Source organism: Blautia sp. CGZ-1-C1, assembly GCF_056504575.1.
Genome location: NZ_JBWLUT010000132.1, coordinates 1 through 57,671, shown reverse-complemented (window position 1 = coordinate 57,671; position 57,671 = coordinate 1). Strand labels below are relative to the sequence as shown.

Here is a 57,671-nt window from a genome sequence, read left to right as displayed (position 1 = left end):
TATATGACAGGTATCCTCCCAATTGCAAAATACTCCAGCGGTTCAGAATTAAATATGTTTGCCGAATATACGATGGCAGGGGAAGAAAGATTTTCTGAATATTTTGGATTTACAGAGCAGGAAGTGGATGAGCTATATGAACGATATCAAGAGAGAAATAAAAATGCTTTGAAGGTGAGTCGTGAGGGATTAAAACTTTGGTATGATGGATATAATACACAGTCTGGCGAAAAACTGTATAATCCGAGATCCGTTGTTATGGCGTTATCTAATAACAATCTGCATTACGTTTTAGCAGATTCTTTCTGGACATTCTGATAGTAGTATGTCATACTTGAATATGCAGATATCAGGTCAAAAAGTCGTTCGTGCTTGCACGATAAGACTTTTGAACTTAGGGTCCGCCAAACATGAGAAAGTAGCGATTTACGCAGTAAATCAGCGGATTTCGAATGTTTGAGAATTAAGAATGAACAGGAGACATCAGCACAATGTTAGATGAAAGGATATATAAGAGTTATATAGGAATCTTGAAAGAAGAAATGGTTCCTGCAATGGGGTGCACAGAACCGATCGCACTGGCATATGGAGCGGCCAGGGCACGAGAAGTTCTGGGAAAAGAACCGGAACATATCACCGCAAAATGCAGTGGAAACATTATAAAAAATGTCCGTTGTGTTATCATTCCAAACTCCGGCGGATTGACTGGAATTGAAGCAGGTGTAGTCCTTGGTGCAGTAGCCGGAGACCCATCCCTGAATATGGAAGTTCTTTCGAAGGTAAATGAATCCGGAAGAAAGAGATGTTGTGAACTTCTGGACAAAAAGATATGCAAAGTAGAACTTCTGGACTCCCCGGTAGTCCTGCACTTTATTATAGAAATGCAGGCTGGATATGACACAGTAAGTCTGGAAATTAAATACGATCATATAAATGTAACCAAAATTGTAAAGAATCAGGAAGTCCTGCTGGATTCAGATCAAAAATCCGGTGAAACTCCAGCTGCAGCAGACAGAACTCTGCTCAATCTGGAAGATATTAAAACATTTGCAGATACTGTAGAACTTGATGATGTCAAAGAAATTATAGAAAATCAGATCCGCAGCAATATGGCAATCGCCCATGAAGGAATGACTGGTAAATACGGTCTTGGAATTGGCCGGATCATCCGTGAAACCTATTCCAATGATATGCTCACAAAAATGCGCAGTCTCACAGCCGCAGCTTCCGAAGCCAGAATGGGCGGATGTGACATGCCGGTAGTCATCAACTCAGGCAGCGGAAACCAGGGAATTGCCTGTTCTGTACCTCTGATCGTGTATGCCAGAGAAATGGAACTTCCGGACTATGTACTGTACCGCGCACTGGTATTTTCTAACCTTCTAACTGTATATCAGAAACAGTATATAGGTAAACTTTCCGCATTTTGCGGTGCAGTATCCGCATCCTGTGCAGCTGGTGCCGGAATTACTTACATGGGCGGTGGAGAACTTTCTGTGATCAAGAAGACCATAGAGAATACGCTTGCCAATATTCCGGGAATCATCTGTGATGGAGCGAAAATATCCTGTGCAGCGAAAATTGCCGCCAGTCTTGATGCTGCATTCCTGGCACATCATCTTGCTATGAACGGTCAGTCCTATGCGCCATACACCGGAATTCTCAAGGAAGAAGCCGGTGAAACCATCAGCTGCGTAGGACAGATCGGCAAAGAAGGAATGAAAGAAACAGATAAAGAAATTTTGCGGATTATGCTGGAAAGCGTTTAATCGTATGAGAAATAGATGAAAACGATGATTGTTGTTGGAACGTTAGCTTTGTTGATATAAGGGATTTTTTTGAGATAGCGTTGCGATAAAAAACAGATGTGCTTAAATGAGAAGAAAACGGAAGAATAGCAGATGAATTTTACAGTTACTGTTCACACGTCACTATCCCGCGAGGTGTTTTGGCATGAAAATGCCAAAATCCCGAGACATACCGCGCGAATTTATGCGAATAGCATAAATTCTGTGCATCGCGAAGCGTGTTACTGAGAACGGAGTGAACAGTAACATTTTACATAATCTTATCAATTATTTTAACTGTATATTATTGACAGTATGTTTTTTACATGTTATGATAAACGCGATTTTGAAAGACGAAGATGCAGAGTAACAGACAGAGTCTTTTCAAAGCAATTGTTTTGGACCACCCGGGAGGGTTAAGGCCATACGGACAGCCGGGTCCACTGCCGATTATGGTAACTTTGGTTACCTTATTGATTGAGTTAGAAGCTCAAATTTTATAAGTAGGTTCCTTTGATAACCGCGATGCGCCGGACGCGCAGACTTGTGAAACGGTCAATAAGAGTAGTAAAAGTATAATTGCTATATAGACTCTGACACGCATGATCCAGAAGTTTTATTTATGATGCTGAAAGAAAGTATTATCTGCTTTTTTATGCTTGTTGATAAAACATATAGATACAGATCAAAACGCAGGTTTGTGGTTAAGTGCCCTTACCTGCGCTTTTTGTTTTGTTCAGTCTGTGGAATTGCTGATTGAGGGTTGAAGCAAAGGAAACTGGAAATGGAGGAATGATGAAAGGAAGTCGTTTTAAATTAAACCAGAATCATGCACCCATACATGAAGCTCTGGAGACTTTCCGACGAATGAGAGTGGTGCCATTTGATGTGCCGGGTCATAAACGCGGAAGAGGTAACCCGGAGCTGACAGAATTTCTGGGACAAAAATGTGTAGGTGTGGATGTCAACAGCATGAAACCACTGGACAATCTCTGTCATCCGGTATCCGTAATACGGGAAGCGGAAGAACTGGCGGCAGATGCTTTTGGTGCAGCACATGCATTTCTGATGGTAGGAGGCACAACAAGCTCCGTTCAGACAATGGTATTGACTGCCTGTAAACGGGGAGATGAGATCATACTTCCCCGTAATGTTCACAGGAGTGTTTTAAATGCCCTTGTTTTATGCGGAGCAATCCCTGTTTATGTAAATCCGGAAGTGGACCAGAGACTTGGAATCTCTCTTGGAATGCGCAGGGAACAGGTTGAGAAGGCCATAAAAGAGCATCCGAAAGCAGTTGCAGTACTGGTCAATAACCCGACATATTATGGAATATGCAGTGATTTACGTGCGATCGTTAAGATGGCACATGATGCTGGAATGCTGTGCCTGGCAGATGAAGCCCATGGAACGCATTTTTATTTTGGAGGGGGTCTTCCGGTTTCTGCTATGGCAGCAGGTGCAGACATGGCATCTGTATCCATGCACAAGAGCGGTGGAAGTCTTACACAGTCAAGTCTTCTCCTCACAGGCCCGGCTGTACACGCAGGATATGTTCGTCAGATCATTAATCTGACACAGACAACATCAGGAAGCTATCTTCTGATGTCCAGCCTTGATATTTCAAGAAGAAATCTTGCACAGAGAGGCCGCCAGATTTTTCATCAGGTAGCAGATATGGCAGAATATGCAAGAGAGGAAATTAATGCCATTGGCGGTTATTATGCATTTGGAAAAGAACTGGTCAATGGAAATTCAGTCTTTGATTTTGACATTACGAAATTAAGTGTACATACACTGGACATCGGACTTGCAGGGATCGAGGTTTATGATATTTTGCGGGATGAATATGATATCCAGATAGAATTCGGTGATATTGGAAACATTCTGGCCTATCTTTCCATTGGTGACCGTGCCCAGGAGGTGGAGCGGCTTGTAAGTGCACTTGCTGAAATCCGCAGACGTTTTCAGACAGATGGCTCCGGGCTGTTGAGTCAGGAATATATTGATCCCCAGGTGGTGACCAGTCCACAGGAAGCTTTTTATGCAGACAAATGCAGCCTGCCTCTCCGGGAGACTGAAGGGAAGGTCTGCAGTGAATTTGTGATGTGTTATCCGCCTGGGATTCCCATTCTTGCACCTGGAGAGAGGATTACAGCAGAAATCCTGGATTATATTGAATATGCCAAAGCAAAGGGATGCAATATGACAGGACCTGAAGATCCAGATATTTTGAGACTGAATGTTCTGGCAGGGAGGTAAAGACAATGGAAATGTGGTTTTCAGAATTTCATACACCGGATGTGAAGCATAGTATCCGGGTAAACCGTCAGCTTTATTCTAAGCAGAGTGATTATCAGAGAATTGATATTTTTGAAACACCTGAATTTGGACGTGTGCTGACTCTGGATGGAAATGTAATGCTGACAGAGAGAGATGAATTTATTTATGATGAGATGATCACCCATGTGCCCATGGCAGTTCACAAAGAAGCAAGGGATATTCTTGTGATCGGTGCAGGAGATGGCGGTGTTGTCCGTGAACTGACCAGATACGACAGAGTCAGACATATTGATCTGGTAGAAATGGATCCTCTGGTTGTGGAAGCCTGTCGTGCATATCTTCCGGAAAATGCATGCAGACTGGATGACAGAAGAGTACATCTTCATTACGAAAATGCGCTGAAATTTATCCGGCGATGTGAGGGAAAATATGACCTTATTATTGTGGATTCTTCTGATCCCTTTGGTCCCTCGGAGGGACTGTTTACCCGTGAATTTTACGGGAACTGTTATAATGCATTAAAAGATGATGGAATTATGGTCAACCAGCAGGGAAGTCCATTCTATACAGAAGATGCACATGCAATGCAGCGTAGTCATAAGAAAATTGCCAGTACATTCCAGATCAGTCGTGTTTATCAGGCTCATATCCCTACATTTGCCGCAGGTTACTGGTTATTTGGATTTGCAAGTAAAAAATATCATCCTGTCGATGATCTGGACCCGGAAGCATGGAATGCATTAAACCTTCGCACACGTTACTATACAACAAGACTCCATAAGGGAGCATTCTATCTTCCTGCATTTCTGGAAGATATGCTGAAGGAAGTGGAGGGATAACTTATGATTCAGTCTAATGTAGAAACCTTTATCGGCTGTGAAAGCAGTTTCGAGGAAGCATCTGTTGTTCTTTATGGTGCTCCTTTTGATTCCACAACAAGCTTTCGTCCAGGTGCCAGGTTTGGCCCGTCTGCCATGCGTCATGAGAGCTTCGGACTGGAAACCTACAGTCCATACCAGGACAGAGATCTTATGGATATCAGAGTATTTGACAGCGGTGATCTGGAGCTTTGTTTCGGAAGCAGTGAAATGGCTCTTTCAGACATTGAAAAGCGGGCAGAGGAAATATTGAAAGCAGAAAAAATCCCGGTGCTTCTGGGAGGGGAACATCTGGTAACATTAGCAGCGGTACGTGCTGTATTTAATAAATATCCGGACCTTCATATTATACATTTTGATGCACATGCAGATTTAAGAGACGATTATCTGGGAGCCAGGCTAAGTCATGCCTGTGTGCTGCGAAGATGCCATGAGCTTCTGGGAGATAACCGTATCCACCAGTTCTGCATCAGAAGTGGGGAGAGAGAAGAATTTCAATTTGCTGCGAAGCATACAGATTTTCATCCCTTTACTTTTGACGGACTGAAAGAGACAGTCAGAGAACTGAAAGAAAAAAAGGTTCCTGTATATTTTACAATTGATCTGGACTGTCTGGATCCGTCAGCATTTCCGGGAACAGGAACTCCGGAAGCAGGAGGTGTGAGCTTCCTGGAACTTCTGGAAGCAATACAAACTGTTTCTCAGACCAAAGTGGTAGGTGCAGATGTGAATGAACTGGCACCTATGCTGGATGTAAGCGGTGTATCCACTGCAACAGCATGTAAGGTACTGCGGGAACTGCTTCTGGCAATTACAAAATAAATCTGAAGGACACAGATAATATAAACACTATAAAAAACTGTTGAAGAAACGGTTATATATAAGGAAAAAGGAGAAAAAGTTATGAGCAGAGTACTTGTGATCGGCTGCGGAGGAGTAGCCAGTGTAGCAATCCAGAAATGTTGTCAGGCAGATGAGGTATTTACAGAATTATGTATTGCAAGCCGTACAAAGGAAAAATGTGATGCGCTTGCAGAAAAATTAAGGGGAAAGACAAAGACAGTTCTTACCACAGCCAAGGTTGATGCGGATGATGTGGATCAGCTGATCGAACTGATTAATGATTATAAGCCGGATCTGGTAATGAACATTGCACTTCCATATCAGGATCTGACGATCATGGATGCATGTCTGGCCTGTGGTGTAAACTATATGGATACCGCAAACTATGAACCGGAAGATACGGATGATCCACAGTGGCGTGCTATTTATGAGAAACGTTGTAAAGAAGAGGGCTTTTCCGCTTACTTTGATTACTCCTGGCAGTGGGCATATCGCAAAAAATTTGAGGATGCAGGTCTTACAGCTTTACTTGGCTGTGGATTTGATCCGGGTGTTACACAGGCATACTGTGCCCATGCATTAAAGCATGAATTTGACCAGATTGATACTATTGATATTCTGGACTGCAATGGCGGAGATCATGGATATGCATTTGCCACAAACTTTAATCCGGAAATCAATCTCCGTGAAGTAAGTGCACCGGGAAGCTACTGGGAAAACGGACACTGGGTGGAAATCCCGCCGATGGCCATTAAGAGAGAATATAAGTTTGACCAGGTGGGAGATAAGGATATGTACCTGCTTCACCATGAGGAAATCGAGTCTCTGGCAAAAACAATCCCAGGTGTAAAAAGGATTCGTTTCTTTATGACTTTTGGACAGAGTTATCTGGATCATATGCGTTGTCTTGAGGATGTGGGAATGCTTTCTACAACACCGATCCAGTATAATGGACAGGAAATTGTTCCGATTCAGTTCCTGAAAGCACTGCTTCCGGATCCTGCAAGTCTTGGACCGCGTACAAAAGGTAAAACAAACATTGGCTGTATTTTTACAGGCGTAAAGGATGGAAAAGAAAAAACATATTATATTTATAATGTATGCGATCATCAGGAATGTTATCATGAGGTTGGAAGTCAGGCAATCAGTTATACAACAGGTGTTCCGGCAATGTGCGGTGCACTTATGATGCTGACCGGAAAATGGATCAGACCAGGTGTGTATACAGTAGAAGAATTTGATCCGGATCCGTTCCTGGAAGCACTTGACCGTTACGGTCTGCCACGCAGCGAAAGCCATGATCCGGAGCTGGTAGATTAATGGAAGAACTGGATAAAAGAGCACCATTTACAGCCACCGGCGGAGTCATTCCGCCGGAATTTAGGAATATAAAAACTCCCTGCTATATCCTGGATGAAAATGCACTTATAAAAAACGCAAAGCTTCTCGGTGAAGTGGCTGAACGAACAGGATGTAGGATGCTTCTGGCGCAGAAAGCGTTCAGTAACTTTGACTGTTATGACTTTTTAGAGCCATATCTTGCAGGTACAGAGGCCAGCGGACTGTTTGAGGCAAGGCTGGGTGCAGAAGAAATGCCTGGAAAGGAAGTCCACGTATTCTGTGCCGGCTATCGGGCAGATGAATTTGAAGAATTGCTTCGTTATGCAGATCACATTGTGTTTAATTCTCCGTCTCAGCTTCTTCGGTTTGGACTGATGGCAAAGGAAGCAGGAAAGAGTGTGGGACTTCGGATCGATCCGGAATGTTCTACCCAGGAAGGTCATGAGATTTATGATCCCTGTGCACCGGGAAGCCGTATGGGTACAACAAGAGCTCAGTGGGATGAAGCAATTGGGAAAAATCCGGAGCTTCTGGATCTGCTGGATGGTCTGCATTTTCATACTCTCTGTGAACAGGATTCTGATGATCTGGTAGATAACACTCGTCTCTGTTAAAGAAGCATTTCGGTGATCTGGCTTCTCAGGTAAAGTGGATCAATTTTGGCGGTGGTCATCATCTTCAAGCAGGGTATGACATTGAACGACTGGAACGATGTATTTCAGATGGCAAAGAATGATTGGGATGTGGAAGTTTATCTGGAACCAGGAGAGGCGTGGGCATTAAATGCAGGTTTTCTCCTGACCAGTGTACTGGATGTTCTGAAAAATGGAGAGACACAGATTGCAATTGTAGATGCCAGTGCAGCCTGTCATATGCCGGACGTACTGGAAATGCCTTATCGACCGCCATTACTTGGTACAGATGAACTGGAAGAAGAGGGGATTACGGTTCGGCTTGGAGGACCAACCTGTCTGTCAGGAGATGTGATCGGAGATTACAAATTCGGGACAGAAATCCCCAATATGGAGAATATTATTATGTTTGGAGATATGGCTATTTATACTACCTGTAAGAATAATACATTTAATGGAATGCCACTGCCGGATATCTGGCTCAGACGTGCTGACAACACTATGTTACAGCTTACGAGAGTTTGGTTACGCAGATTTTAAGGGAAGACTTGGAAGGCACCTTTAAGTTAAGAGTCGATATATAGTCCGGAAGAAGTGATATCCGGGAATTAGTAGAGCAGAAATGTCTGAAGCGATTATTCGTGAAAGGCATTTCTGCTCTGAAGTTTTGTGGTTTTATAACAAAGAAAGTGTCAAAAGCACTAACATTTATTCAGAAATCTGTGATACAATGATAAAGATGAAATACAGTGAAGCAGTATATTGTTTAATAAATAGAGAGATAATATGAAGTATGAAAAAACAGAATACAAATGAAATACAAAATAACCATAGCAATCAGGTGTGTTTTATGAATATCCGCTTGACATACACTCTAAAGGAGAGACTATGAAAATAGAAAAAAGATTATGGATTACTATGTTCGTGTTCGGGCTGTTTGCCATCTGTTTTTCAGGTTGGATTTTCAGCCAGAGTACGACCAGGGAAAAATTGTTCTGGGATAATACAATCCAGTGCGAAACAAAAGAACTGGAAGAAGGAGAAATCAAATCAGAGAATATTGCTCTGCCTGAAGATTTCGATATCCCCAGATCGATTTTATTTAAAACCACCCACACCATTGCAGAAGTTTGGCTGGATGGAGAAAAAATATACGAATACGGAAATGAAGCGGATGTCCCGGGCTTTATTAAGTCACCGGGAAGCTGCTGGCATATTGTGGATATTCCGGGAGACAGTGCAGGTAAAAGCCTGGAGGTCAGAATTATTCCGGTATATGAGGGCTATTATGGAAATAAAGTCAGTCTTGTATACGGAACACGAGGCGATTGTATTCTGAAAATATTAACAGACAGTCTCGGAAATCTGGTAATCAGCTGTGGAATTTTGTTTGCCGCTGTTATCTGCCTGATTCTCTATTGTGGAGCAGCGCAAAGAAAAAGAAGCGACAAGACAGAAGCGAAAATGGAGATTTTTTTAAACCTTGGATTTTTCTCATTGCTGGTCGCAGTATGGACACTGGTACAATGTGGCTTTCTGCAGTTTTTGATCCCGGATGGAAGAACCTTATATTTTGTGGATTATTTTTCACTTTTTCTTTTCCCGGTGCCATTTAATTTCCTGTTATATGATATCTGTAAAAGCAAGTACCATAAAGGAGCATTGATTTTTTCCATTCTTTATCTTGCAAATATGGCAGTCGATGTTTTGCTTCAGTGTACAGGAATTATTGATATGTTCCGGTTACTTTCTGTAACTCATGTTATTATGGTTGCAAATGCGGTTTACACAGTTGTGATCATTCTTTACGAAGCCAGAAAAGCAGGAAACGATGTAGCCCAAAAATTCCAGTATCCTATGTACGTAGCCATGGGATTTGCAATGGCAGAAATGTTTCTTTATTATTTAAGAAGATTTCAACAGACATCCATTTTGCTTTCTACAGGAACCATGCTGTTTATCATTATGCTGATCTGGATCCAGGTTTCTCAATATTACGATCAATATATCCAGAAACAAAAGGTAATCTATCTGCAGAAAATAGCCAATATGGATATGCTCACAGAGGCTATGAACCGAAATGCTTACGAGGATATGGTGAAATATCTGGATGAAGCTGAAATTAAACTGCGCACCACAGGTGTAGTGCTTTTTGATCTGGATAATCTGAAAGTAATCAATGATAATTTTGGACATGAAAAGGGAGACGAGGCACTGAAGCTGTGTTATCAGTGTATCAGTCAGGCATTTCAGAATGTAAAGAACTGTTTTAGAATTGGCGGCGATGAGTTTGCATATGTATATCACAGCGATGAGAAAGATATGATTCCGGAACGGCTGAAGACACTGGAGCTGATTTTGAAGAAAACCGTAGAAACACACAAGCTGGAGTATCCGTTTAGTGTATCAGCAGGATACGCTTATTATCAGCAGGATATAGATTTTGATTTTAAAGATATTGTAAGACGAAGCGATACCATGCTGTACCGTCAGAAGCGCAGGAAGAAGATTGCGGGGTCAACTGATCCGAGTCACTTGCTTTCCCGCATGGAAAAGCATTCCACAGAGGAGATCACAGATGAGGTGATCCTGCAGGAGAAAAAGTATCAGAGTATGTCAGTGGATGAACTTTGCAGCGTGATCGATCTTCTGAGTCCAACTACAGATAGTTACCCGTATGTGATTGATTTCCGGACAGATTTTTATTACATAGCAAACCAGGCTCTTGACCGTTTTTGTATTCCGAAAAATAGTTTTCATAGTGTGATTTCAAACCATAAAGAATTTGTATATGAACCTGATTATGAAAAACTGAAAGAGGAATTTGATAATCTTCTTAAAACAGACCGTTGTATCCATAGTATGGAATATCGATGGCTGGATCTGAAAAAAATGCCGGTCTGGATTCATTGCAAAGGATATCTGGTCCGGGATGATAATACGAAACCTCTTTATATGATCGGTTGTATCAATGAGATTGGAGAAAGACAGAAGGCAGATAATGTAAGCGGGTTATTAGGAGAGACAGGATTGCGGCAGTATATGGATCAACAGGATACTCCTTTGGAAACAGGATATCTGCTTCGTATAGGAATCGATCATTTTAAGGAAATCAATGATAACTTCGGACAGGAGTACGGTGATTTTGTACTTAGAAAAACAGCAGATTGTATTTCCGGCTGCATATCAGAAGCACAGAAAGTGTACAAGCTTGTGGCAGATGAATTTCTGATTCTGGATGTTTTTTCTGACGAGGTGAAGGATGCAGATAAACTTTATGATAAAGTGAGAAATGAAATAGACAGATTCATTGAATCTAATGAGTTTAAGGTCATGTATACGGTTTCAGGAGGAATTGTGCCATTTGCGGCATTAAAGGGGAATCAGTATTCAGAAGCCCTGAAGCTGACAGATTTCGCTTTGAATGAAGCGAAAAAGCTGGGAAGAAACCGTTGCTATATATTTAATGAGGAAACCTACAGAAGATTTCTTAGGAAGAGGGAGATTACTCAGGAACTGAGAGAAGCGGTGAACAATGGCTTCCGAGGCTTTAGGGCTTTTTATCAGCCTGTATTTGCTGAAGATAAAAAGGTGTCTTATGGAGCAGAAGCTTTAATGCGTTTTACTTCTGAAAGATTTGGAATGGTTTCACCGGCAGAGTTTATTCCGATTCTGGAAGAAACAGGACTTATTATTCCTGCTGGCCGATGGATGATGAGGGAGGTTATGGGAAAATGCAGTGAAATCAGGAAAGTAATTCCAGAGTTCAGAGTAAGTATTAATATTTCTCAGGTTCAGGCATCCAAGTCTGATGTGATCTAGGATATCAGTGGGGAAATGAAAAGAGCCGGGCTGCCGTTGGAAGCCTTGATCGTGGAATTGACAGAGAGTGACCTTCTGGAACAAAATATAAATGAGAAGCATTTTCTTACAGAACTGAAGCGGATGGGAATCAGTCTTGCACTGGATGATTTTGGAACCGGATACTCGAATTTCCATTATCTCAGCGAACTGAAACCGGAGATCATTAAGATCGACCGCTCTTTCACTGCCAAAGCAGTTGCAGATAAACAGGAATATTATCTGCTGAATCAGTTTTGTACCATGACCCATAATCTGGATATGAAGATTTGTATCGAAGGCGTGGAAAATGCTCAGGAATGGCTCAAAATCCGAAAGTTGCGCCCGGAATTTACCCAGGGATATTTCTGGGGAAAACCTTGTGAATATGAAGAGTTTATGACAAAATTTATAGAAAGAAAATGAGATGAAGAAAAAAATTTGTAAGTTGTCAGCAGTAGTATTACTTTTTTTCTCAGGGATTATGGAAATTGGCTGGCGCTTTTTTAACATGGTGGTCTGTTGCAAAAGAGGGGGAAGGAAAAAGGAAAGAAAGAAATGGTTTGAATTATCCCATATACGGGATAATCATCCCAGAAACGGATATGCAAAGGAATATGAGGAGAGTAGGGCATGGTGCGAGGCTCAGAAGATGCAGGACTGCTATATCCGGAGTGTGGATGGATTAAAACTCCATGGATTCTATCTGCCTGCAGAGAATGCAAAGAGATTTGTCATATTAAGCCATGGCTATCGGGGCAGCAGATTTGGTTCCCTGTCATTTATGGCAAAATATCTCCACGAGCGCCAGTGCAATCTTTTATTTATGGAACAGCGTTGCTGTGGAGAAAGTGAAGGAAAATATATCACCTTTGGAGCAAAGGAAAAATGGGATGTACAGCGGTGGGCAATTTATGTGTCCGAGAGAAATAAGGAGAAACTTCCAATCTATCTGTATGGACAGTCTATGGGGGCATCTGCTGTATTGATGGCATCCGGATACAGGCTTCCGCCAGAAGTGAAGGGACTGATCGCAGACTGTGGATTCCAGTCTATGGAAAGACAGATGCGGGATATGGCTGACAACTGGTTTCATCTGCATTATATCCCTTTGCTTTTGAAGGAAATGGACTGGCTGTGCCATTTTGTGGCAGGATTTCGTATGAAAGATGCAGATACCACAGAAGCTATGAAAAGGAATACAAGACCTGTCCTTTTCTTTCATGGAGAGAAAGATACCTATGTGTATCCGAATAATTCATTTCAGAACTATATGCTGTGCAAAGCACCAAAAGAACTGGTCATTGTACCGGAAGCAAGGCATCTGTGCAGTGCCTATGCAGATCCGGAACTGTATCAGTGTACAGTGATGGAGTTTTTTGAGAAATATGATGGTAGTAATTCTGAAAAATAATGTGACTGTTTTCCACCGCCAAAGGTGATTACGAATGACAATAATCCCCTGACCGGGACTTATCAGATACGTTTTGTTAAATGTATGATAAGTCCCGGTCAATTTTATGTAAAGTGTTCATTAAGTCCTGAGAGTACTGGTATTTGGAAAAAATCTGTGCTATTTTTTGTTGCGTAATAAAAAAAGTAATGTTGTAGCTGTCAGTACATCGTTTTTGAACTAACGGTAAGCTACTGAAAAAAATATGTAATGTTTTTGTATCCGGGAAAAGAGAAACCGGGCGATGGAGGTTAAATAAAGTATGACAAACTACTATCCTTTAACAGCAGCACAGAAAATGCACCACAACTGGATCATGGATTACGGTACACAGCAGGTATCCGGTGTCAGTGTTGTGGCATCTGTACAGGCTGAACTGGATTTTGGATTATTAAAAAAATGCATTCAGATGGAAACAGAACGTTCCGGATGCACCAGAATCCGTTTTACAAAGCCTGATAAAGACGGAAATGTACAGCAGTACCTTGTAAAACAGGATCCAAGGGATATCGGATTCAAGGATCTGTCAGGAATGGGAAGCCTTGCAAAAGCAGACGAACTGATGCAGCAGTGGGCATACGAAACCTTTGACGGTGATGACATTCCCATGTGCGAGTTTACTATGTTGAAGCTGCCGGAAGGATATAATGGTTTCTTTGTACATATGGATCACAGACTGATTGATTCCTGTGGTCTGGTAGTAATGATCGGTGATCTGTTTCAATTATATACCTATTATAAATATGGAACAGCCTATCCGCAGGAACTGGCAGATTTTGAGACAGTACTGAAAAAAGACCTGGCAAAAGCAGGCAACGAGAAACGTTTTGCAAAAGATAAGAAATTCTGGGATGACCAGCTGGATGCACTGGGCGAACCTCTGTATTCTGATATTCAGGGACCGTCCGTACTGGAGGAAGCGAGAAAACGTCATGGAAATCCCGAACTTCGTTCTTCTGACATTGAGATGAAGGATCTGTTTGTAGCAGTTGAGGATTATTATCTGGAGCCGGAACCAACTAAAAATCTGATTGATTTTTGTATGAACCATCAGCTATCCATGACAAATCTTCTTCTGCTTGGTATCCGTACTTATCTGTCAAAAGTAAATAACGGACAGGAAGATATCACTATCCAGAACTTTATATCCAGACGTTCTACTCATGATGAGTGGACTTCAGGAGGAAGCAGAACCATCATGTTCCCATGCAGAACAGTGATCGCACCGGAGACAGATTTCCTTTCTGCTGCTTATGAGATCCAGAATATGCAGAATCGTATATACATGCACAGCAACTATGATCCGGCACTTATTATGGATGAGATGAGAAAGAGATACAATACACCGGAGCATACAGGATATGAGAGCTGTTATCTGACTTATCAGCCAATGACTGTGAAGGTGGAGAATGAAATGCTTGGAACCATCCGTCAGCATGCAAAATGGTTTGCAAACGGTGCAGCCACCAAGAAGATGTATCTGACCGTATCCCATACAGAAGATGGAGGTATGAACTTCTCCTATCATTACCAGACTGCTCATCTGGAGGAACATGATATGGAGCTGCTTTATTATTATATGATGCGTATTCTTTTTAAGGGAATCGCAGAGCCGGATATGAGCATCGGCGAAATTATGGAACTGGTTTAACCGAATCAATATCAGGAGGAAACGCAATGAATCAGGAAATGGAATTTAAAAATATTGTAGCACAGTATAGCAAGGTAGCACCGGAAGAAATGAATAATGAAATGAGATTCCGCGAGGATCTGGGTTTCAGTTCTCTGGATTTTATGTCCTTTTTAGGTGAACTTGAGGATACCTTTGATCTCGAACTTGACGAGAGCGAAGTGTTGAAGATCACAACTCTTGGCGAAGCCTTAAATCTGCTGGAAGAACTTCAGTAATTTTTTTCGAAGTAAAACTTATAAAGATGTCAGGATCAAAGATATTTTGTACCTGACAGGATATCCATAACTTGAACAGTTCAGAAAATAATGGGGGACAGATATGCTAATCAGAAATATATTAGAAGAAAGTGCACGTAAATTTGACGAAGTAAAAGCAGTAAAATGGCTCAATAAAAAGGAAATCATGGAAAGAAGCTATGGCGAACTGATGGAAAATGCAGTTGCCACCAGAAAAGGTCTTCTTGCAGAAGGCTTTGAGGGAAAGCACATTGCACTGATCGGAACCAGTTCTGTAGAGTGGATGGAAAGCTATCTGGGAATCATCACCGGATGTACTACAGCAGTACCTCTGGATGCCGCGCTTCCCTGTGAGGATCTGATCGACCTGCTTAACCGTTCCGATTCTGCCGCTCTTTTCTTAAGTCCGAAGTTTAGACCATATCTGGATGCATTTCTTGGAAATTGTCCGAAACTTCAGAAGGTGTGGATGCTTCAGGAAGAGGTAGAAGATGCACCGGCAAAGGTATATGGTATTAGTGAACTTCGAAATGCAGGAAAGAGCGCATCAGCAGATTCTGTCTGCCCGGATGCAGAGGATATTGCGACCATTATCTTCACTTCCGGAACAACAGGAAAGAGCAAGGGTGTTATGTTGACACAGAATAATCTGGCTTCCAATGTTGAGGCAGTAAAGATTACAGCAGAACCGGGAACTGCCATGCTCAGTGTGCTTCCGATCCATCACGCATTCTGTCTGGTTATGGACTGGCTGAAGGGATTCTCTCTGGGTGCAACTCTTTGTATCAATGATTCCCTGCTTCATATGGTAAGAAATATGAGTATTTTCAAACCGGATATTATGCTTATGGTTCCAATGATGATCGAGACGATTTATAAGAGACTGGCTGCCGCTGATCCGTCAATCCCGAAGGCAGTTCTGGCAGAAAAAGTATTTGGCGGAAAACTGAGCATTATCTTTACAGGCGGTGCACATCTGGATCCGTATTATATTGATCGTTTTGCAGAATATGGCGTTGAAGTGCTGGAAGGTTATGGAATGTCAGAATGTTCCCCTGTTATCAGCAATAACACACCGGAAAACCATAAAAAGGGTTCTATTGGAAAACCACTTGAAAATGTAGAAATCAGATTTGAAAACGGTGAGATTCTGGTAAAAGGAAGCAGTGTAATGAAGGGATATTATCAGATGCCTGATGAGACTGCAGAGACTTTAAAGGATGGCTGGCTGCATACCGGTGACAAGGGGTATATGGATGAAGACGGTTATCTGTTTATCAATGGACGTGTGAAGAACCTGATCATCTTGTCCAACGGTGAAAATGTATCTCCGGAGGAGATTGAGAATAAGCTGGCTCTGAATCCACTGGTGGGTGAAGTGATCGTGACAGGTGAGAACAATGGCCTGACAGCCCGCATCTATCCAGAGCAGGCCGTTGTGGAAGCGAAAGCATTGGATACAGAGGCAATTCAGACACAGCTTCAGGCATTTCTGGATGAATATAACAGAAATCAGCCAACCTATCGTCGCATTACAGGACTGGTTATCCGCAAAAATCCGTTTATCCGCAACACAACAAAGAAGATTAAGAGGCTGGATGTTCTGATTGATGAGCCTCTGGCGTAAATAAGACCGGGCAATGATTATGCTCCCTGAATTAGGATAAAAGCGGCAGCATACCGGATAAAAAAATTTCAGACAGAATATCAGCGATCACTTCCGGTGCAAGATTAAAATTATCCCGGCTCCATTTGTGGAGAACTCCGATAGTACTGCCGATGGCACAGGTGATCACATAGGAAACTTCTTCCTTTGTATGCCTGTCAGGCCTGGAATTAGATGTAGTCTCTGTGACATAATGATGGAGCATAGTCAGCATTTTTTCAAACAGATCATTGCCATGAGGTGTGCTTAAAAGACCGGACAGAAAAGGATTTTCCATAGTGTACCGGCACAGAGTCAGAAAATAGGAACTGCAGATATCCCGGTCATTTTTGGGCTGGAAGTTTTCCATCATGGAAAAAACGTCATGAATTGTTTTATCCTCAACTGCAGCGATCAGTGAAGGGACGTCCTGATAGTGATTATAAAAAGTACTTCTGGCAATACCTGCTGTTTTAGTGATGTCGGATACAGTAATCCTGTCAGGCTTCTTTTCCTTTACCAATTTGAAAAAAGCACCTAAAATGGCCTCGTCAGCCACGGAATATCTTTCATCGGGAATTATATTTTGCATAGCTGTCTCCTCCCGGGAGTCTGTAAGTAATACATAAAGTATACCACAAATCTGACGATAAAAAAATAAAATATTATCTGCTTTTAGGCATGTTCCATATAAAGATATTCAGGAGGTCATAAATGAGGAAAGGTAATGCATTACAGGTATTTTATGATGGAAAACTTGTAGGAACACTGGCTATGACAGCTGACCATAAAGCTGCGTTTCAATATAGTGAAGAATGGATTGAAAATGGTTTTCCGATCAGTCCGTTTTCACTTCCCCTTAAAAAGCAGGTTTTTGTACAGACAAAAGATTTTTTTGACGGATTATTTGGAGTATTTGCAGATAGTTTGCCGGATAATTGGAGGAGAAAAAATGACTATTAGAAAAGCAGAAGAAGAAGACATTCCAAGAATAATTGAACTGTTGGGACAGGTATTGCAGATTCATGCGGATATAAGACCTGATATTTTTATTCCTGGTACCACAAAATATACTGTAAGCGAATTGACAGAGCTATTAGGAAAAGAAGAAAAACCCATATATGTAGCAGTAAACGAGGAAGATGTTTGTGTGGGATATGTATTTTGCCAATTACAGGAACAGCCTTTTTCAACTAATATGGTACCGTTTAAGTCTCTTTTTATAGATGATCTATGTGTGGATCAGCAGGCACGAGGACAGCATATCGGTGAGCGTCTGTTTGAGTATGTAAAAAACGAAGCAAAGCGAATGGGCTGCTATGAAGTGACACTGAATGTATGGGCAGGAAATGTTTCGGCCGAAAAATTCTATGAAAAAATGGGTATGAAAACCAAAGAAAGACAGATGGAATATATCCTGGAATATTGATACGTTGTATAGTATATTTGAGAAGTCTATCTGCGAATTTATAGAGATATCCGATAGATGAATCCCATCAGTCAAACAGTAAATATTAAAAGAAAACGATGCAGATCAGGCACAAGTTATACTTCGGAAACTTGTGCCTGATTTTTACAGTATTATTTGGTCTACAGGTGCTTTTGTTCGGATATTTTTTTAGCGTTGATATAATTTATGATTATGTCTGCTGCATCGGAAATATCAAGTTTTCCAAGTTTTTTGGCCTCTTCTTCGAGCTTCTTTCTGTCATAGAGTTCCAGTCCAAGTCTGGAAGCCAGTCCCCTGCGGAGGTTGCGAAGAGCAATAAGCAGTGGGTGGGGACTTGCTTGTATCACTCAGGTAAGAATTAAGTGATGGAAGCATTTCACATAATAATAGTTACTTTGCGCATTTTGTGTTATAATTGAGATTAACAGGAAATGATAAATATCTGTAAAATGAATGTTTATCAGGAACTTACCGGAGGACATTTTAGTTAAGGCGTAATAAATTTCGGACTTTGTAAAATGCAAAAGGGAGATCAATGATATGAGAAAAAAAACAGTTCAAAAAAGTAGTACCAAAGGCAATGCAAAAAGTAATACAAAGAGCAATGCAAGAAACAGCGTAAAAAACAGTGCAAAAAACAGTCCTCAAAAAGCTGTTAAGACTGTTGCTCCAACAGCAGAGAATGTTTCTGTTAAGCAAACCGCAATTATTCAGGAGCCAGCTGTTGAACAGAATGAACAGAACATTCCAACGAAACAGCCTGATCTGGGACCGCGAAGAAGTGTAGCCTTCATTGGATCAGAATGTTATCCATTTGTTAAGACAGGTGGATTGGGAGATGTAATGTCTGCCCTGCCAAAGAGTCTGGCAAAATTAAACATTGATGTTAAGGTCATTATTCCAAGATATAAATGTATTCCTCAGAAATTTCAGGAAAAGATGGAATACAGGGGTTCCTTTGATATGAATCTCTGCTCTGATGGAAAGCAGTATTATGTGGGAATTATGGAATATCAGGAGGACGGTGTTGTCTATGATTTTATAGATAATGATGAGTTCTTTTCCTGGGGAAATCCATATACGAATCTCATAGATGACATTCCGAAGTTCTGTTATTTTGCAAAAGCTGCCCTTGCTGCCCTTAATTATCTGAATTGGACTCCTGATGTAGTACATTGTCATGACTGGCAGGCAGCTTTAGTACCACTTTATCTGAGAACCTGTTTCCAGGATACAGATGTAGGACGTGCAATTTCAGTACTCACAATACATAATCTGAAGTTCCAGGGTATTTATGACAGAAAAATGATTCAATACTGGTCAGGACTTCCGGATTATGTATTTAATAAGGACTGCATGATTCAGAACTGGCTGGATGCCAATATGTTAAAGGGTGGTATCGCTTACAGTAACAAAGTTACAACCGTAAGTAACACCTATGCCTGGGAGATTCAGACAGAGGAATATGGCGAGGGACTTGCAGAGCATTTAAGATATCACAACAATAAGATTCTGGGAATTGTGAATGGTATTGATACGGATATCTGGAATCCAGCAACTGATAAGCTGTTAGCTGCTGATTATGATGAGAAGTCAGCAATAAAGGATAAAAAGATTAATAAAAAAGCTCTCCAGGAATCTCTGGGGCTGGATGTAGATGAGCATAAGATGGTAATCGGACTTATTTCACGTCTCACCAACCAGAAAGGTCTTGATCTTGTAAATGACGTAATCCCGGGAATTATGGATGAACATACGCAGGTGGTTGTTCTTGGTACTGGTGATTCTCAGTATGAGAATACATTCCGTTATTATGAAAACAAATATAAAGGCAATTTCTGTGCATATATTGCTTACAATGAAAATGTGGCTCACAATATTTATGCAGGATGTGATGCGCTTCTGGTTCCATCAAGATTTGAACCATGTGGACTTACACAGCTTATAGCCATGAGATATGGTGCAGTTCCGATTGTAAGAGAGACCGGAGGACTTAAAGATACGGTTCAGCCTTATAATATGTTTGAGAATACAGGAAACGGTTTTACATTTGACAGATATGAAAGCGGGCTGCTTTACGACGCAATCAACAGAGCAAAGACTCTCTATTTCGAGAACAGAAAATCCTGGGATGATATGGTAATCCGCGATATGAATAAAGATGTCTCCTGGGAAAAGAGTGCAAAACAGTACAAAGATATGTATGTAGGATTAACACCAAGAGATTAGAGTGTGTTTGAAAAATGCTTTACGCAAGATTTCACATTCTGATGGGCTTGGATTAAGATGCATTATTTTAGAGGATTGCTATAATGAAGTAAAAGAGCCAGATCTCGCCAAATGTGCAAAGAGAAAAGATTTTGGGCAGGGATTTTATTTGAGACTCTTATCGCTTATCTTGCCGGAGCTTATGGAAGAATTGAGGTTAAGTGTTGCAGGTACTCTTTCTATACTCAGAAGGTGTCATTCCGAATTGTTTTTTGAATGACCGCGCGTCGCATTCTCGTTACTTCAGTGATGAGTTAGACGCGCAATTTTTTTGTTAAAAAAAGAACGTATGTTTACAGAATAAGATATCTATGGTACAATTTGTTCATAGCACAAAATAAAAAAACAGTTCAGAGGAGAAGAAAATGCAGACGGTATCCAGTTATGGTGTGGAAATACGAAAACAGAATATCCCAATCCGCCAGACACTGGAGATCTATCGTCAGGCGGTCAGCTATCTGACGGAAATCTATGAACAGGTGTGGACAGAACTGAAAATGATCCCGGAAGCAAAAAAACGCTTTAATGCAGCAGAACATCTGATTCACACAACGAAAAAGAACCATGCCCGCTTTGATTTTGACATCCATTTCCCGTTATCTCAGGAGAGCTGCCATCCAGCATGCACTGGGAAGTGTATCGTCCTATGAAAGCCGGATGAAACAGTGGGAGGCAGCGGGAGAACTCTCCGGGAAACCGAATTTTACCTGTGAAAACCATGCCATGCCGGTCTTTTACCGGGATGTGATGTACCGCGAAGGGACAGAGGGAAAAGATGAGGCATACCTGAAACTGTATGACGGGCATGACTGGAGATGGTTCCGTGTGTGTTTAAGCCATACGGATATGGAATACCTGTGCAGGAACTGGTATGGGAAAAAGGCATCTGCCCCGGCACTGGAGAAAAGACACCATAAATATTTCCTGCGTTTTTCTTATATAGAAGAAGTGACGCTTACTCAGACACCTGTAAGGGAACAGATCATCTGCAGTGTGGATCTGGGAATCAATACGGATGCAGTCTGTACCATCATGCGGGCAGACGGAACTGTCCTGGGGAGAAAGTTTATTGACTTCCCCAGTGAAAAAGACCGTATGTACCGCACACTGGGACGAATCCGGAGATTCCAGAGGGAACATGGATCTGCGCAGGCAGGGGAAAGGTGGGCATACACCAGACGTCTGAATATAGAATTAAGCAGAAAGATCGCAGGGGCAGTTGCAGAATATGCATGGGAGAATCATGCAGATGTGATCGTATTTGAGTATCTGGAAATGAACGGAAAGATATCGGGAAGTAAGAGGCAGAAACTGCAGCTTTGGAGAAAACGGGATATCCAGAAACGGTGTGAACATCAGGCACACAGGAAAGGGATGCGCATATCCAGAATCTGTGCATGGAATACGAGCAGGCTTGCGTATGATGGATCAGGGATAGTCCTGCGTGACTGGAGAAATCACAGCCTCTGCGCATTTCAGACGGGAAAAAGATATAACTGTGATTTGTCAGCTTCTTATAATATCGGGGCCAGATATTTTATCCGTGAACTTTTAAAACCCCTTCCGGCAACGGAAAGGTCTTTGCTGGAGGCAAAAGTCCCTGCAGTAAAGCGTAGAACCTCATGTGTTTATGCAGATCTAAGGGAACTCAGTTCTGAGATGGGACTCTTAATGGCTGCATAGATGCAGGCAGATATACAGCGGACTACCTGTAATGTGGGGACCTGCCATATCTGACATGGGAAAAAGCGCGTATCTGCGCAAACCTAAGTTACAGGTGTATCCGCCGATATTTAGTCTGACGCCTAAAGCGTCTGGAAGCACGTGACTTCAGTCATGTGAGGATATAATTCACTAGGAATGAAAGAGGATACAAAATGACGGAGAGATTATTATTAACAGCAGCATTTTTAAACTTTAACAAATGTAGCAAGAATTCTCCTACCTCTTCAGGGACGCCGCTGAAAAACTGTTTTTTCATACTATATACAGTGTCTCAAAGTTGATTGATGTACTTTATTTTGTGCTAATTTATACGCAAAAAGGACTTTTTCAGTGGCCTTCTTCAGGTGGTGAGATGAATTGCACATCTGAGCATATCTGCTCAAAAAATTCCTATATTATAAAAGAAACACTTGTTCTCTGTTTCCTAATGTAGTATACTAAAAAAGAACAATTAGTTCGTAAATACATATCAGTCGATATAAGAAAAAGGATGATAAATATAATGGAATTAGACCATAATTCTCATTCAGTATTTCTGTTATACTATCATCTGGTGATGGTTATAAAATACAGAAGAAAAGTACTGAACGATGAAATATCCGAAAGAGCAAAAGAGATCTTTGAGTATATCGCACCCGGATACGGGATCGTATTGGAAGAATGGAATCACGATACAGATCATGTTCATGTGATGTTCCGCGCACAGCCAAAGACGGAACTCAGTAAATTCATCAATGCCTATAAAAGCGCCAGCAGCAGGCTGCTGAAAAAAGAGTATCCCAAGATAAGAGAAAAACTCTGGAAAGATGCATTCTGGAGCCAGAGCTTCTGTCTGCTCAGTGCAGGCGGGGCACCGATCGAAACGATACGACAGTATATAGAAAGCCAGGGTGAGAAGAATGAACCGCGCCGTAAAAATAAGAATCTATCCAAATAAAGAGCAGAGAGTCCAGATAGAGAAAACAATCGGCTGCAGCCGCTTTATTTATAACCAGATGCTGGCGGATAAGATCAGCTATTATCAGAAAGAAAAAAAGATGCTCAGGAACACACCGGCCGGATATAAGAAGGAATACCCCTGGCTGAAAGAGGTGGACTCCCTGGCCCTGGCGAATGTGCAGCTGCATCTGGAAAGTGCGTTCCGGAAGTTCTTCCGGGAACCATCCTGCGGATTTCCACGCTATAAATCAAAAAAACGTGCGAGGAAATTCCTATACGACCAATGCAGTAAACGGGAATATCTTTTTGCAGGATACACATCTGAAGCTTCCAAAGATGTCTGCCATAAAGATAAAACTCCACCGGCAGATCCCGTCAGACTGGGAACTGAAGTCTGTAACTGTGAGCCATGAGCCATCCGGAAAATATTTTGCAAGTCTTTTGTTCTGCTGTGAGAGCCAAACAGTGGAAAAAAGTTCGGCAGAAAAATTCCTGGGGATCGATTTTGCCATGCGGGGAATGTGTGTATTTTCCACAGGGGAAAGAGCCGGTTATCCTATGTTTTACAGGAAAGCAGAGAAAAAACTTGCAAGGGAACAGAGGAAGCTCTCCCACTGTGAAAAAGGAAGCAGGAATTATCAGAAACAGAAGAAGAGAATAGCGCTGTGCCATGAAAAGATAAAGAACCAGAGAAAAGATTTCCAGCATAAGCTCAGCAGGGGGCTTGCAGAAAGATATGATGCGGTATGTGTGGAAGATCTGAACCTGAAGGGCATGTCCGGAGGCCTGCATCTTGGAAAGGGCGTGCAGGATAATGGGTACGGGCAGTTCCTGTCCATGCTGGGATACAAATTGGAAGAGCGTGGAAAGCATCTTATAAAAGTAGACCGTTATTTTGCATCCAGCAAGATCTGCAGTGTATGCGGACATAAGAAAAAGGAACTGGCATTGTCGGATAGAGAGTATGTCTGTGAGTGTGGAAACCGGATGGACCGGGATGTGAATGCGGCAGTCAATATCCGGGAAGAAGGAAAAAGACTTTATAAAGAATGTGCCTGACGGCACAGGAAAAGATCCGTATCCGGATAAAAAATAAAACCGCGGGACACGCGGGGATAGCCTGTTTTAGCTTTGCCCTAAAGGGCAATCGAGCAGGAAGCCCCAACTTCAAAATCGTAAGATTTAAGTGGTGGGAGCATGTCACAGCAAAAATACTCGATACTGCGAAACGTTACATTGACAAACAGCCTTTGTTGAATTAAAATAAATTTTTAGGATAAGATGTCCATAATCGGACTGAAACCGCCGGAAATAATAAAAGTAGCTGTGTAGCTCAGTGGAGCAAACAGTAGTGGTGTCATGGACGCACCCTGAAAAAGACGGTATCTCGCCTTAAGTCAGATGCCCTGGTAACTCTGTTGCCGGGTAGTTCACACACAACAAATGTTGGAGGAAGTATAGAGATGAAATACTTGTTTAAAAAGATCGAGCCTAAGTGGCAGGCGAAATGGGAAGAAAGTAAAGTCTTCGAAGCCAAAGATAACAGCGATAAACCTAAGTTCTATGGCCTGGTAGAGTTTCCATATCCAAGTGGTGCAGGTATGCACGTAGGACATATCAAAGCATATTCCAGTCTGGAGGTTATTTCCAGAAAACGTCGTATGGAAGGCTATAATGTACTTTTCCCGATCGGATTTGATGCATTCGGTCTCCCGACTGAGAACTACGCAGTAAAGACCGGAACACATCCACGTATCATCACAGATGAGAACATCAAGAGATTTTCCAATCAGTTAAAGAAAGTTGGATTCTCTTTTGACTGGAACCGTGTGATCGATACAACAGATGAAGACTACTACAAATGGACACAGTGGATTTTTCTGAAAATGTTTGAAAAAGGTCTTGTATTCAGAGACAGAACACTGGTTAACTACTGCCCGCACTGTAAAGTAGTCCTTTCCAATGAGGACAGCCAGGGCGGTAAATGTGATATCTGTCACAGCGATGTTGTTCAGAAATCCAAAGATGTATGGTATTTAAGGATCACCCAGTATGCAGATAAGCTTCTGGAAGGTCTGAAAGATGTAGATTATCCGGATAATGTAAAACAGCAGCAGATTCACTGGATCGGAAAATCAAAAGGTGCTTTCGTTAACTTCGACGTTGACGGAATCGACGAGAAACTTGAAATCTATACAACCAGACCGGATACCCTGTTTGGTGTAACATTCATGGTAATCGCACCGGAACATCCGATCATTGACAAATATGCAGATAAAGTCACAAACATGGACGAGATTACTGCATATCGTAATGAGTGTGCAAAGAAAACAGAGTTTGAGAGAACTCAGCTTGTAAAAGATAAAACAGGTGTGAGAATCCAGGGACTTGAGGGAATCAACCCGGTTAACGGTAAGAAAATCCCGATTTACATTGCTGACTACGTAATGATGGGATATGGTACAGGTGCTATCATGGCAGTACCTGCTCACGATCAGCGTGACTATGATTTCGCGAAGAAATTCGGCATCGACATTATCGAAGTTATCAAAGGTGGAGATATTTCCAAAGAAGCCTATACAGGTGACGGTGAAATGGTAAATTCCGATTTCCTGAACGGATATGCAAAGAAGAAAGATTCTATTGAGCGTATGCTGGAAGAACTGGAGAAAAAAGGAATCGGTAAAGCCGGTGTTCAGTATAAGATGAAAGACTGGGCATTCAACCGCCAGAGATACTGGGGCGAGCCAATCCCGCTTATTCATTGCCCGAACTGTGGTGTTGTAGCAGTTCCGGAGAATGAACTTCCGCTGCGTCTGCCGGATGTAAAGGACTTCGAGCCAGGTGAAGACGGACAGTCTCCGCTTGCAAAGATTGATTCTTTCGTAAACTGCACATGCCCGAAATGTGGTGCTGCAGCGAAGCGTGAGACAGATACCATGCCTCAGTGGGCAGGTTCTTCCTGGTATTTCTTAAGATACACAGATCCGCACAATGCAAATGCACTGGCAGATATGGACAAACTGAAATACTGGATGCCTGTTGACTGGTACAATGGTGGTATGGAACATGTTACCAGACATATGATCTACTCCAGATTCTGGCATCATTTCCTGTACGATCTTGGCGTAGTAAATACACCGGAACCATACGCAAAACGTTCCATCCAGGGACTGATCCTCGGACCGGACGGAGATAAAATGAGTAAATCCAAGGGTAATGTAGTTGACCCGCTGGATATTGTAGAAGAATACGGTGCAGATACTCTTCGTACCTATGTACTGTTTATGGGTGACTATGGGGCAGCTACTCCATGGAGCGAGAACTCTGTAAAGGGCTGCAAGAAGTTCCTGGACCGTGTTGCAGGGCTGACAGATATCCTTTCTGAAGAATCCGTATCTGATGAACTGGAGATGAAACTCCACCGCACCATCAAGAAAGTTTCTTCTGATATAGAGAACCTGAAATTCAATACAGCGATCGCCAGCCTGATGACACTCCTTAATGAGATCACAGCAGAAGGACATTTGAGCAAAGATGACCTTACCATCTTTATCAAACTGCTCAGCCCATTTGCACCACATATCTGCGAAGAAATCTGGGAATTCATCGGAGGCGAAGGCTTACTGGCAGTTTCCGAATGGCCGAAATACGATGAAGGCAAAACAATTGCCAAGACCGTTGAGATCGGTGTACAGGTTAATGGTAAAGTAAGAGGAACAATCGTAATCCCTAACGGATGCGAAAAAGAAAAAGCATTCGAAATCGCCAAAGCAGACGAGAGAATTGCTTCCTTCCTGGAAGGCAAGAACCTCGTTAAAGAAATCTATGTACCGAATAAGATCGTAAACTTTGTTGCGAAATAATATACCACACGATCATACAGATAAATAAATCTAAAGAACAATAAAATAGAAACAGTAAAAAGAGGACCGGCAGAAACTTTTCTGAACAGTCCTCTTTTTACTATATAAAGGTATGGCATGAAAAAATCAAGAATTTTCACTTTCTTACAGCTTGCCGGCGGAATACTTGCCATTTGTATTACTTGCATAGCTGATGAATTTATTATAGTATTATGAGTAATAAATCGAAAGGATTCGACAAAATTCGATATAAAACTATGATAAATGAAAGAAACGATCAAAGAATAAATGCAATAGAAAACTTAAAAAACGCCTGCACAGAAGAAAATCTCTGGCAGGCAATAGTAGCTTTTCAAAACTTTCCATTTTATACAGCATCCGGGCTTCCCTTTCATTATAGCCTGAAGACAGGAAGAAACGGTGAATTAACGAAAGAACTATGGGTAAACCGCAGGGAGAACAGCAAAAGTCTGGCATGGAGCAGCGTAGTGCTTGCATTTCAACATGCCAGACAGATTTCTGAAGAAATCCCGGGTCCCAAAAAACTGGGAAATATCCGCGGGATTTCATACATATATGCTATTTTCTGGAAACTGGGACTGATAAAAGTTCCGGACACAATTGCCGAAAAAATGACCGAACCTTAAATGAATTATTTTAGTTACTGTTCACACGCCACTATCCCGCGAGGTGTTTTGGCATGAAAATGCCAAAATCCCGAGACATACCGCGCGAATTTATGCGACTAGCATAAATTCTGTGCATCGCGAAGCGTGTTACTGAGAACGGAGTGAACAGTAACTTATTTACGAGGATTGCTATAGGAGCGTTCCTCAGGTAACCGCCTGCTGATATGCCGGAATGTCAGCGTAAACACGATTCCCTTCACAATGGAAGAGATCGTAAGTGCCCACCATATACCATTTAATCCCATTCCTGCATGTGTCAGGATTAATGCCAGCGGGATTCGTGAGCCTGTCAGGATCACACTGATCACACTGGATAATCTGGTGCGTCCAAGTCCTGATAATGCGCCCACTGTCATCAGCTCAATGGACATAAAGACTTCACTGAATCCGATAATGACCAGATAATTGACAGCAGTGTCCAGCGCTTCTCTTTCGTGGAAAAATAATCTTGCAATTGGCTCCGGAAGAAAGACAAAAGCTGCAGTGACAAACAGGCCCCAAATTGTGAGGACGCGAAATGACAGACTGTAACCTTTACGGATACGGCCTTTTTTTCGTGCACCGTAGTTTTGGGCAATAAAAGCATTCAATGCTGAAGCAAAACCATCTGCAGTATTCCAGGATACAGATTCAATCTGTCCGCCAACACGCTGTGTTGCAATAGCGGCAGCACCATAACCGGAAACCATACGGGTCAGGACCATGGAGATGAAGCAGTAAATGCTTCCCTGTATAGCTGTGGGAAATCCGATTCTGAAGATGTGCTTATAATATTCTTTTGGAAAAACAGACAGCAGATTCAGATGCTGTAAAACATTTGGCTCCAGTCTGGAATGCCGGATACGCAGAACCATCACCACAAAAACCAGAATCTGTGAACTTACTGTCGCAATAGCGGCTCCGGCAACCTCCAGCCTCGGGAAAGGTCCGATGCCAAGGATCAGCAGTGGATCCAGGATCATATTTCCGGCAAGCCCGATAAAGTTTGCAAGCAGGGGAGTGCGGGAATCTCCCTGTGCAGTTGAGAGTCCGGTCAGCGTCAGATTCAGATAAGAAAAAAGGATCAGCCCACAGGTGATCAATGTATAAGATCTGGCAGCAGTATAAGTTTCTGCGTCGGTCAGATTAAAAAATCCCAGCAGAGGCTGTATGAAAATAACGCAGACAGCAGCAAACAAAATGCCGGACAGTGCAGTGAGCTGCAGAGAACCGGCGGCATAGGAACGTGCCTGGTCATAATCTTTGCGCCCGCATGCCTGGGCTGTATTTACCTGTCCGCCCATTCTTGACAGGGATGCAAGACCCTGGGAGAGCCAGACATACATTCCGCCTACTCCCACGCCTGCAACCGCCTTCGCACCAAGCAGTCCGATCCATGCCATATCCATGATACTGTATGCTGTTCCCAGCATGGAAGAAATCATGATAGGCAGAGCCAGCTCTGCCAGAGTTTTAAGGATCGGACCGGAAGTCAGATCCACAGTTTTTGCTTTACTCATTTGTAATAACCCTTCATGTACCAATAAGTGACATTTCAAAAGTTAACCTGTCAGTACATTTACCCCATTTATTATAATACTTTTGTAGTCCATTTACTGCAGTCCCATACCTGGGAAACCACATCACGGTAAAACTCCGGTTCGTGGCAGATCAGGAGAATGCTTCCCTTATATTCGATCAATGCCTGCTTCAAAGCTTCTTTTGCATCCACATCCAGATGATTGGTAGGCTCGTCCAGAAGCAGAATGTTCGTCTCTTTATTCACCAGCTTACACAGACGCACTTTTGCCTGCTCCCCGCCACTCAGTACACGTACCTGACTTTCAATATGCTTGGTAGTCAGACCGCATTTTGCAAGTGCAGACCGAACCTCATACTGAGTATAAGACGGAAACTCTGCCCAGATCTCGTCGATACAGGTAGTCTTATTATCACCTTTGACTTCCTGTTCAAAATATCCGATCTGAAGATTCTCACCAAGCTCGCAGGAACCCTTCAGAGACGGAATTAATCCCAGAATACTCTTCAATAAAGTAGTCTTACCGATACCGTTTGCACCAACCAGCGCGATCTTATTTCCTCTTTCCATAGAGAGAGTAACAGGTCTGGAAAGAGGTTCATTATAACCAATAACCAGATCTTTCGTCTCGAAGATATATTTCCCCGGAGTACGTCCATATTTAAAATGAAATTCCGGCTTCGGCTTCTCGGCAGCAAGCTCGATCACATCCATCTTATCCAGTTTCTTCTGTCTGGACATTGCCATGTTTCTTGTAGAAACCCTTGCCTTATTTCTTGCGACGAAATCCTTCAGTTCACTGATTTCCTGCTGCTGGCGTCTGTAAGCAGCCTCAAGCTGAGCCTTCTTCACCTCATATACTTCCTGGAAATGATCATAATCCCCGACATAACGGTTCAGTTCCTGATTCTCCATATGATAAACCAGATTGATAACAGAATTCAGAAATGGAATATCGTGGGAGATAAGGATAAATGCATTCTCATAATCCTGCAGATAACGCTTCAGCCATTCAATATGTTCCTCATCCAGATAGTTGGTAGGCTCGTCCAGAAGCAGGATATCCGGTTTCTCCAGAAGCAGCTTGCCAAGCAGAACTTTGGTTCTCTGACCGCCGCTCAGATCTGTAACATCACGTTCCAGTCCGATATCCAGAAGCCCCAGAGCTCTGGCAACTTCCTCCACCTTTGCATCGATCACATAGAAATCATGCATGGTAAGGGTATCCTGAATAGTTCCCAGCTCCTCCATCAGAGTATCCATCTCCTCAGGAGAAGCAGTGCCAAGAGAGTCACAGATTTCATTCATCCTTTCCTCCATCTCAAAGAGATAAGAGAACGCAGATTTCAGCACGTCACGGATGGACATGCCTTGAGAAAGGACAGAATGCTGGTCCAGATAGCCGACACGTACGTTCTTTGCCCATTCAATCTTACCCTCATCCGGCATCAGCTTTCCGGTTACAATATTAAAGAAAGTAGATTTACCTTCCCCGTTGGCACCAACCAGTCCAATATGCTCGCCCTTTAACAGGCGGAAAGACACATCATTAAAAATCGCCCTGTCTCCGAAACCATGTGTCAGATGTTCTACATTCAAAATACTCATAAAAAGAAATTCTCCTTAATTATTGTTATATAATGATGTTAGGGTCAAAAGGCATTTTGCCCCTAACTTGATATCTACGAATTGCTCCGCTGCAAAGCAGCTCCCGCAATTCTCAAACATTCGAAATCCGCTGATTTACTACGTAAATCGCTACTTTCTCATGTTTGGCGGGTCCCAAGTTCAAAAGTCTTATCGTGCAAGCACGAACGACTTTTTGACCTTTTGACCCTGATATCATATAATGGCAGGGTGGTCAGACTTCCCTGACTCCCTTTAATGACGGCTCAGCCATCAGCGAATAATTTGTATAATAAACCACAAATCCGGGCTTTGCCCCTGCAGGCTTTTTCACCTGCTTCTTCTGGATATAATCGATCTCCACCTTAGGGGCGGTACGTCCTTTGGAATAATAAGCAGCAAGCTGTCCCGCAATCTCAAAAATATGATCCGGAAGCTCCCCATCCTTAGGCTTCACAACAACATGAGATCCAGCCATTTTCTTAGCATGGAACCACCAGTCATTTCCCGTAGCAAACTTAAAAGTAAGCTCATCATTCTGGAAGTTATTTTTTCCCACATAAATATCATAACCATCTTCAGTCACATAATGGAACGGTTTTGACTTACTCTGAGCCTTCTGTCCCTTCTTTCGGTCATAATGCTTCTTAATATAGCCATATTCCATCAATTCTTCCTTGATCTGCGCCAGGTCACTCTCAGCCAGAGCAATATCCAAAGCATTAGAAACAGATTCCAGATGCTCAATCTCACTTCTCGTATCCGCAATCTGCTCCGTCAAAGCCTCCTCCGTACGCTTCAGCTTTCCATACTTATCAAAATACTTCTTGGAATTCTCCGCCGGAGTCATAGTAGGATCAAGAGGAATCGCAATCTCTTCATTCGTATAATAATTCAAAGCCTTAAACGACTTACATCCATCCTCAAGTCCATACCCATAAGTATTAATCAACTCCCCGTAAACCTTATACTTATCCTTCTTCGCGGTATCCTTCATCTGCTTCTCCTGTAAGGTAAGCTTCTTACGGTTACGCTCCAGAGCAGTCTGCACGATCCTTCTTAAATCCGAAGACTTCTGATGAATACGAGTCAGAGTATTCTTAGTCGCATAATAAGTCTCCAGCATCTCAGAAACACTGTCAAACTCTACAGAATGATACTCCGGACCGTACTGCTGGAAAGCAAACACCCCATACTCCACAGGCTCTTCCCCCCGATAAACAATATTCGGAGAAAAATCCCCCTCCACAACCTGATCCATCAGCCTGCGGAAAGTATGATACAAATGTACCCTCGCCGCATCATCCAGAGACTGCGCTGCATCACTTCCGTCAATCGAAGCCCTGAAACAGATCTCCTCCGCAACAACCGGACTGATCCCCGTAAGAGAAGAGTAAACAGCTCTGGAAACATTACATGGCTTTCTGCACACAACATCACAGAACTCCTCCTCACTCACAGTCAGCGGATCCAGCTTATCCTGCGTCTTCGGAATAAAATACTCCCTCCCCGGAAGCACCTCCCTCACAGAACTCATATGCGAAGAAACATGCTTGATGCTATCCAGGATCATCCCCTTATCATCACAGAAAATAATATTACTGTGCTTACCCATAAGCTCCATGATAAGCACCTTCTTACAAGGATCCCCCAGCTCATTCAGATGCTCCAACTCAAACATCACCACACGCTCCATCCCCGGCTGCCTGATATCCGAAATCCTCGCACTTCCGATATGCTTACGCAACAGCATACAGAAATTAGGTGCAGTCATAGGACTGGGTTTATTCTTAGAAGTAAAATAAATCAGCGGAAGAGAAGCACTGGCCGAAAGCAGCAGCCTGCACTGCCCATTCGCCCCCTTCCCAGTAATCAAAAGCTCATCCGCCTCCGGCTGAGCAATCTTATTAAACCGTCCTCCATCTAAATTCAAATGCAGCTCCCTCACCATAGCCGCAATCGTAATCCCATCAAAAGCCATATAAAAACACTCCTTTTTAAATAATACTCACAATAATTAAAATCCCAGTCCCCAATATGACTGATAACAATTTTATAATTTACAGGTAATACATAAAACTTAAATATCACCTACGTCCCACCTGCGGCGTCCCTTCCACCAGTATACCACACATTTCCTATCGCCATCAACGAAAAAATGTTTGACTCCATCTCTATAATGAACTATAATAAATCTGTATGTAAACAAGAACAAGATTACGTACCTCGACACTATTAAGACAGACAAAGAGAGAAAAACTATGATAAAAAGCATGACTGGTTTCGGCCGGGCAGAAGTCGTGACCAATGAAAGAAAAATAACCATCGAATTAAAATCTGTAAACCACAGGTATCTGGACCTCAGCATCAAAATGCCCAGAAAACTGAACTTCCTGGAAGGTGCCGTCAGAAACCTGATGAAAACCTACATCCAGAGAGGCAAAGTTGATGTATACATCACATATGAAGATTATACAATGAACAACGGAGCCCTCAAATACAACAAAGAGCTCGCAACCGAATACATCACCTGTCTGAAACAGATGAAACAGGACTTTGACCTGGATTACGACGTCAAAGTCAGCACCCTGTCACGCTATCCGGAAGTACTTGTCATGGAAGAACAGTCTGTTGATGAGGATGCGCTCTGGGGCTTTATCGAGCCACCGCTTCGGGAAGCATGTGAGAAATTTGTCCAGACACGTGTATCAGAAGGCAAGAATCTCGAGAGAGATCTCATTGAGAAACTGGATGGACTTGAAGAGAAAGTCTTACGTGTAGAGGCCCGCTCTCCGGAAGTAGTAAATGCTTACAGAGCCAAACTGGAAGCAAAAGTATCTGAACTCCTCGAGGATACACAGATTGATGACAACAGAATCGCAGCAGAAGTGATCCTGTTCTCCGATAAGATCTGCAATGATGAAGAGACTGTACGTCTTCACAGCCATATCAAGAACATGAAGAAGATGCTGACTACAGAGAAGAACGGCATCGGACGCAAGCTTGACTTTATGGCACAGGAGATGAACAGAGAAGCGAATACGATCTTATCCAAATCAAGTGATTTGGAGATTTCTAATATTGCGATTGATCTTAAGACAGAGATCGAGAAAGTCAGAGAACAGATTCAGAATGTAGAATAGAGGTTACAGAGAGTGGCAAAACTTATAAATATTGGTTTTGGAAATGTAGTCAATTCACAGAAAATCGTGGCAGTGGTAAGCCCTGATGCGGCACCTGTAAAACGAATGGTGCAGAGTATAAAGGGAACCAGGTCACTGATTGACGCAACTCAGGGAAGAAAGACAAAGGCAGTGATCATCACAAGCGATGATTATCTGGTGCTCAGCGCATTGCAGCCGGAGACAATTGCCCGGAGATTTGCGGAAATATATGATAATGAGGATAAGGGAGAGATCCATGAATAAAGGAATTTTAGTAGTGGTTTCAGGATTTTCCGGCGCAGGAAAAGGCACAGTAATGAAACGCCTTATGGAGAAATATGATGACTATGCATTATCTGTCTCCGCAACGACCAGAAAACCCCGTCCCGGTGAAGAAGACGGCAGAGAATATTTCTTCCGCACACGGGATGAATTTGAGAAGCTGATAGAAGAGGATGCGTTGCTTGAATATGCCCAGTACGTAGAGAACTATTACGGAACTCCACGCTCTTATGTTGAGGAACAGCTTCAGGCAGGCAGAAACGTGATCCTTGAAATCGAGATTCAGGGAGCAATGAAGATTAAGAAGAAAATACCGGAAGCACTTCTGGTATTTGTAACTCCGCCGACAGTGGAGGAACTGGAACGACGTCTTACAGGCAGAGGAACAGAGACTGCACAGGTGATTGCAGACAGACTTGCAAGAGCCGGTGAAGAGGCAAAGGGTATGGATCAGTATGATTATATCCTTGTCAACGATACCGTAGAGGAATGCGTAGACCATCTGCATCAGATCATCGTAAGCGAGCATTCCAGAGCGTTCAGAAATGCAGAGTTTATCGCTGATATCCAGGAACAGACAAAAGCGTTTCAGAAATAATAGATTAACCGGAAGCGTGTTGCTGAGAACGGAGTGAACAGTAACAATATTCGTATTATCAGAGAAGAGATAACCCCGCGGTATTTGCCGCTTAAAAAGAAAGGAGAAAATACATGATACATCCGTCTTATACAGAATTAATTGAAGCAATCAATGCAAACAGCGAGGACGACGATACAACAATGTCCCTTAACAGCCGTTATTCCCTTGTACTTGCTGCAAGTAAACGTGCACGCCAGATCATCGCAGGATCTGAACCGCTCGTAGAGGGTGCTGCAGGTAAGAAACCTCTTTCTGTTGCAATCGATGAACTTTACAAAGGAAAAGTAAAGATTCTTGCACCGGAAGAGAACGAAGAGGAAGAAACAGCAGCTCAGACAGAAGAGGTTCAGGCAGCAGCTGAAGCCCCGGAAGAAGCTCTGGCAACAGAAGCAACTGAAGAAACAACAGAGGAATAAATATAACTGTAAGGATACAATAACAGTTATAAAAATTATAATCTGTAAAAAGGATTGGTTTGGAAAAGAACTGATCAGGTAACACAATAGATGAGTCAAATGAATGTGTCTGAGAATTACAGTGATGGATTTTCAGGCACATTCTTATAGGAGAATTTATGAAATTATTATTCGTATCATTAGGCTGTGACAAGAACCTTGTAGATTCAGAGGAAATGCTGGGACTTCTTACCGGCAACGGGTTTGAGATCGTAGATGATGAAACAGAAGCAGAGGCGATTGTGGTTAATACCTGCTGCTTTATTAATGACGCAAAAGAAGAAAGTGTCAATACCATTCTTGAGATGGCAGAATACAAGAAAGCCGGAAGCTGTAAGGTTCTTATCGTAACTGGCTGTATGGCACAGCGCTATAAAAACGAGATTATTGAGGAAGTACCGGAAGTAGATGCAGTACTTGGAACTACTTCTTACGGAGATATCCTCAAAGCAATCAACGAAGCAATGGAAGGAAAGCATTTCGAGGAATTTAAAGATATCGATTATCTTCCTGAGAAGCTTGGAAAACGAGTGCTGACAACAGGCGGACATTTCGGATATCTTAAGATTGCAGAGGGCTGTGACAAACACTGTACTTACTGCATCATTCCGAAACTTCGTGGTAAATTCAGAAGTGTTCCGATGGAACGTCTGATAGAACAGGCGAAAGAGATGGCGGAAGAAGGCGTAAAAGAACTGATTCTTGTCGCACAGGAGACAACCGTATACGGAACCGATATTTACGGAAAAAAATCCCTGCATGTTCTTTTGAAAGAATTATGTGAGATCAAGGGAATCCGCTGGATCCGTGTGCTCTACTGCTATCCGGAAGAAATTTATGATGAACTGATCCAGACGATGAAAGAAGAAAAGAAAATCTGTCATTATCTGGACCTTCCGATTCAGCACGCTAGCGACCGCATCTTAAAGAGAATGGGAAGAAGAACCACACAGGCAGAACTGGTGGCAATCGTCAATAAACTTCGCCAGGAAATCCCGGACATTGTGCTTCGCACCACTCTGATCTCTGGTTTCCCTGGAGAGACACAGGAAGATCATGAAGAACTGATGGGATTTGTTGATGAGATGGAATTCGACAGACTGGGAGTATTTACTTACTCTGCGGAAGAAGATACACCGGCTGCGACAATGCCTGATCAGGTTCCGGAGGAAGTCAAGGAAGAGAGACGTGATGAGATTATGGAACTCCAGCAGGAGATTTCCTATGACAAAGGAACAGACCGTATCGGACAGGAACTTCTTGTGATGATCGAAGGAAAAGTAGCAGACGAGAGCGCATATATTGGAAGAACTTATGGAGATGCACCAAAGGTTGACGGTTATATTTTTGTGCAGACAGGAGAACTCCTGATGACAGGAGATTTCGCAAAGGTACGTGTGACCGGTGCTCTGGAATATGATTTGATAGGAGAGTTGGCAGATGAATACACCGAATAAACTTACAGTAGCCAGAATGATCCTGGTTCCATTTCTTGTACTGTTTATGCTTACAGACTGGGGCGGCGAGGCGAACCGCTATATATCCCTTGCTATTTTCGTTGTGGCCAGCGTTACAGACTGGTTTGATGGAAAGCTTGCCAGAAAATATAATCTGGTAACAAACTTTGGTAAATTTATGGATCCGCTTGCAGATAAACTGCTTGTCTGCTCTGCGATGATTTGCTTTATTGAACTGGACAAACTCCCGGCGTGGATCGTTATCATTATTATAGGAAGAGAATTTATCATCAGCGGATTCCGTCTGATCGCAGCTGAGAACGGCATCGTCATCGCAGCAAATTACTGGGGTAAATTCAAGACAGTATCTCAGATGATCATGATCATCTTACTGCTGATCGATCTGGGAGGCGCATTTGATATTCTGGAACAGATTTTCATCTGGCTTTCAGTAGCACTCACCATTATTTCCCTGATCACATATATCTGGCAGAATAAGAATGTACTGTCTATGCAGGACTGATTTTGATTGGCCTGCCCTGACGGAAAGGAAGCATAATTATGGTTACAGAACTAATTGCTGTAGGTACAGAAATATTACTTGGAAATATCGTAAACACAAACAGCGCATATCTGTCAGAGAAATGTGCAGAACTTGGTCTGGCAGTTTATTACCAGTCTGTAGTTGGTGACAACCCGGACAGAATGAAAAGAGTGATTAAAACCGCTCTGGATCGCTCTGATGTGATTATCCTTACCGGAGGCCTTGGACCGACAGAAGATGACCTGACAAAAGAAATCACAGCTGAGGTAATGGGATTTCCGCTTGTGGAGGATCTTCATACCAAAGAACTCATGGAAGCATATCTGAAAGAATATGAGAAAAATCATCCACAGCGCCGCATTACAAAGAACAACTATAAACAGACCATGGTTCCGAAAGGTTCTATCGTTCTTGATAATCACAACGGAACAGCTCCTGGACTGATCATGGAGAAAAAAGGAAAAATTGCGATCCTGCTTCCTGGACCTCCGAATGAGATGGTTCCAATGTTTGAAGAATCCGTATATCCATATCTGCGAAAGAAACAGCCGGAGATTATTTATTCCCGTATGGTGAAAATCTGTGGCATCGGTGAAAGTCAGGTGGCAGAGGAAATCCAGGATCTGATCGAGAAGCAGACAAATCCTACGATTGCGCCTTATGCAAAGACGGGAGAGGTACATCTTCGAATTACTGCAAAAGCAGAAGATGAGAAAAAATGCAAAGAAATGATCAAGCCGATCGTCCATGAACTTAAGAAACGTTTTGGAAAGGATGTCTTTGCAACAAAAGAAGAGAAGACACTGGAAGAGGCAGTCGTAGACCTTCTCAAAGAGAAAAATATGACCTTATCTCTTGCAGAATCCTGCACAGGCGGAGCCGTGGCAGCCCGTATCGTAAATGTACCAGGAGCTTCTGAAGCGTTGATGTGTGGCTTTGTGACCTACACAAATCGCGCAAAGAGAAAGTGTCTTGGGGTAAAAAAGAGCACATTAAAGAATGAAGGCGCTGTTTCTGCAAAATGTGCAAAAGAGATGGCAAAAGGCGGTGCAAAAGCAGCTGAAACTGACGTCTGCCTTTCTGTTACAGGTCTTGCCGGTCCTGGCGGCGGAACAGAAGAGACACCGGTAGGAACCGTATTTATGGGATGCTGCTGTGCCGGAAAAACTACTACAAGAGAATTCCATTTTACAGGCAACAGAAGCCGCATCAGAGGTCAGGCCGTTGCTCAGGCGTTGACATTCATTCGCGACAGTCTGCTGGAGTGCGGTGAATAAAAACCAGGTAGAACTGTTATCTTGATTAAGATAAGATGGACTGTCTGGATGTTGTAAATTAAGAGTGTGAAAAGAGTACATTGAGGAAATAAAAAACACATGAATATTTCCTTAAATGTACTCTTTTTATAGTTGTACAGATAATCAATGCATCATTTTCATAAGATTGATCACCTTATCAAGCTTTTGTATTTCCTGCGGGAGATTTTCCCATCTTAAGAACGTCTATGATTGCGGAAATTTCATCAGCATTAAAATTTAACCCGCCCTTTTTTCCCTGTGCCGCCGCGTTCATCAGGAAAGGCATCATGTCATTTACTCCTTTGGTACTTCCCTGTGCCGCGAGATTTTGCAGCATATCCAGTTTGGAACGGTCCATACCTGCAAGTCTTGGGTTATTGCGCCAGTCGTCACTCATCTGACTCCTCCTTTTGATTATTATCCGGCTGATTCATAAGCTGAAGCATCTGAATCATTGCCATCATATTCACAATCTGATTTAATTTATCCCTGCTAGGACCATAGCAGAAATTTCGGATCTCATTAATGGTATCCACAGGGCTCTGTGCCGGCATACTCATAGCACACAGATCACTGCCGGAACCTGTCTTGCCAAAAACAGAAACGGTATTGAGAAATTCAGCAGCTTTTTCATAGATAGAGAAAATCTGCTGGCCTTTTGGCGGGAGATAAGGAATGGCAGCTTTTATCATCTGTCCGCGGTCTGAACTGACCATCTGATCCAGCAGAGTCTGGGAAATATGCTCCTCATTCATAATATCTGCTTCCATTATATGATTTTATTAACAGAATATGTCGGGGAAAAGGATTCTGACATATAATAAACTATAGAAATCGGAAAATGGAGCAAAAAAATGAAATCAGAATCTGACGAAAAAAAAGAAAAGCTTGTTATAGAAGGAAATGCCTTTTATGAGATAGATCTGGAATGTGTAAGAAAAAAGGAAAGACAGAAAAACAGACAGAGTAGCAGAAACAAAATATATTCAGATATAAAAAACAGACCGCGACAGAAATAGCTGCAATTTGAAAATTGATTCCACCAGAAGAGAGGTACTTTCTAATACAGAAGAAAAAGGCAGAGGGAAATTTCCCTCTGCCGGCAGATAATGATTATCAGCAGCCGCAGCCACATCCATTGCCACACAGCAGAAGCAATACGATAATGATCCAGCAGCTGTCTCCGTTACCACATCCGTTGTTGCAGCCCCAGCCATTATTTCCGCACAGGCATAAAAGAATGATGATCCAAAGAATATTGCAGCAGGAATTATTTCCGCAGGAAAGTCCCCAGCCGTTATTACATCCATTGTCACATCCGCAGCCATTGTTATTGTTACAGCCACATCCGCCTCTGTCTTCTCCGCAACCGCAATTTGTAGCAGCTAAATCACTCATGTTAAATCCTCCAGATTTTCTTTACACTCTTATCATATGTGAGGGGTGGAAATGTGTTACTGGGAAGTAAATATTTGGTAAAGTTTCACAAGTTGACAATAATATGAGAATCATATATAATATATCACGTAACAAATCTGTAATGATTGAGAAAGAAATGCAACAATAACCCAATTAAAACGTAAAACAATACGTAAAAAAAGAAAGAGGAAACGGGGAATAAGAATGAAGAAACAAGGGAAACTATTGTTAAAGTATCTGCTCCTTTTGGTAATAACCGTTCTTGTACTGGGCTGTTTTAGTGTATCCGCGGCAACAAAGACAGGATTTGTGACTCAGAATGGTAAGACTTATTACATAAACAAAGACGGTTCCAAACAAAAAGGATGGCTGGAACTGAATGGCAAGAAATATTACTTTAATAAGACGACCGGCGTTCAGCTTAAAGGCTGGGCAAAAGATTCCAGTGGGAAAACAGTCAGATACTTCACCAGTGGTGCGGGATATATGGTAACAGGATTTATCACAGATGCCAAAGGAAACACCCGCCACTTTGATGAGAAAACAGGACTTATGACAAGAGGCTGGCTGACAGATTCTCAAAATTATAAGTATTATTTTTACAGTGGTTCCGGTGTCATGGCCAAGGGCTGGGTAGAGAATAAACAGGAGCAAAAACGTTATTTCAGCCAGTCAAATGGGCGTATGTGCACCGGATGGATAAAGAGCACAGCCGGAAATTACAGATATTTTAAACCTTCCAATGGAATCATGTATGTGGGCCTGGAGAAAGTAGATGACGATTATTATTATTTTTCCAAGTCAACAGGTGTTCGCTACCAGAAAGGTTTCGGAACGGTTGGAAGTAAGAAATATTATTTTGATCCATCAGACGGTAAAGCGAAGACTGGCTGGCTGACACTGGATGGAAAGAAATACTATTTTAACGACGCTGGTGTTATGCTGGCAGATACGATTGCTGCTATTGATGGAACTACATACCGGTTTGATTCAAATGGTGTGGCGACAAAGACATCGTCCGATAACTATACGATAGACGGCAATTACGTTAAAGTATACGACGCCAAGAATGGCAAATACTATTATATGGAAAAGCAGTTCATACAGCATCCGGGAATTGCAGATGGAACAGTATCAGATCTTGACCTGCTGGCAGCGGTATGCGACGCCGAGGCAGGTGATCAGGGTGTGATTGGAATGGAAGACAGTTGCCCTTTGCGTATTAAACTGTACGATTGACGAGTATAAGGAATTCCCTTCACAGATTCGTTACGTAGTATATCAGGGAAAACCAACTCAGTATGCGGTCGTTACAGACGGTGCACTGCTTAAGAGACTGAACGGTCAGTTTGAGGACAGAACAAATGCTTATGCAGCCGCAAAAGCAGCAATGGAAATGTTTAACGATTACGTAAATCGTGGCACGAAGAGATCACTCCCAGGATTTACAACAAAGGATTTCAATTACAAATTCTTTATGACTCCGGCAGCATTTAAGGCACAGAACCTCAATTTCAGCAAACTGGAGTATGAGCAGTATAAAGGACATGTGTTCTTTGTAGACTGGATTTCCGGCTGATATCTGGCGAATTAACGCTTTAAGTTGATAAAATAACGGCGGAATATACAGGAAATTCCTTGACAAATAAAATCTGTGTTTGTATACTTTCAAGTATCAAGTCAGAGGCAAAAGACCTTTTGGCTCTGACATCAATTATATAAGGATTTGAAAGAGAATTTATAATAACTCATAATAGTTCTTTTGGAAATCCATATGATATGAAAAAGCACAGATGGGAAAGAGTAACGTAAGGGAAGCATACAGAGAGCAGCCGGCAGGTGAGAGGCGCATGGGGAACTTATGTGAATACCTCCCGGAGCTCTGCACTGAACACCGACACTACGCAGATAAGAAATGTTAATGTTCCTGGATTCATAACATTAACCTGTTTGCGAAACAATATACTGGAAGGTAAGTAGGCTGTAGCGGAGTGGCATCCGTTAACATGCTTAAGTAACAGGGCACTGCTGATTATGTTAAATAACAGAGGCTGCAATTGGTTACTTATGGAGGCAGAGAATGCGAGTTTTCTGCGAATTTAGGTGGTAACGCGGGACCCGGTTCTCGTCCTAAACGGACAGGACCGGGTTTTATTATTGTAATTACGAGGAGGAAACAAACAATGACAGTTTGGGACGAGCTGAAAGCCCGTGGTCTGATTGCCCAGGTAACAGACGAAGAAGAAATCAAAGAAATGGTAAATAACGGAAAAGCTACATTTTACATTGGCTTTGACCCGACCGCAGACAGCCTTCATGTCGGACATTTCATGGCACTCTGTCTGATGAAACGTCTGCAGATGGCTGGAAACAGACCAATCGCATTATTAGGCGGTGGCACAGGTATGATCGGAGACCCATCCGGAAGATCTGACATGCGTAAAATGATGACAGTAGAAACTATCCAGCACAATATCGACTGCTTTAAGAAACAGATGGAGCGTTTCATCGATTTCTCAGATGGTAAAGCATTAATGGTAAACAACGCTGACTGGCTGATGAATTTAAACTATGTAGAGGTACTTCGTGATGTTGGACCACATTTCTCTGTAAACCGTATGCTTTCTCATGAATGCTACAAACAGCGTATGGAACGTGGACTGACATTCCTTGAGTTTAACTACATGATCATGCAGAGCTACGATTTCTACATGCTGTACCAGAAATATGGCTGTACCATGCAGTTTGGTGGAGATGACCAGTGGGCAAATATGCTTGGCGGTACAGAGCTGATTCGTCGTAAACTTGGCAAAGATGCATACGCAATGACAATCACACTTCTTCTGAACTCTGAAGGTAAGAAGATGGGTAAAACTCAGTCAGGTGCTGTATGGCTTGATCCGAACAAAACTTCTCCGTTCGATTTCTACCAGTACTGGAGAAACGTGGATGATGCAGACGTTATCAAATGTATGCGTCTCCTCACATTCCTTCCATTAGAGCAGATCGATGAGATGGCAAAATGGGAAGGAAGCCAGTTAAACAAAGCAAAAGAAATCCTTGCATATGAACTGACAAATCTGGTTCATGGCGAAGAAGAAGCAAAGAAAGCACAGGAAGGTGCAAGAGCACTTTTCGCGGGCGGCGCTGACACTGCTCATATGCCGACTACAGAGCTTACAGATGAGGACTTCTCAGAAGAAGAAACGATCGATCTAATCTCCATGCTTGTAAAAACAGGACTGGTTCCGACACGTTCCGAAGGACGTCGCGCGATCGAGCAGGGTGGTGTTTCCATCGACGGTGAGAAGATTACAGATGTGAAATATGTAGTTGCCAAAGATGCACTTGCCGGAGATGGTATAGTGCTTAAGAAAGGCAAAAAGAAATTCAATAAGATTGTTGCAAAATAATACAGTTAATAAAATGCGTAGAATGATCTGGCAGCATTATATAGATAAGAATGAACGCCGGGCGGGATATGCATAGAGTATTATGATATATAAATCTCAGGATATGCAGAATGTCTGCATATCCGATTTCAGGAGGAAAAGGTTATGAAGAAATACGGAGTAAACGAACTTCGTCAGATGTTCCTCGACTTTATGGAGAGTAAAGGACATCTGGTAATGAAAAGCTTTTCCCTGGTACCACAGGGAGATAAGAGTCTTCTGCTGATCAATGCAGGTATGGCTCCGCTGAAACCATATTTTACAGGTGCAGAGATTCCGCCGAGAACAAGAGTAAGTACCTGCCAGAAATGTATCCGTACAGGTGATATCGAGAACGTAGGTAAAACTGCACGTCACGGTACATTTTTCGAAATGCTTGGTAACTTCTCTTTTGGTGATTATTTCAAAACAGAAGCAATTCACTGGTCATGGGAATTCCTGACAGAAGTAGTCGGACTGGACGCAAACCGTCTTTATCCGTCTGTTTATCAGGAGGATGATGAAGCATTCGATATCTGGAACAAAGAAATCGGAATCCCGGCTGACAGAATCTTCCGTTTCGGAAAAGAAGACAACTTCTGGGAGCACGGCGCAGGTCCATGCGGTCCATGTTCTGAAATCTACTATGATCGTGGAGAAAAATATGGCTGCGGTAAACCAGGCTGTACAGTAGGCTGCGACTGCGACCGTTATATGGAAGTATGGAACAATGTATTTACCCAGTTTGAGAACGATGGTAACGGAAACTATACAACTTTGAAACAGAAGAATATCGATACAGGTATGGGACTGGAACGTCTGGCAGTTGTTGTTCAGGATGTAGATTCTATCTTTGATGTAGATACCATCTGCTCCCTGCGTAATCTTGTATGCAAGATTTCCGGCAAAGAATATGAAAAGAACTACAATGATGACGTATCCATCCGTCTGATCACAGACCATATCCGTTCCGCAACATTTATGATCTCCGATGGTATCATGCCTACAAACGAAGGCCGCGGATATGTACTTCGCCGTCTGATCCGTCGTGCAGCACGTCACGGACGTCTTCTTGGTATCGAAGGACCATTCCTTGCCAAATTAAGTGAAGAAGTAATCAACGGTTCAAAGGCAGGATATCCGGAACTGGAAGAGAAGAAAGAATTTATCTTCAAAGTTCTTACAAACGAAGAGAACCAGTTCAATAAGACCATCGACCAGGGTCTTCGTATCCTTGGCGAGATGGAAGATGCAATGACAGCAGCAGGAGAGAAAACTCTTTCCGGCGAAAATGCATTCAAATTATATGATACTTACGGATTCCCGATGGACCTTACAAAAGAGATCCTCGAGGAAAAAGGATATGACATTGACGAAGATGGCTTCCAGAAATGCATGGAAGAGCAGAGAAACAAAGCTCGTTCCGCACGTGAAGTAACTAACTATATGGGTGCTGACGCAACTGTATATGATGATATCGATGTTAACGTTACAACAGAATTTGTAGGATATGACTATCTTACATTTGATTCCAAAGTAACTGTTCTTACAACAGAGACTGAGATCGTAAACTCTCTGATGGAAGGCCAGAAGGGAACAATCTTCGTAGAGCAGACTCCATTCTATGCAACAATGGGTGGTCAGGTCGGAGATACCGGTGTGATCGAGACTGCAAACGGTAAATTCGTAGTAGAGGATACCATCAAACTCCGTGGCGGCAAATTCGGTCATGTAGGACATATGGAATCTGGTATGATCTCCACAGGAGAAACTGTTTCTCTGAAAGTAAACGAAGCTGCAAGAAGAGACACTGAGAAGAACCACAGTGCAACACATCTTCTTCAGAAAGCATTAAAGACTGTACTTGGAAGCCATGTAGAACAGAAAGGTTCTCTGGTAACACCAGACAGACTCCGTTTCGACTTTGCTCACTTCCAGGCTATGACAGCAGAAGAAATCGCACAGACTGAGGCGCTGGTAAACAAAGAAATCCAGGCTGGTCTTGCAGTTCATACAGATGTTATGGATATCGAAGAAGCAAAGAAATCCGGAGCAATGGCTCTGTTTGGTGAGAAATACGACCAGAAAGTACGTGTCGTATCCATGGGCGATTTCTCCAAAGAACTCTGCGGTGGTACTCACGTAGCAAACACAAGCTCCATCATGCTCTTCAAGATCGTTTCTGAATCCGGTATCGCAGCAGGCGTTCGCCGTATCGAAGCTCTTACAGGAAACGGAGTTCTGGAATATTATAAGAAACAGGAAGAACTGCTTTATGCAGCTGCAAAAGCTCTGAAAGCAAATCCTTCTGAGATCGTAGAGAAGATTGGACATCTTCAGGGAGAAGTAAAAGCACTTTCCAGTGAAAACGAATCCTTAAAGAGCAAACTGGCTCAGGGTGCTCTGGGAGATGTTATGGATAAAGTAGTAGAAGTCAAAGGCGTAAAACTTCTGGCTGCAAAAGTAGACGGAGTTGACATGAATGGACTTCGTGACCTCGGAGACCAGCTGAAAGACAAACTCGGTGAAGGTGTTGTCCTTCTGGCAGCAGTAAACGGAGAGAAAGTAAACCTTCTTGCTATGGCAACAGACGCTGCACAGAAAGCAGGCGCTCACGCAGGTAACCTGATCAAAGCGGTAGCTGCTATCGTAGGTGGCGGCGGCGGCGGTCGTCCAAACATGGCACAGGCCGGCGGAAAGAACCCGGCCAAGGCACAGGAAGCTGTAGATGCAGCAGCAGGAATCCTGGAAGGACAGCTGAAATAAAATTTCTGCAAAAATTTCTGCAAAAATTAACCAAAAAGATGTTGACGAACCCACTGACAATGATATATAATATCACTTGTGCAAGAAAAATACCCAGACAGTTGTATTTTAGCACAATCTACAACTGGAGGGAGGTTAGGTGTGAGTCTATGTCAAACGTAATCGTAAAAGAGAACGAGACTTTAGATAGCGCTCTTCGCAGATTCAAAAGAAGCTGCGCAAAAGCAGGAATTCAGCAGGAAATCCGCAAAAGAGAGCATTACGAGAAACCAAGCGTTCGTCGTAAAAAGAAATCTGAAGCCGCAAGAAAACGTAAATATAATTAATTGTGCGCAAAAATCCCTGGCAGTTTGTCAGGGATTTTTATCATAATAAAGAAAAATAATAGGGAAAGATAAAATAATTTCTATTTATTCTAGAAAGTGTAAAAAAAGGAAATTATTAACGATATCAGGGGAAGGAAGTAATCTTGAAGGCAGAGAACAACAAAAAACTGAAAGAAAAGAAAAACTGGATCCTGTTACTGTTAAAGAAACTGGCAAAGATTCTTTTTAACAGAATTTTTTATGTGGCAGTGGCAATGCTTGTACAGCTTGGCTGGATCTTTCTGATGGTATTGCGGCTGGCAGCTTTTTCCAGATATGTGGACATCGTAATTAAACTGGTCGGTGTCGTGCTTGTACTCTGGATTTTAAATAAAGAAATTAATCCGTCATATAAGCTGGCGTGGACGATGCTCATCCTCATCCTGCCGATTCTTGGAGTGGTACTGTATTTTGTGTTTGGACGTTCCAGAATTGCGACGATCATGCAGCAGCATTTTGAACAGCGGATTGAAGAGAGCAGGGAATATCTGCGTGACCGGCCGGAGACAAGGCAGAAGCTGGAAGAACTGGATCCGTCAGCAGCGATCCAGTCCCGATATATTTCGGATGTTTCCAGATTTCCGGTTCATGAGAATACGACCGCGGAATATTTCCAGGTAGGAGATGATATGTTTCCTGTGCTTGTACAGGAACTGAAACAGGCAAAGAAATATATTTTTATTGAATATTTTATCATCAATGATGGTGTGATGTGGCGGACGATCCGCCATATCCTTGAGGAAAAGGCAGCAGAGGGTGTGGATGTGCGCCTGATTTACGATGGATTTGGCTGTCTTACGACATTGCCGCATAAATACTATGAAGAACTTCGTGCAAAGGGAATTAAGTGTCAGGTATTTAATCCGTTCCGGCCATTATTGAACATTATTCAGAACAACCGCGATCACAGAAAGCTTTGTATTATAGACGGCTGGGTAGGTTTTACCGGCGGAATCAATCTGGCAGATGAATATATCAACCAGAAAGAACGCTTTGGACACTGGAAAGATACGGCAGTTATGCTAAAAGGTGAAGCAGTCTGGAATATGACCGCCATGTTTCTTCATATGTGGGCAGTAGTCGGACGATCAGATGAGAGCATCGACTACGAAGCATATTTTCCACATAAATATCACGAAGAAGAATTTGAAAGTGACGGATTTGTCCAGCCATTCTGTGATACACCTCTTGATGAAGAAATCGTTGGTGAAAACGTATATCTGAATATCATAAACAAAGCCAAACGATACGTATATATCTGTACCCCATATCTGATCATCGATAATGAAATGATGACGGCACTTTGCCTGGCAGCAAAGAGCGGAGTTGATGTGCGGATTATGACACCGGGAATTCCGGATAAGAAGCTGGTATTTCTTCTGACACAGTCTTATTACAGACAGTTGTTGGAAGCAGGAGTAAAAATCTATGAATATCAGCCGGGATTTCTCCACGCGAAATCGTTTGTATGTGATGATGAGATTGGCGTGGTGGGAACGATCAATCTGGATTATCGAAGTTTGTATCTTCATTTTGAAGATGGCGTATGGATTTATAAGAATAAAGTTGTGCAGGACATTAAAGATGACTTTACGCAGACAATGGAGTACTGCAATCCTGTAGAACTGGAATTTTGTCTGAACAGAAATATCGGGGTGCGCATGATGCAGAATATTTTCCGCGCGTTTGCACCAATGTTGTAAAAAGTTTAAGAGCTGTTGCTTTGGCGAATAAAATTTGCAAGGCAACAGCTCTTTTGGCATATTTTTATAAAACGGTCTTTATAATAAAATAGAATAAATATGCCGGAGAGAAATTATGGCAAAAAAGTGGATTTCTGTGATATGTGTATGGATTATTTCTTTTACGATACTTCTGACGCCATTGACTGCCAGAGGGCAGAATGAATCGGCAAATGAATCCACACAGGAGAACAGCGGACAGCAGACGGAATCGGCCGATTTGATCCAGGCGCCATCCGGAGTATTGATGGAGGCACAGACCGGAACTGTTATTTATCAGAAGGATTCGGATACAAGGAGAAGCCCTGCCAGTATTACAAAGATCATGACACTGATTCTGATCTTTGACGCGCTGGAAAAGGGAAATCTGAAATTGGATGATATTGTCACTACCAGTGCCTATGCGAAATCCATGGGTGGTTCTCAGGTATTTCTTGAAGAAGGCGAAACCCAGACAGTAGAAACGCTGATTAAATGTATCGTAATCGCTTCCGGAAATGATGCCAGTGTAGCGATGGCAGAACATATTTGCGGGAGTGAGCAGGAATTTGTCCGTCACATGAATGAAAGAGCAACAGAACTTGGAATGAAAAATACACATTTTGAAGATTGCTGTGGTCTGACGGATTCTTCAAATCATTATACAACAGCCAGAGATATTGCGATTATGAGCAGAGAGCTGATTACGAAGTATCCAAAGATTCTGGAGTATTCTTCCATATGGATGGAGAATATCACACATGTGACGAAACAGGGAACAAAAGAATTTGGACTGACAAATACGAATAAGCTGCTTCGCAGTTATGACGGGTGTGTGGGCTTAAAGACAGGAAGCACCAGTCTGGCGAAATATTGTCTCAGCGCAGTGGCAAAAAGAAATAAGATTATTCTGATCGCGGTGGTGATGGCAGCACCGGATTATAAGGTGCGTTTTAAGGACGCGGCATCCATGCTGAATTATGGCTTCTCCAGATGTAGTCTTTACATAGATGAAAAAATGCAGCCTTTACCGGAAGTTCCGGTGAAAAAAGGAAAAGAGAAGAGTGTTCCGTTAGTTTATGAAAAGCAGTTTCAATATCTGAACACAGACGGGGAAACTATTGGAAAAGTAGAAAAGAAACTGAGAATTCACAGAGAGGTAAAGGCACCGTTAAAGAACGGAAGCCAGGCAGGAGAGATGATCTATTCTGCTGATGGAAAAGAGCTGGGCCGGGTACGGATTCTTTATGCCAGGACAATAGGTCAGGCAACCTATTTGGATTGTGTGAAAGAACTTCTGAAGAAATTGTAATTTTTTATGGGCAATAGAATGCTTTTTTACATTGACACCTTACTTTATCTGCCAATATATGATAAACTGTCTTAGAGAGCATTTAAAAAAATCATTCCTGCAGAAAGTCTTTTTCAAATACACTCTGGAATATGAATATACATGAATTTTGAGGGAAAAAGTATGAATCAAAAAAGAAAATCACAGTTGAGGAAAAGCAGATACAAGAAAAAATCTGCAAGACCTGAATATCTTCAGTCAACAGTGCAGCGAGAAACACAGAAAAGAAAACAAAGACGCGGAAGAAAGCGTTTCCGTCTGAAACCACAGATTACAATCGGTGGAATTATAATTCTTGTATTATTGATTGTGCTTGCAGGGAGCAGACTCTTTTTATCTGGTACAAAAGCAGGCAGCGACAAAGCACAGGCAGTATCGTCCTCAAATGCAAAAAAAGCAAAAGGAACTAAAAAAACAAAAGGTTCGAAGAAGGAAAAAGACCTTGTTGAAATGGAAGAGAGCAAGGAAATCTTCTTTGAGCCGCACTGCGTAGATTCAACGAAGCCGGAAAATCTCATCAGCTATACAAACATTGAAGTGGATGGAAATCTGCTTGAAAATGTTGCAGACTATAAGCCGGATGAAGATATTACATTTAATGTAGGACAGGAATATACAAATGTAGATGGAGTTGTTACATTCCGAGGAAACAGTTTCCGTGATAATCCGACATATGGATATGCAAATATGACGAATTATAAATTAAACAAACTGTGGTCAGCAGATACCGGTTCTCTTTCTTCCGGCAGTGCAGTCTGGACCGGAAGCGGATGGACCGGACAGCCGCTTATGGCAAAATGGCCAAAAGAAGTGAAAGCTCATATGAACATGACAGAAAAAGCCAAGGCAGACGATGATCTGGTCGAGGTGATCTATGCATGCATGGATGGATATGTATATTTCCTGAATCTGAGAACAGGAGAGAAAACCCGCGATCCATTATATCTTGGATATACTTTCAAAGGCGCAGGTGCCCTGGACCCGAGAGGCTATCCGATTATGTATGTCGGTGCCGGATACAACAGTAACGAAGGAACTGCAAGAGTATTTGTTGTAAACCTGCTGGATTGCAGTGTTATGTATACATTTGGAGATAATGATGAATTCTCGCTCCGCGGCAGTCTGAGCTTCTTTGACGGATCGGCGCTTGTAGATGCCGAGACAGATACCCTGATTTATCCTGGAGAAAACGGAATCGTATATCTGATCAAACTGAATACTAATTATGATCAGAACAATGGCACATTATCTATTAACCCTGGTAAGACTGTAAAATGGCGCTATTATGGTACCAGAAGCAGCACAGAATCATTCTGGATCGGAATGGAAGATAGTGCTGCGATTTATAAAGGTTATGCATTTATGGCAGATAACGGGGGAAATCTGATGTGCCTGAACTTAAATACCCTGCAGCTTGTATGGGGACAGGATACACTTGATGATTCAAACTCGACACCGGTTCTGGAAATTGAAAACGGACATCTGTATCTGTATGTGAGCACATCTTTCCGGCTTGGCTGGAGAAGCTATGATTCAGCGACGATTCCAATCTGGAAGATTGATGCAGAGACAGGAGAAATCGTATGGCATACAGACTATCAATGCTATACAGATGATGGCGTATCCGGTGGCGTTCAGTCCACGATTGCCTGTGGAAAGAACGAACTTTCCGATTACATATATGTGACAGTATCCAAGACTTCTGACAATGCATCCGGAGTCCTTGCCTGCCTGAAAAAATCCGATGGTTCCAAAGTATGGGAGGATTCCTCTTCCTATGCATGGTCCTCTCCGGTCTGCGTCTATAACGAGGATGGGAGCGGAAAAGTTCTTTATTGCAACAGTAGCGGTGATGTCCGTCTCCTGGATGGCAAGACCGGTAAACTGGAGGATACCGTGTCGATCAGTGATGGCGTCATCGAGGCTTCGCCGGCTGTGTATGATAATTATATGGTCGTTGGAACCAGAGACTGCAAGATCTGGGGAATCCAGTTACAGTAAAATAGCAGTGAGTAATTTAAGAGCAGTATTGCATTACGCGGTACTGCTCTTAAAAGCGTTGTTACTGGGAACGGAGTGAACAGTAACACAGTGCTTTTAAAACTTTGACAAAAGACATAGACAGGATGTATAATAAAATCCAAATGGGTATTGCGGGTGGCAAAAAACAAAAAGGAAGGTATATACAATGAAAGAAATCCGTACAGAAGATGCAGTGGGACATATTTTGTGCCACGACATCACACAGATTATCAAAGATGTAAAAAAAGGGGTGCTTTTTAAGAAAGGACACATTGTCAGGGAAGAGGATATTCCTCTTTTACTTTCTGTGGGAAAAGAACACTTATATGTCTGGGAGAAGAAGGAAGGAATCCTTCACGAGAACGAAGGTGCAGAGATTCTTTATCAGATCTGTGCCGGAGATTCAGATACCATGCATGGATCTGATATCAAAGAAGGAAAGATTGAGCTGATCGCAGACATCGACGGTGTACTTAAGATCCGCAGAGATGCATTGGTTGCGGTTAATTCACTTGGAGAGATGATGATCGCGTCCCGCCATGGAGATTTTCCGGTAAAAAAAGGCGATAAGCTTGCAGGAACCAGAATTATTCCGTTAGTGATCGAGAAAGAGAAAATGGACCGCGCGAAAGAAGTGGCAGGCAACCAGCCGATTTTCTCTATTCTCCCATATAAGAAGAAAAAAGTGGGAATCGTGACAACAGGAAGCGAAGTACAGAAAGGTCTGATCACAGATACCTTTACCCCTGTTCTGAAAGATAAATTTGCCAGATTTCCGTCAGAGATTCTCGGACAGACAATGCCAGGGGATGATATGGAACAGATTACAGCTGATATCCTGAAATTTATTGAGGATGGAGCAGATATTGTAGTCTGCAGCGGCGGCATGAGTGTTGACCCGGATGACAGAACACCTGGCGCGATCAAAGCGACAGGAACCCGTATCGTATCTTATGGTGCACCGGTACTTCCGGGGGCAATGATGCTGGTTTCCTATTATGAGAAAGATGGAAAACAGATTCCGATTCTGGGACTTCCGGGATGCGTGATGTATGCGAAGAATACGATTTTTGATCTGTTACTGCCAAGACTGATGGCAGATGATGAAATCACCGCATCAGAGATCAATCAGCTGGGAGAGGGCGGACTCTGCCTGAATTGTGATGTCTGTACCTTCCCGAATTGTGGATTTGGAAAATAAGGAAAAATAAGGAAAGACCAGATGAAAAGATTCAGAACCGTACACTATACGATTCATTCAGAGAAAATCAAAGACGCCAGAGGAGTCCGATTCGCAGTTATTGCAGATCTCCACGGTGTGGAATTTGGTCCTGATAATCACCGGCTTCTCGAAACAATCAACAAATACAGACCGGATGGAATTCTTATCGCAGGGGACATAATCGTAAGAAATGATTCGGAGTCTATGAAAAAGGCAGAATCACTTTTGAAGAGATTTTCGGCGCAGTATCCGGTTTATTATGCACTGGGAAACCACGAGTATAAACTGTATCGGAGCAACCCGGAAGAAAATGAGTTTGCAGGGGAATATCAGGAGTATGAAAACGAGCTGAGAGAAGCTGGTGTTGAAATTCTGCATAATGATTTCAGCAAATTAAAGGTTGGAAAAACCGGCATTACCGTTTATGGCCTGGAGATTCCGCTGATCTATTACAAGAAACCATTCTCTCCCAGACTTCACACAGAGGAAGTCAGAGAACTGATTGGAGAACCCTCTGAAGATTCACTGAATATTCTGCTTGCGCATAGTCCAAAATACGGCGATACTTATTTTGACTGGGGAGCAGATCTTATTTTAAGTGGACATTATCATGGAGGAATTGTGAGGCTGAACAGACACAAAGGACTGCTTTCTCCACAGCTTCAGCCATTTCCTGCATTTTGCTGCGGGGATTTTCACAGAGACAGTCAGCACATGCTGGTAAGTGCCGGAGCCGGGGAACACACGATTCCTGTAAGAATTCATAATCCCAGAGAAGTTCTGATTGTAGATTTGAAACCGTATTTGAGATGAGAGGTGTTTTCGTATGGGAATTCCGGTAAAACTGGAAGTTTTTGAGGGTCCGCTCGACCTGCTGTTACATCTGATTGAAAAGAATAAAATAGATATTTATGATATTCCTATTGTGGAGATCACAGACCAGTATATGGAATATATCCATGCAATGGAACGCGAAGACTTAGGAGTTATGAGTGAGTTCATGGTCATGGCCGCTACACTTCTGGATATCAAGTGTAAAATGCTTCTCCCGAAAGAGGTAAATGAAGAGGGCGAAGAGGAAGATCCACGCGCAGAACTGGTTGAGAAACTTCTGGAATATAAGATGTATAAATTCATGTCTTATGAATTGAAAGACAAAATGGATGATGCAGCCAATGTATTTTTTAAAGAGCCAACTCTGCCAGATGAGGTCATGCAGTACAAAGAACCGGTAGATCCAAAAGAATTGCTGGCAGGACTGACACTGGAGAAATTAAATGCTATCTACAAATCGATCATCCGCAGACAGGAGGACAAGGTTGACCCGATTCGAAGCAAGTTTGGAACTATCGAAAAAGAAGAAGTCAGCCTGTCAGATAAGATGATCGAGATCAAAGAATTTGCGCGTACCCACAGGAAGTTCAGTTTCCGTAATCTTCTGGAAAGCCAGAGTTCTAAAGTACAGGTGATAGTCACTTTTCTGTCGATACTGGAGCTGATGAAAATGGGACATATTCATGTCGAGCAGGATGGACTGTTTGATGATATCTCTGTAGAAGTACAGACGGATCCGGATACCTGGAAGAATCTTACCGAATTTGCAGAAGAAGAGTAACAGGAAAGGGTAAGAAAATGGAATAGAAATACAGGCAGTGTCTGCACGGATACGCAGTATGCAAAAGATAAATGCGTAACAAAAGGATAAGGAATGAGGAAGACTGAGTGAAGATTAAGGAGACAGAAGCAGCTATCGAAGCGATACTTTTTGCCATGGGCGGTTCCGTGGAACTGCCCCGGATAGCCAAAGCCATCGGGGTGGATGAGAAGACAACCGGAAGGATCATCCGCAATATGATGGACCGCTATCAGGAAGAGAACAGAGGAATCCAGATCATAGAACTGGAAAATTCCTTCCAGATGTGTACCAAAAAAGAATATTATGAATATCTGATCAATATTGCGCTGCATCCTCAGAAGCCGGCACTCTCAGATGTTATGCTGGAAACCTTGTCCATTATCGCATACAAGCAGCCGGTGACAAAAGTAGAGATCGAGAAGATCCGCGGGGTAAAATGTGACCACGCGATCAATAAGCTGGTAGAATACAATCTGGTCAGAGAGCTTGGAAGACTGGATGCCCCCGGGCGCCCCATATTATTTGGAACTACCGAAGAATTTCTGCGGTGTTTCGGCGTTCAGGATCTGGAATCACTGCCTGTACCCGATCCGGTACAGATTGAGGACTTTAAGGCTGAGGCGGAAGAAGAAATCCAGTTGAAACTGGATGTTTAACCGACAGGAATGAATTTTAGAATACGCTTTGGCATGGTTACCTGTATCAAAGGACATTTAAGATTATAGCATTTCAGGAAAATACGGGAAGGAGAATATGGTTATGCCAACCACATATGCACACGATTTATTTGGAAAAGAAGTATACAAAAAACTGCCGTCAGATATGAAGGCGCTGATTCGCAGACATGGAGATCTGTACAGGATCGGTCTGCACGGACCGGACATTCTGTTCTACTATATGGTTTCAAAGAATCCAGTCACTCAGTTTGGAATCGATATGCATCATGAGAAGGCAAGAGCCTTTTTCGAAGAAGGAATGCGCCAGGTACGCAGAAACAATGATGAAGCGCTCCTTGCGTATCTTCTGGGATTTGGCTGCCATTATATGTTTGACTCAGCATGCCACCCATATGTGAACCAGATGGCTGCAGAAGGAGTCGTTCCTCATATCGTTCTCGAGAAAGAATTTGATCGTGTGCTTATGGAAGAAACCGGCAAAGATCCGGACCACTATTACCCGGCTTGCGGTATTGTCCCGAAAATGGAATATGCAAAAGTTATTCACAGAGCTATTCCGCTTGTAAAAACCATAAACATTTATCTTTCTGTCAAAATGATGAAAATTCTTACAAACTTTATGGTATGCGATGACCAAGGAAGAAAACGCAGAATCATCGGAAAAATTCTGAGCTTTGGAGGAAAATCCATCGGCTCCGTAATCGAACACTTTATGACCGCCGAGGCGGTAGAACAGGCAAAGGCGCCAATCCCTGAATTAAAGAGGCTGTATCAGGAGGCAATCCCCGAAACGGCAGAATATCTGAAGGAACTTTATACCTTAAGAGAAGGTGCATATCATCTGAGCGCACGATGGAATCGTACCTATAATGGCTGAGACATTGGCAAATATATCGAAATAATTCGGGCGTTTATGAAATATCATATCGGTTAGTCATATTCCGGACATGTTGGCATAAGTTATTTAATAAATAAATGCCAGGCAGGTGAGGTGGAATATGAGGATGGAGACATATTGCCGCTGTCACGATCGTGACGGCGGTATTGTTGTTTACACAGACTTCTGCTTCCGTACAAGGAGGAGAAAATAAGATACCTCAGATGGTAGATATGACACCGGCTATCGAGGAACCGTCAGAACTACACGCATTATCGGCAGTCTTGATGGATGGAGATTCCGGCAGAGTGCTTTATGAAAAGGATGGAAAGACACCTCTTGCAAATGCTAGCACAACAAAAGTACTTACCTGTATTGTGGCATTGGAGAGTTCGCCGGGAGATGATTATGTACAGGTTTCCCAGAATGCAGCTTCCCAGCCGGAAGTCAGGCTGGGACTTCAGAAAGGAGAACAGTACTATCTGGAGGATCTTTTATATTCTCTGATGCTGAAAAGTCACAACGATACAGCAGTCGCCATCGCAGAACACTGTGGGGGAACAGTGGAAGGCTTTGCCAGAATGCTGAACCGAAAAGCAAAACAGATTGGATGTAAGGATACGTACTTTATTACGCCAAACGGTCTGGATGCGCAGGACGAAAATGGCAAACATCATACGACCGCAGAGGATCTGGCACTGATCATGCGGTATGCCATCAAAAATAAAACTTTCCTGCACATTTCCCAGACCAGAGATTACACTTTTTCAGAAATCACAGGAAAACGGACTTTCTCCGTACATAATGCCAATGCACTGCTTGATATGATGGACGGAGTTCTCGCAGGAAAAACAGGCTATACTTCCCAGGCAGGGTACTGCTATGTGTGTGCCTGGGAAGAGGAAGGGAAAACTTTTGTAGTCAGTCTTCTTGGCTGCGGATGGCCCAATCATAAAACATACAAATGGAGCGATACGAAAAAACTGTTAAGCTACGGGGCCTATAATTATGACTATGAAACCTACTGGCAGGAGCCACATACGAGTAAGATTCTGGTAACGGATGGGGTGGAAAATATGCAGAATATAGGTGAGAAAGTCTATCTGAGGGGTAAATGCAGCGTAACATCCGAGGACCGTGAAAAAGAAATACTTCTCAAAAAAGGGGAGGCAGTAACCTGCAAGACGGAAATTCCACAGAAGGTAAGCGCCCCGGTTCTGAAAGGGGAGAAACTGGGACGTATCGCTTATTATCTGGATGGAAAACTGATCGATTTCTATCCTGTTTATGCGGAAAGATCTGTAGAGAAGATCAGCTTTAAATGGTATACAGAAAAGGTATTTCACGATTTTTTCCATTAAAATACTTAATGAAAGAGCTGAAAAGGCAGGGAAAAGAGATAAAAAGACAACGAAAACAGGTTGATTTCAGGAAGAAGGATGTCTATAATAAATACGGAGAGATTTTCTTAAAGTATGTAAGGGAATCTCTTCATATCCTGAATACAGGCATAAAACGTACAAAACAGGCAGCAAAAGTTTTTGATGGAAACATTTCTATCGGATATATTCACACACAGGGCCGCAATTTTATCCCAAAGCTGGTCAGAGCCTTGCCATAGAATCATTTGT

Annotated in this window: 49 protein-coding genes and 2 pseudogenes (1 of these 51 running past the window's edge); 44 read left to right on the top strand and 7 right to left on the bottom strand. The window is 42.5% G+C overall.

Translation table 11 applies throughout. The features are described from left to right. The 12 genes and pseudogenes from AC058W_RS12990 to AC058W_RS12935 form a co-directional block, all read left to right on the top strand. Positions 1-318 carry the 3' portion of a P-loop NTPase family protein gene (locus tag AC058W_RS12990; protein WP_117676777.1) on the top strand. It extends 63 nt beyond the left edge of the window, so 318 of the gene's 381 nt are visible here — the last part of the coding sequence; its start codon lies beyond the left edge, outside the window; it ends in the stop codon at positions 316-318. Between the two features lie 173 nt (positions 319-491). Next, positions 492-1,769 (top strand): L-cysteine desulfidase family protein, encoded by a 1,278-nt coding sequence (locus tag AC058W_RS12985; RefSeq protein ID WP_294439820.1) that lies wholly within the window; start codon positions 492-494, stop codon positions 1,767-1,769. Between the two features lie 810 nt (positions 1,770-2,579). After that, positions 2,580-4,049 (top strand): aminotransferase class I/II-fold pyridoxal phosphate-dependent enzyme, encoded by a 1,470-nt coding sequence (locus tag AC058W_RS12980; protein WP_026077052.1) that lies wholly within the window; start codon positions 2,580-2,582, stop codon positions 4,047-4,049. 5 nt (positions 4,050-4,054) lie between these two features. Continuing rightward, complete coding sequence (speE, locus tag AC058W_RS12975; RefSeq protein ID WP_019162638.1) at positions 4,055-4,909, top strand: polyamine aminopropyltransferase; 855 nt, start codon at positions 4,055-4,057, stop codon at positions 4,907-4,909. Positions 4,910-4,912: 3 nt separating this feature from the next. After that, positions 4,913-5,770: an agmatinase gene (gene speB, locus AC058W_RS12970; RefSeq protein ID WP_117676775.1), complete on the top strand. Its 858-nt coding sequence runs from the start codon at positions 4,913-4,915 to the stop codon at positions 5,768-5,770. 81 nt (positions 5,771-5,851) lie between these two features. Beyond that, positions 5,852-7,111: a saccharopine dehydrogenase family protein gene (locus AC058W_RS12965; RefSeq protein ID WP_117845464.1), complete on the top strand. Its 1,260-nt coding sequence runs from the start codon at positions 5,852-5,854 to the stop codon at positions 7,109-7,111. Further along, positions 7,111-8,329, top strand: a pseudogene (locus AC058W_RS12960) (carboxynorspermidine decarboxylase). The gene AC058W_RS12965 and the pseudogene AC058W_RS12960 overlap by 1 nt, the downstream one beginning before the upstream one ends. Before the next feature lie 323 nt (positions 8,330-8,652). Continuing rightward, positions 8,653-12,030, top strand: a pseudogene (locus tag AC058W_RS12955) (bifunctional diguanylate cyclase/phosphodiesterase). Between the two features lies 1 nt (position 12,031). After that, positions 12,032-13,018 (top strand): alpha/beta hydrolase, encoded by a 987-nt coding sequence (locus tag AC058W_RS12950; protein ID WP_118630464.1) that lies wholly within the window; start codon positions 12,032-12,034, stop codon positions 13,016-13,018. A 301-nt stretch (positions 13,019-13,319) separates the two neighbouring features. Then, a complete protein-coding gene (locus AC058W_RS12945) occupies positions 13,320-14,708 on the top strand; it encodes a condensation domain-containing protein (RefSeq protein ID WP_117676770.1) in 1,389 nt (462 codons plus the stop codon). A 26-nt stretch (positions 14,709-14,734) separates the two neighbouring features. Further along, entirely contained in the window at positions 14,735-14,965 is a 231-nt protein-coding gene (locus AC058W_RS12940) for an acyl carrier protein (RefSeq protein WP_008706731.1), read from the top strand. A 103-nt stretch (positions 14,966-15,068) separates the two neighbouring features. Continuing rightward, complete coding sequence (locus AC058W_RS12935) at positions 15,069-16,613, top strand: AMP-binding protein (protein WP_479390164.1); 1,545 nt, start codon at positions 15,069-15,071, stop codon at positions 16,611-16,613. Positions 16,614-16,644: 31 nt separating this feature from the next. Here the strand turns inward: AC058W_RS12935 and AC058W_RS12930 are convergent, their stop codons facing one another. Beyond that, on the bottom strand, positions 16,645-17,223 hold the full coding sequence (locus AC058W_RS12930) for a TetR/AcrR family transcriptional regulator (protein ID WP_118419995.1): 579 nt from the start codon (positions 17,221-17,223) through the stop codon (positions 16,645-16,647). A gap of 122 nt (positions 17,224-17,345) precedes the next feature. On the opposite strand from AC058W_RS12930, the gene AC058W_RS12925 reads away from it, so the two are divergent. From AC058W_RS12925 to AC058W_RS12880, 10 genes are all read left to right on the top strand, one after another. Then, on the top strand, positions 17,346-17,594 hold the full coding sequence (locus tag AC058W_RS12925; RefSeq protein ID WP_330489884.1) for a HipA N-terminal domain-containing protein: 249 nt from the start codon (positions 17,346-17,348) through the stop codon (positions 17,592-17,594). After that, a complete protein-coding gene (locus tag AC058W_RS12920; RefSeq protein ID WP_117676767.1) occupies positions 17,584-18,060 on the top strand; it encodes a GNAT family N-acetyltransferase in 477 nt (158 codons plus the stop codon). Before AC058W_RS12925 ends, AC058W_RS12920 begins: the two co-directional genes overlap by 11 nt. Positions 18,061-18,621: 561 nt before the next feature. Next, positions 18,622-20,310 carry a glycogen synthase gene (locus tag AC058W_RS12915; RefSeq protein WP_117676765.1) on the top strand — a complete coding sequence of 563 codons (1,689 nt, stop codon included), beginning with the start codon at positions 18,622-18,624 and terminating at the stop codon, positions 20,308-20,310. Between the two features lie 404 nt (positions 20,311-20,714). Further along, complete coding sequence (locus AC058W_RS12910) at positions 20,715-20,999, top strand: hypothetical protein (protein WP_479390163.1); 285 nt, start codon at positions 20,715-20,717, stop codon at positions 20,997-20,999. A gap of 7 nt (positions 21,000-21,006) precedes the next feature. Then, positions 21,007-22,032 (top strand): nuclease/transposase family protein, encoded by a 1,026-nt coding sequence (locus tag AC058W_RS12905; protein WP_479390162.1) that lies wholly within the window; start codon positions 21,007-21,009, stop codon positions 22,030-22,032. Between the two features lie 544 nt (positions 22,033-22,576). Beyond that, a complete protein-coding gene (tnpA, locus tag AC058W_RS12900; protein WP_117676372.1) occupies positions 22,577-23,011 on the top strand; it encodes an IS200/IS605 family transposase in 435 nt (144 codons plus the stop codon). Further along, positions 22,974-23,426, top strand: coding sequence for a helix-turn-helix domain-containing protein (locus AC058W_RS12895; RefSeq protein ID WP_479390161.1), 453 nt, complete (start codon positions 22,974-22,976; stop codon positions 23,424-23,426). The genes tnpA and AC058W_RS12895 overlap by 38 nt, the downstream gene beginning before the upstream one ends. Next, entirely contained in the window at positions 23,320-24,072 is a 753-nt protein-coding gene (locus tag AC058W_RS12890) for an RNA-guided endonuclease InsQ/TnpB family protein (RefSeq protein ID WP_479390160.1), read from the top strand. The genes AC058W_RS12895 and AC058W_RS12890 overlap by 107 nt, the downstream gene beginning before the upstream one ends. A 404-nt stretch (positions 24,073-24,476) precedes the next feature. Then, a complete protein-coding gene (leuS, locus tag AC058W_RS12885; protein ID WP_118247931.1) occupies positions 24,477-26,879 on the top strand; it encodes a leucine--tRNA ligase in 2,403 nt (800 codons plus the stop codon). Between the two features lie 257 nt (positions 26,880-27,136). After that, positions 27,137-27,526, top strand: a complete 390-nt coding sequence (locus AC058W_RS12880) for a hypothetical protein (protein ID WP_118247932.1) — start codon at positions 27,137-27,139, stop codon at positions 27,524-27,526. A gap of 155 nt (positions 27,527-27,681) precedes the next feature. Here AC058W_RS12880 and AC058W_RS12875 read toward each other — a convergent pair whose 3' ends face one another. The 3 genes from AC058W_RS12875 to AC058W_RS12865 all read right to left on the bottom strand — a co-directional run bounded on the left by AC058W_RS12875 (position 27,682) and on the right by AC058W_RS12865 (position 32,694). Continuing rightward, positions 27,682-29,067, bottom strand: a complete 1,386-nt coding sequence (locus AC058W_RS12875) for an MATE family efflux transporter (protein WP_117674770.1) — start codon at positions 29,065-29,067, stop codon at positions 27,682-27,684. A gap of 71 nt (positions 29,068-29,138) precedes the next feature. Then, positions 29,139-30,695, bottom strand: coding sequence for an ABC-F family ATP-binding cassette domain-containing protein (locus AC058W_RS12870; RefSeq protein WP_026650392.1), 1,557 nt, complete (start codon positions 30,693-30,695; stop codon positions 29,139-29,141). A gap of 253 nt (positions 30,696-30,948) precedes the next feature. Next, on the bottom strand, positions 30,949-32,694 hold the full coding sequence (locus AC058W_RS12865; RefSeq protein WP_479390159.1) for an Rqc2 family fibronectin-binding protein: 1,746 nt from the start codon (positions 32,692-32,694) through the stop codon (positions 30,949-30,951). A gap of 280 nt (positions 32,695-32,974) precedes the next feature. On the opposite strand from AC058W_RS12865, the gene AC058W_RS12860 reads away from it, so the two are divergent. From AC058W_RS12860 to AC058W_RS12830, 7 genes are all read left to right on the top strand, one after another. Beyond that, positions 32,975-33,856 carry a YicC/YloC family endoribonuclease gene (locus AC058W_RS12860; protein ID WP_117674772.1) on the top strand — a complete coding sequence of 294 codons (882 nt, stop codon included), beginning with the start codon at positions 32,975-32,977 and terminating at the stop codon, positions 33,854-33,856. A 12-nt stretch (positions 33,857-33,868) separates the two neighbouring features. Then, positions 33,869-34,141, top strand: coding sequence for a DUF370 domain-containing protein (locus AC058W_RS12855; RefSeq protein ID WP_117674773.1), 273 nt, complete (start codon positions 33,869-33,871; stop codon positions 34,139-34,141). Further along, positions 34,134-34,757 (top strand): guanylate kinase, encoded by a 624-nt coding sequence (gene gmk, locus AC058W_RS12850; RefSeq protein WP_118247936.1) that lies wholly within the window; start codon positions 34,134-34,136, stop codon positions 34,755-34,757. The genes AC058W_RS12855 and gmk overlap by 8 nt, the downstream gene beginning before the upstream one ends. A gap of 113 nt (positions 34,758-34,870) precedes the next feature. Next, complete coding sequence (rpoZ, locus tag AC058W_RS12845; RefSeq protein ID WP_117674775.1) at positions 34,871-35,215, top strand: DNA-directed RNA polymerase subunit omega; 345 nt, start codon at positions 34,871-34,873, stop codon at positions 35,213-35,215. Positions 35,216-35,373: 158 nt separating this feature from the next. Beyond that, positions 35,374-36,711 carry a 30S ribosomal protein S12 methylthiotransferase RimO gene (rimO, locus tag AC058W_RS12840; protein WP_117674776.1) on the top strand — a complete coding sequence of 446 codons (1,338 nt, stop codon included), beginning with the start codon at positions 35,374-35,376 and terminating at the stop codon, positions 36,709-36,711. Then, entirely contained in the window at positions 36,695-37,234 is a 540-nt protein-coding gene (pgsA, locus tag AC058W_RS12835; protein WP_117674777.1) for a CDP-diacylglycerol--glycerol-3-phosphate 3-phosphatidyltransferase, read from the top strand. The genes rimO and pgsA overlap by 17 nt, the downstream gene beginning before the upstream one ends. A 38-nt stretch (positions 37,235-37,272) precedes the next feature. Then, positions 37,273-38,532 carry a competence/damage-inducible protein A gene (locus tag AC058W_RS12830; RefSeq protein WP_479390158.1) on the top strand — a complete coding sequence of 420 codons (1,260 nt, stop codon included), beginning with the start codon at positions 37,273-37,275 and terminating at the stop codon, positions 38,530-38,532. Positions 38,533-38,710: 178 nt separating this feature from the next. Here AC058W_RS12830 and AC058W_RS12825 read toward each other — a convergent pair whose 3' ends face one another. The 3 genes from AC058W_RS12825 to AC058W_RS12815 form a co-directional block, all read right to left on the bottom strand. Further along, a complete protein-coding gene (locus AC058W_RS12825; protein ID WP_479390157.1) occupies positions 38,711-38,950 on the bottom strand; it encodes a hypothetical protein in 240 nt (79 codons plus the stop codon). Continuing rightward, positions 38,943-39,308, bottom strand: coding sequence for a hypothetical protein (locus tag AC058W_RS12820; protein WP_117674780.1), 366 nt, complete (start codon positions 39,306-39,308; stop codon positions 38,943-38,945). The genes AC058W_RS12825 and AC058W_RS12820 overlap by 8 nt, the downstream gene beginning before the upstream one ends. Before the next feature lie 361 nt (positions 39,309-39,669). Beyond that, the gene (locus AC058W_RS12815) at positions 39,670-39,951 is read right to left on the bottom strand and encodes a hypothetical protein (protein ID WP_117674781.1); all 282 of its coding nucleotides are present in this window, start codon (positions 39,949-39,951) and stop codon (positions 39,670-39,672) included. Positions 39,952-40,176: 225 nt separating this feature from the next. On the opposite strand from AC058W_RS12815, the gene AC058W_RS12810 reads away from it, so the two are divergent. The 15 genes from AC058W_RS12810 (at position 40,177) to AC058W_RS12740 (ending at position 57,661) form a co-directional block, all read left to right on the top strand. Further along, complete coding sequence (locus AC058W_RS12810) at positions 40,177-41,211, top strand: N-acetylmuramoyl-L-alanine amidase family protein (protein ID WP_479390156.1); 1,035 nt, start codon at positions 40,177-40,179, stop codon at positions 41,209-41,211. Further along, entirely contained in the window at positions 41,165-41,551 is a 387-nt protein-coding gene (locus AC058W_RS12805; RefSeq protein WP_479390155.1) for a cell wall hydrolase, read from the top strand. The genes AC058W_RS12810 and AC058W_RS12805 overlap by 47 nt, the downstream gene beginning before the upstream one ends. Positions 41,552-42,155: 604 nt before the next feature. Further along, on the top strand, positions 42,156-43,385 hold the full coding sequence (gene tyrS / locus AC058W_RS12800) for a tyrosine--tRNA ligase (protein ID WP_117674782.1): 1,230 nt from the start codon (positions 42,156-42,158) through the stop codon (positions 43,383-43,385). Positions 43,386-43,529: 144 nt separating this feature from the next. Next, positions 43,530-46,169 (top strand): alanine--tRNA ligase, encoded by a 2,640-nt coding sequence (gene alaS / locus AC058W_RS12795; protein WP_479390154.1) that lies wholly within the window; start codon positions 43,530-43,532, stop codon positions 46,167-46,169. Between the two features lie 149 nt (positions 46,170-46,318). Beyond that, complete coding sequence (gene rpsU, locus AC058W_RS12790; RefSeq protein ID WP_004222305.1) at positions 46,319-46,495, top strand: 30S ribosomal protein S21; 177 nt, start codon at positions 46,319-46,321, stop codon at positions 46,493-46,495. A 254-nt stretch (positions 46,496-46,749) separates the two neighbouring features. After that, complete coding sequence (gene cls / locus AC058W_RS12785) at positions 46,750-48,237, top strand: cardiolipin synthase (RefSeq protein WP_182439713.1); 1,488 nt, start codon at positions 46,750-46,752, stop codon at positions 48,235-48,237. A gap of 115 nt (positions 48,238-48,352) precedes the next feature. Next, positions 48,353-49,567: a D-alanyl-D-alanine carboxypeptidase family protein gene (locus AC058W_RS12780; RefSeq protein ID WP_479390153.1), complete on the top strand. Its 1,215-nt coding sequence runs from the start codon at positions 48,353-48,355 to the stop codon at positions 49,565-49,567. 162 nt (positions 49,568-49,729) lie between these two features. Beyond that, a complete protein-coding gene (locus AC058W_RS12775; RefSeq protein ID WP_479390152.1) occupies positions 49,730-51,607 on the top strand; it encodes an outer membrane protein assembly factor BamB family protein in 1,878 nt (625 codons plus the stop codon). A gap of 187 nt (positions 51,608-51,794) precedes the next feature. After that, positions 51,795-52,829: a molybdopterin-binding protein gene (locus tag AC058W_RS12770; protein WP_479390151.1), complete on the top strand. Its 1,035-nt coding sequence runs from the start codon at positions 51,795-51,797 to the stop codon at positions 52,827-52,829. Positions 52,830-52,850: 21 nt separating this feature from the next. Further along, positions 52,851-53,663, top strand: coding sequence for a metallophosphoesterase (locus AC058W_RS12765; RefSeq protein ID WP_479390150.1), 813 nt, complete (start codon positions 52,851-52,853; stop codon positions 53,661-53,663). Between the two features lie 13 nt (positions 53,664-53,676). Continuing rightward, positions 53,677-54,465, top strand: coding sequence for a segregation and condensation protein A (locus AC058W_RS12760; RefSeq protein ID WP_117674788.1), 789 nt, complete (start codon positions 53,677-53,679; stop codon positions 54,463-54,465). A 107-nt stretch (positions 54,466-54,572) separates the two neighbouring features. Then, complete coding sequence (gene scpB, locus AC058W_RS12755) at positions 54,573-55,142, top strand: SMC-Scp complex subunit ScpB (protein ID WP_118247946.1); 570 nt, start codon at positions 54,573-54,575, stop codon at positions 55,140-55,142. A 103-nt stretch (positions 55,143-55,245) separates the two neighbouring features. Further along, entirely contained in the window at positions 55,246-56,040 is a 795-nt protein-coding gene (locus tag AC058W_RS12750) for a zinc dependent phospholipase C family protein (RefSeq protein ID WP_178413998.1), read from the top strand. A 224-nt stretch (positions 56,041-56,264) separates the two neighbouring features. Continuing rightward, positions 56,265-57,401 carry a D-alanyl-D-alanine carboxypeptidase family protein gene (locus tag AC058W_RS12745; protein ID WP_479390149.1) on the top strand — a complete coding sequence of 379 codons (1,137 nt, stop codon included), beginning with the start codon at positions 56,265-56,267 and terminating at the stop codon, positions 57,399-57,401. Beyond that, positions 57,362-57,661 carry a hypothetical protein gene (locus AC058W_RS12740; protein ID WP_479390148.1) on the top strand — a complete coding sequence of 100 codons (300 nt, stop codon included), beginning with the start codon at positions 57,362-57,364 and terminating at the stop codon, positions 57,659-57,661. Before AC058W_RS12745 ends, AC058W_RS12740 begins: the two co-directional genes overlap by 40 nt. Positions 57,662-57,671 lie beyond the last annotated feature (10 nt).

Bases quoted from the DNA above. Each gene is read 5' to 3' on its own strand.
- AC058W_RS12935 (WP_479390164.1), top strand. From the start codon at position 15,069: ATGCTAATCAGAAATATATTAGAAGAAAGTGCACGTAAATTTGACGAA.
- AC058W_RS12830 (WP_479390158.1), top strand. From the start codon at position 37,273: ATGGTTACAGAACTAATTGCTGTAGGTACAGAAATATTACTTGGAAAT.
- leuS (WP_118247931.1), top strand. From the start codon at position 24,477: ATGAAATACTTGTTTAAAAAGATCGAGCCTAAGTGGCAGGCGAAATGG.
- AC058W_RS12745 (WP_479390149.1), top strand. From the start codon at position 56,265: ATGGTAGATATGACACCGGCTATCGAGGAACCGTCAGAACTACACGCA.
- AC058W_RS12925 (WP_330489884.1), top strand. From the start codon at position 17,346: ATGAGGAAAGGTAATGCATTACAGGTATTTTATGATGGAAAACTTGTA.
- AC058W_RS12910 (WP_479390163.1), top strand. From the start codon at position 20,715: ATGCAGACGGTATCCAGTTATGGTGTGGAAATACGAAAACAGAATATC.
- AC058W_RS12965 (WP_117845464.1), top strand. From the start codon at position 5,852: ATGAGCAGAGTACTTGTGATCGGCTGCGGAGGAGTAGCCAGTGTAGCA.
- tyrS (WP_117674782.1), top strand. From the start codon at position 42,156: ATGACAGTTTGGGACGAGCTGAAAGCCCGTGGTCTGATTGCCCAGGTA.
- pgsA (WP_117674777.1), top strand. From the start codon at position 36,695: ATGAATACACCGAATAAACTTACAGTAGCCAGAATGATCCTGGTTCCA.
- speB (WP_117676775.1), top strand. From the start codon at position 4,913: ATGATTCAGTCTAATGTAGAAACCTTTATCGGCTGTGAAAGCAGTTTC.
- AC058W_RS12880 (WP_118247932.1), top strand. From the start codon at position 27,137: ATGATAAATGAAAGAAACGATCAAAGAATAAATGCAATAGAAAACTTA.
- AC058W_RS12920 (WP_117676767.1), top strand. From the start codon at position 17,584: ATGACTATTAGAAAAGCAGAAGAAGAAGACATTCCAAGAATAATTGAA.
- rimO (WP_117674776.1), top strand. From the start codon at position 35,374: ATGAAATTATTATTCGTATCATTAGGCTGTGACAAGAACCTTGTAGAT.
- AC058W_RS12765 (WP_479390150.1), top strand. From the start codon at position 52,851: ATGAAAAGATTCAGAACCGTACACTATACGATTCATTCAGAGAAAATC.
- cls (WP_182439713.1), top strand. From the start codon at position 46,750: ATGCTTGTACAGCTTGGCTGGATCTTTCTGATGGTATTGCGGCTGGCA.
- AC058W_RS12940 (WP_008706731.1), top strand. From the start codon at position 14,735: ATGAATCAGGAAATGGAATTTAAAAATATTGTAGCACAGTATAGCAAG.
- AC058W_RS12870 (WP_026650392.1), bottom strand. From the start codon at position 30,695: ATGAGTATTTTGAATGTAGAACATCTGACACATGGTTTCGGAGACAGG.
- AC058W_RS12860 (WP_117674772.1), top strand. From the start codon at position 32,975: ATGATAAAAAGCATGACTGGTTTCGGCCGGGCAGAAGTCGTGACCAAT.
- alaS (WP_479390154.1), top strand. From the start codon at position 43,530: ATGAAGAAATACGGAGTAAACGAACTTCGTCAGATGTTCCTCGACTTT.
- speE (WP_019162638.1), top strand. From the start codon at position 4,055: ATGGAAATGTGGTTTTCAGAATTTCATACACCGGATGTGAAGCATAGT.
- AC058W_RS12760 (WP_117674788.1), top strand. From the start codon at position 53,677: ATGGGAATTCCGGTAAAACTGGAAGTTTTTGAGGGTCCGCTCGACCTG.
- tnpA (WP_117676372.1), top strand. From the start codon at position 22,577: ATGGAATTAGACCATAATTCTCATTCAGTATTTCTGTTATACTATCAT.
- AC058W_RS12875 (WP_117674770.1), bottom strand. From the start codon at position 29,067: ATGAGTAAAGCAAAAACTGTGGATCTGACTTCCGGTCCGATCCTTAAA.
- AC058W_RS12810 (WP_479390156.1), top strand. From the start codon at position 40,177: ATGAAGAAACAAGGGAAACTATTGTTAAAGTATCTGCTCCTTTTGGTA.
- AC058W_RS12775 (WP_479390152.1), top strand. From the start codon at position 49,730: ATGAATCAAAAAAGAAAATCACAGTTGAGGAAAAGCAGATACAAGAAA.
- rpoZ (WP_117674775.1), top strand. From the start codon at position 34,871: ATGATACATCCGTCTTATACAGAATTAATTGAAGCAATCAATGCAAAC.
- AC058W_RS12770 (WP_479390151.1), top strand. From the start codon at position 51,795: ATGAAAGAAATCCGTACAGAAGATGCAGTGGGACATATTTTGTGCCAC.
- AC058W_RS12825 (WP_479390157.1), bottom strand. From the start codon at position 38,950: ATGAGTGACGACTGGCGCAATAACCCAAGACTTGCAGGTATGGACCGT.
- AC058W_RS12915 (WP_117676765.1), top strand. From the start codon at position 18,622: ATGAGAAAAAAAACAGTTCAAAAAAGTAGTACCAAAGGCAATGCAAAA.
- AC058W_RS12945 (WP_117676770.1), top strand. From the start codon at position 13,320: ATGACAAACTACTATCCTTTAACAGCAGCACAGAAAATGCACCACAAC.
- AC058W_RS12750 (WP_178413998.1), top strand. From the start codon at position 55,246: ATGCCAACCACATATGCACACGATTTATTTGGAAAAGAAGTATACAAA.
- AC058W_RS12820 (WP_117674780.1), bottom strand. From the start codon at position 39,308: ATGAATGAGGAGCATATTTCCCAGACTCTGCTGGATCAGATGGTCAGT.
- AC058W_RS12980 (WP_026077052.1), top strand. From the start codon at position 2,580: ATGATGAAAGGAAGTCGTTTTAAATTAAACCAGAATCATGCACCCATA.
- gmk (WP_118247936.1), top strand. From the start codon at position 34,134: ATGAATAAAGGAATTTTAGTAGTGGTTTCAGGATTTTCCGGCGCAGGA.
- AC058W_RS12740 (WP_479390148.1), top strand. From the start codon at position 57,362: ATGGTATACAGAAAAGGTATTTCACGATTTTTTCCATTAAAATACTTA.
- rpsU (WP_004222305.1), top strand. From the start codon at position 46,319: ATGTCAAACGTAATCGTAAAAGAGAACGAGACTTTAGATAGCGCTCTT.
- AC058W_RS12895 (WP_479390161.1), top strand. From the start codon at position 22,974: ATGAACCGCGCCGTAAAAATAAGAATCTATCCAAATAAAGAGCAGAGA.
- AC058W_RS12950 (WP_118630464.1), top strand. From the start codon at position 12,032: ATGAAGAAAAAAATTTGTAAGTTGTCAGCAGTAGTATTACTTTTTTTC.
- AC058W_RS12780 (WP_479390153.1), top strand. From the start codon at position 48,353: ATGGCAAAAAAGTGGATTTCTGTGATATGTGTATGGATTATTTCTTTT.
- AC058W_RS12815 (WP_117674781.1), bottom strand. From the start codon at position 39,951: ATGAGTGATTTAGCTGCTACAAATTGCGGTTGCGGAGAAGACAGAGGC.
- AC058W_RS12905 (WP_479390162.1), top strand. From the start codon at position 21,007: ATGAAACAGTGGGAGGCAGCGGGAGAACTCTCCGGGAAACCGAATTTT.
- AC058W_RS12930 (WP_118419995.1), bottom strand. From the start codon at position 17,223: ATGCAAAATATAATTCCCGATGAAAGATATTCCGTGGCTGACGAGGCC.
- AC058W_RS12865 (WP_479390159.1), bottom strand. From the start codon at position 32,694: ATGGCTTTTGATGGGATTACGATTGCGGCTATGGTGAGGGAGCTGCAT.
- AC058W_RS12985 (WP_294439820.1), top strand. From the start codon at position 492: ATGTTAGATGAAAGGATATATAAGAGTTATATAGGAATCTTGAAAGAA.